Source organism: Myxococcus sp. CA039A, assembly GCF_013336645.1.
Lineage (GTDB): Bacteria > Myxococcota > Myxococcia > Myxococcales > Myxococcaceae > Myxococcus > Myxococcus llanfairpwllgwyngyllgogerychwyrndrobwllllantysiliogogogochensis.
The window spans coordinates 1-50,849 of record NZ_JABUMQ010000034.1; the positions used below are offsets into that span (position 1 = coordinate 1).

Annotated in this window: 49 protein-coding genes; 31 read left to right on the forward strand and 18 right to left on the reverse strand. The window is 68.7% G+C overall.

Annotated features, from left to right (window positions below):
- Window positions 1–733, forward strand: a 733-nt coding sequence (locus HR086_RS08115) for a hypothetical protein (RefSeq protein WP_217441721.1), incomplete at its 5' end; no start/stop codon positions are given.
- Window positions 734–760: 27 nt separating this feature from the next.
- Here HR086_RS08115 and HR086_RS08120 read toward each other — a convergent pair.
- Window positions 761–1,951 carry a hypothetical protein gene (locus HR086_RS08120; RefSeq protein WP_174465303.1) on the reverse strand — a complete coding sequence of 397 codons (1,191 nt, stop codon included), beginning with the start codon at window positions 1,949–1,951 and terminating at the stop codon, window positions 761–763.
- Between the two features lie 261 nt (window positions 1,952–2,212).
- Between HR086_RS08120 and HR086_RS08125 the strand changes: the two genes are divergently transcribed.
- On the forward strand, window positions 2,213–2,947 hold the full coding sequence (locus HR086_RS08125; protein ID WP_174465304.1) for a laminin G domain-containing protein: 735 nt from the start codon (window positions 2,213–2,215) through the stop codon (window positions 2,945–2,947).
- A 67-nt stretch (window positions 2,948–3,014) separates the two neighbouring features.
- On the opposite strand, the gene HR086_RS49400 is transcribed toward HR086_RS08125, so the two are convergent.
- A complete protein-coding gene (locus HR086_RS49400) occupies window positions 3,015–4,175 on the reverse strand; it encodes a site-2 protease family protein (RefSeq protein ID WP_305794055.1) in 1,161 nt (386 codons plus the stop codon).
- A 276-nt stretch (window positions 4,176–4,451) separates the two neighbouring features.
- On the opposite strand from HR086_RS49400, the gene HR086_RS08135 reads away from it, so the two are divergent.
- From HR086_RS08135 to HR086_RS08165, 7 genes are all read left to right on the forward strand, one after another.
- A complete protein-coding gene (locus tag HR086_RS08135) occupies window positions 4,452–5,159 on the forward strand; it encodes a Coq4 family protein (RefSeq protein ID WP_174465305.1) in 708 nt (235 codons plus the stop codon).
- Window positions 5,160–5,209: 50 nt separating this feature from the next.
- On the forward strand, window positions 5,210–6,772 hold the full coding sequence (locus HR086_RS08140) for an acyl-CoA carboxylase subunit beta (protein ID WP_141643118.1): 1,563 nt from the start codon (window positions 5,210–5,212) through the stop codon (window positions 6,770–6,772).
- Window positions 6,773–6,892: 120 nt separating this feature from the next.
- Window positions 6,893–7,504 carry a hypothetical protein gene (locus tag HR086_RS08145; RefSeq protein WP_174465306.1) on the forward strand — a complete coding sequence of 204 codons (612 nt, stop codon included), beginning with the start codon at window positions 6,893–6,895 and terminating at the stop codon, window positions 7,502–7,504.
- Window positions 7,505–7,598: 94 nt separating this feature from the next.
- Entirely contained in the window at window positions 7,599–9,122 is a 1,524-nt protein-coding gene (gene accC, locus HR086_RS08150; RefSeq protein ID WP_174454599.1) for an acetyl-CoA carboxylase biotin carboxylase subunit, read from the forward strand.
- Window positions 9,123–9,149: 27 nt separating this feature from the next.
- Window positions 9,150–9,659, forward strand: a complete 510-nt coding sequence (locus tag HR086_RS08155) for a biotin/lipoyl-containing protein (protein WP_141643121.1) — start codon at window positions 9,150–9,152, stop codon at window positions 9,657–9,659.
- Between the two features lie 152 nt (window positions 9,660–9,811).
- Window positions 9,812–10,618 carry a hypothetical protein gene (locus HR086_RS08160; RefSeq protein WP_174454598.1) on the forward strand — a complete coding sequence of 269 codons (807 nt, stop codon included), beginning with the start codon at window positions 9,812–9,814 and terminating at the stop codon, window positions 10,616–10,618.
- Between the two features lie 69 nt (window positions 10,619–10,687).
- Window positions 10,688–11,323 (forward strand): hypothetical protein, encoded by a 636-nt coding sequence (locus tag HR086_RS08165; protein WP_174459714.1) that lies wholly within the window; start codon window positions 10,688–10,690, stop codon window positions 11,321–11,323.
- On the opposite strand, the gene HR086_RS49160 is transcribed toward HR086_RS08165, so the two are convergent.
- Together HR086_RS49160 and HR086_RS08170 are read right to left on the reverse strand one after the other, a co-directional pair.
- Window positions 11,320–11,448, reverse strand: a complete 129-nt coding sequence (locus HR086_RS49160) for a hypothetical protein (RefSeq protein WP_256433613.1) — start codon at window positions 11,446–11,448, stop codon at window positions 11,320–11,322. The genes HR086_RS08165 and HR086_RS49160 overlap by 4 nt on opposite strands.
- Window positions 11,449–11,853: 405 nt before the next feature.
- Window positions 11,854–13,482: an LVIVD repeat-containing protein gene (locus tag HR086_RS08170; protein WP_174465307.1), complete on the reverse strand. Its 1,629-nt coding sequence runs from the start codon at window positions 13,480–13,482 to the stop codon at window positions 11,854–11,856.
- 270 nt (window positions 13,483–13,752) lie between these two features.
- Between HR086_RS08170 and HR086_RS08175 the strand changes: the two genes are divergently transcribed.
- On the forward strand, window positions 13,753–14,031 hold the full coding sequence (locus HR086_RS08175; RefSeq protein WP_174465308.1) for a hypothetical protein: 279 nt from the start codon (window positions 13,753–13,755) through the stop codon (window positions 14,029–14,031).
- Between the two features lie 77 nt (window positions 14,032–14,108).
- On the opposite strand, the gene HR086_RS48395 is transcribed toward HR086_RS08175, so the two are convergent.
- On the reverse strand, window positions 14,109–16,244 hold the full coding sequence (locus HR086_RS48395; RefSeq protein WP_254626246.1) for an MXAN_5453 family MXYO-CTERM-anchored protein: 2,136 nt from the start codon (window positions 16,242–16,244) through the stop codon (window positions 14,109–14,111).
- Between the two features lie 72 nt (window positions 16,245–16,316).
- The gene (locus HR086_RS08185; protein ID WP_174454593.1) at window positions 16,317–16,799 is read right to left on the reverse strand and encodes a hypothetical protein; all 483 of its coding nucleotides are present in this window, start codon (window positions 16,797–16,799) and stop codon (window positions 16,317–16,319) included.
- 101 nt (window positions 16,800–16,900) lie between these two features.
- Between HR086_RS08185 and HR086_RS08190 the strand changes: the two genes are divergently transcribed.
- Both HR086_RS08190 and HR086_RS08195 read left to right on the forward strand, forming a co-directional pair.
- Window positions 16,901–17,317: an EamA family transporter gene (locus tag HR086_RS08190; protein WP_141643130.1), complete on the forward strand. Its 417-nt coding sequence runs from the start codon at window positions 16,901–16,903 to the stop codon at window positions 17,315–17,317.
- Between the two features lie 110 nt (window positions 17,318–17,427).
- A complete protein-coding gene (locus HR086_RS08195) occupies window positions 17,428–17,943 on the forward strand; it encodes a YfbM family protein (protein WP_141643131.1) in 516 nt (171 codons plus the stop codon).
- Between the two features lie 23 nt (window positions 17,944–17,966).
- Here the strand turns inward: HR086_RS08195 and HR086_RS08200 are convergent, their stop codons facing one another.
- The gene (locus HR086_RS08200) at window positions 17,967–18,740 is read right to left on the reverse strand and encodes a TSUP family transporter (protein WP_174454592.1); all 774 of its coding nucleotides are present in this window, start codon (window positions 18,738–18,740) and stop codon (window positions 17,967–17,969) included.
- A 144-nt stretch (window positions 18,741–18,884) separates the two neighbouring features.
- Between HR086_RS08200 and HR086_RS08205 the strand changes: the two genes are divergently transcribed.
- The 3 genes from HR086_RS08205 (at window position 18,885) to yhbY (ending at window position 22,990) form a co-directional block, all read left to right on the forward strand.
- Window positions 18,885–19,697 carry a hypothetical protein gene (locus HR086_RS08205; protein WP_141643133.1) on the forward strand — a complete coding sequence of 271 codons (813 nt, stop codon included), beginning with the start codon at window positions 18,885–18,887 and terminating at the stop codon, window positions 19,695–19,697.
- A 960-nt stretch (window positions 19,698–20,657) separates the two neighbouring features.
- Window positions 20,658–22,637: a DnaJ domain-containing protein gene (locus HR086_RS08210; protein WP_373564277.1), complete on the forward strand. Its 1,980-nt coding sequence runs from the start codon at window positions 20,658–20,660 to the stop codon at window positions 22,635–22,637.
- 62 nt (window positions 22,638–22,699) lie between these two features.
- Window positions 22,700–22,990, forward strand: a complete 291-nt coding sequence (yhbY, locus tag HR086_RS08215) for a ribosome assembly RNA-binding protein YhbY (RefSeq protein WP_141643135.1) — start codon at window positions 22,700–22,702, stop codon at window positions 22,988–22,990.
- A gap of 21 nt (window positions 22,991–23,011) precedes the next feature.
- On the opposite strand, the gene HR086_RS08220 is transcribed toward yhbY, so the two are convergent.
- Together HR086_RS08220 and HR086_RS08225 are read right to left on the reverse strand one after the other, a co-directional pair.
- Window positions 23,012–23,800, reverse strand: coding sequence for a crotonase/enoyl-CoA hydratase family protein (locus tag HR086_RS08220; RefSeq protein ID WP_174465310.1), 789 nt, complete (start codon window positions 23,798–23,800; stop codon window positions 23,012–23,014).
- 151 nt (window positions 23,801–23,951) lie between these two features.
- Window positions 23,952–25,262: a neutral/alkaline non-lysosomal ceramidase N-terminal domain-containing protein gene (locus tag HR086_RS08225; protein WP_174465311.1), complete on the reverse strand. Its 1,311-nt coding sequence runs from the start codon at window positions 25,260–25,262 to the stop codon at window positions 23,952–23,954.
- A 144-nt stretch (window positions 25,263–25,406) separates the two neighbouring features.
- Here HR086_RS08225 and purF point away from each other — a divergent pair, with 144 nt between their 5' ends.
- Window positions 25,407–26,795, forward strand: a complete 1,389-nt coding sequence (purF, locus tag HR086_RS08230) for an amidophosphoribosyltransferase (protein WP_174454590.1) — start codon at window positions 25,407–25,409, stop codon at window positions 26,793–26,795.
- A gap of 217 nt (window positions 26,796–27,012) precedes the next feature.
- On the opposite strand, the gene HR086_RS08235 is transcribed toward purF, so the two are convergent.
- The 3 genes from HR086_RS08235 to wecB form a co-directional block, all read right to left on the reverse strand.
- The gene (locus tag HR086_RS08235; RefSeq protein WP_174454589.1) at window positions 27,013–27,249 is read right to left on the reverse strand and encodes a hypothetical protein; all 237 of its coding nucleotides are present in this window, start codon (window positions 27,247–27,249) and stop codon (window positions 27,013–27,015) included.
- Between the two features lie 88 nt (window positions 27,250–27,337).
- Entirely contained in the window at window positions 27,338–28,381 is a 1,044-nt protein-coding gene (locus HR086_RS08240) for an RluA family pseudouridine synthase (RefSeq protein ID WP_174454588.1), read from the reverse strand.
- 99 nt (window positions 28,382–28,480) lie between these two features.
- Window positions 28,481–29,611, reverse strand: coding sequence for a non-hydrolyzing UDP-N-acetylglucosamine 2-epimerase (gene wecB, locus HR086_RS08245; protein WP_141643141.1), 1,131 nt, complete (start codon window positions 29,609–29,611; stop codon window positions 28,481–28,483).
- 105 nt (window positions 29,612–29,716) lie between these two features.
- On the opposite strand from wecB, the gene kdsB reads away from it, so the two are divergent.
- Window positions 29,717–30,457, forward strand: a complete 741-nt coding sequence (kdsB, locus tag HR086_RS08250; protein WP_174465312.1) for a 3-deoxy-manno-octulosonate cytidylyltransferase — start codon at window positions 29,717–29,719, stop codon at window positions 30,455–30,457.
- Window positions 30,458–30,459: 2 nt separating this feature from the next.
- On the forward strand, window positions 30,460–31,353 hold the full coding sequence (locus HR086_RS08255; RefSeq protein WP_141643143.1) for a hypothetical protein: 894 nt from the start codon (window positions 30,460–30,462) through the stop codon (window positions 31,351–31,353).
- On the opposite strand, the gene HR086_RS08260 is transcribed toward HR086_RS08255, so the two are convergent.
- Complete coding sequence (locus HR086_RS08260; RefSeq protein WP_174465313.1) at window positions 31,346–32,194, reverse strand: aldo/keto reductase; 849 nt, start codon at window positions 32,192–32,194, stop codon at window positions 31,346–31,348. The genes HR086_RS08255 and HR086_RS08260 overlap by 8 nt on opposite strands.
- Window positions 32,195–32,288: 94 nt before the next feature.
- Here HR086_RS08260 and HR086_RS08265 point away from each other — a divergent pair, with 94 nt between their 5' ends.
- From HR086_RS08265 to HR086_RS08290, 6 genes are all read left to right on the forward strand, one after another.
- A complete protein-coding gene (locus HR086_RS08265; protein ID WP_174465314.1) occupies window positions 32,289–34,055 on the forward strand; it encodes an ABC transporter transmembrane domain-containing protein in 1,767 nt (588 codons plus the stop codon).
- A gap of 316 nt (window positions 34,056–34,371) precedes the next feature.
- Complete coding sequence (locus HR086_RS08270; protein WP_141643146.1) at window positions 34,372–34,605, forward strand: hypothetical protein; 234 nt, start codon at window positions 34,372–34,374, stop codon at window positions 34,603–34,605.
- A gap of 84 nt (window positions 34,606–34,689) precedes the next feature.
- A complete protein-coding gene (locus HR086_RS08275) occupies window positions 34,690–36,324 on the forward strand; it encodes a CTP synthase (RefSeq protein ID WP_141643147.1) in 1,635 nt (544 codons plus the stop codon).
- Window positions 36,321–37,160, forward strand: coding sequence for a 3-deoxy-8-phosphooctulonate synthase (kdsA, locus tag HR086_RS08280; RefSeq protein ID WP_174465315.1), 840 nt, complete (start codon window positions 36,321–36,323; stop codon window positions 37,158–37,160). Before HR086_RS08275 ends, kdsA begins: the two co-directional genes overlap by 4 nt.
- Window positions 37,161–37,192: 32 nt before the next feature.
- Window positions 37,193–37,774 carry an HAD family hydrolase gene (locus tag HR086_RS08285; RefSeq protein ID WP_141643149.1) on the forward strand — a complete coding sequence of 194 codons (582 nt, stop codon included), beginning with the start codon at window positions 37,193–37,195 and terminating at the stop codon, window positions 37,772–37,774.
- Window positions 37,775–37,809: 35 nt separating this feature from the next.
- Window positions 37,810–38,430: a response regulator gene (locus HR086_RS08290; protein ID WP_015346747.1), complete on the forward strand. Its 621-nt coding sequence runs from the start codon at window positions 37,810–37,812 to the stop codon at window positions 38,428–38,430.
- A gap of 114 nt (window positions 38,431–38,544) precedes the next feature.
- On the opposite strand, the gene HR086_RS08295 is transcribed toward HR086_RS08290, so the two are convergent.
- Complete coding sequence (locus tag HR086_RS08295) at window positions 38,545–38,997, reverse strand: Hsp20/alpha crystallin family protein (RefSeq protein WP_141643150.1); 453 nt, start codon at window positions 38,995–38,997, stop codon at window positions 38,545–38,547.
- A 249-nt stretch (window positions 38,998–39,246) separates the two neighbouring features.
- Window positions 39,247–39,441 (reverse strand): CPXCG motif-containing cysteine-rich protein, encoded by a 195-nt coding sequence (locus HR086_RS08300; RefSeq protein WP_141643151.1) that lies wholly within the window; start codon window positions 39,439–39,441, stop codon window positions 39,247–39,249.
- A gap of 81 nt (window positions 39,442–39,522) precedes the next feature.
- On the opposite strand from HR086_RS08300, the gene HR086_RS08305 reads away from it, so the two are divergent.
- Entirely contained in the window at window positions 39,523–40,395 is an 873-nt protein-coding gene (locus tag HR086_RS08305) for a general secretion pathway protein GspE (RefSeq protein WP_174465316.1), read from the forward strand.
- A gap of 3 nt (window positions 40,396–40,398) precedes the next feature.
- Here HR086_RS08305 and serB read toward each other — a convergent pair whose 3' ends face one another.
- The 3 genes from serB to HR086_RS08320 all read right to left on the reverse strand — a co-directional run bounded on the left by serB (window position 40,399) and on the right by HR086_RS08320 (window position 44,056).
- Window positions 40,399–41,598, reverse strand: coding sequence for a phosphoserine phosphatase SerB (gene serB / locus HR086_RS08310; RefSeq protein WP_174465317.1), 1,200 nt, complete (start codon window positions 41,596–41,598; stop codon window positions 40,399–40,401).
- Window positions 41,599–41,667: 69 nt separating this feature from the next.
- Complete coding sequence (locus HR086_RS08315; RefSeq protein ID WP_174454581.1) at window positions 41,668–43,239, reverse strand: serine/threonine-protein kinase; 1,572 nt, start codon at window positions 43,237–43,239, stop codon at window positions 41,668–41,670.
- A 67-nt stretch (window positions 43,240–43,306) separates the two neighbouring features.
- Complete coding sequence (locus tag HR086_RS08320; protein WP_141643155.1) at window positions 43,307–44,056, reverse strand: TIGR02266 family protein; 750 nt, start codon at window positions 44,054–44,056, stop codon at window positions 43,307–43,309.
- 105 nt (window positions 44,057–44,161) lie between these two features.
- Between HR086_RS08320 and nuoE the strand changes: the two genes are divergently transcribed.
- From nuoE to HR086_RS08350, 6 genes are all read left to right on the forward strand, one after another.
- A complete protein-coding gene (gene nuoE, locus HR086_RS08325; protein ID WP_141643156.1) occupies window positions 44,162–44,650 on the forward strand; it encodes an NAD(P)H-dependent oxidoreductase subunit E in 489 nt (162 codons plus the stop codon).
- 34 nt (window positions 44,651–44,684) lie between these two features.
- A complete protein-coding gene (gene nuoF, locus HR086_RS08330) occupies window positions 44,685–46,025 on the forward strand; it encodes an NADH-quinone oxidoreductase subunit NuoF (RefSeq protein WP_174454580.1) in 1,341 nt (446 codons plus the stop codon).
- Entirely contained in the window at window positions 46,022–46,531 is a 510-nt protein-coding gene (locus tag HR086_RS08335; RefSeq protein WP_141643158.1) for an NADH-quinone oxidoreductase subunit J, read from the forward strand. The genes nuoF and HR086_RS08335 overlap by 4 nt, the downstream gene beginning before the upstream one ends.
- 75 nt (window positions 46,532–46,606) lie before the next feature.
- Window positions 46,607–46,909 (forward strand): NADH-quinone oxidoreductase subunit NuoK, encoded by a 303-nt coding sequence (gene nuoK, locus HR086_RS08340; protein WP_141643162.1) that lies wholly within the window; start codon window positions 46,607–46,609, stop codon window positions 46,907–46,909.
- A 22-nt stretch (window positions 46,910–46,931) separates the two neighbouring features.
- On the forward strand, window positions 46,932–49,160 hold the full coding sequence (gene nuoL, locus HR086_RS08345; protein ID WP_141643159.1) for an NADH-quinone oxidoreductase subunit L: 2,229 nt from the start codon (window positions 46,932–46,934) through the stop codon (window positions 49,158–49,160).
- Window positions 49,157–50,849: NuoM family protein (locus HR086_RS08350; RefSeq protein ID WP_174465318.1), on the forward strand; the 1,693-nt coding region annotated here is incomplete at its 3' end. The genes nuoL and HR086_RS08350, both read left to right, overlap by 4 nt.

The window sequence follows — 50,849 nt, forward strand, 5'->3', positions numbered from 1 at the left end:
TCCCCCTCCCCTCACCGAGACACCACCACCGGAGCCCGGGGCCGCCGCATCACCCGCAGCGCCCGACCCGAAGGCCGTCGTTCCACAGCCCGCACCCGACCCACTTTTCGTGGTGGCGGTCGAGAAGCTCCTGGATGAGAGCCGTTCCTACAAGGACTTCGACAAGGAGGTGCGAGCGACCTTCTTGAAGGTCTTCCTGAACAAGAAGTACGAGACCCCCGAGAACTTCGCGCTCTTGAAGAGTTACACGCGAAAAAAGGTGCTCGCCGCGCTGCTCCCCGAGGAGGATGTCCAGAAAGCCGTCGAGGGCCCGCCCCCAGTGCCGAAGGAAGCCAGGGCTTTCGAGAAGACACTGGAAAAGACCTTCAAAATGGCCATCGAAACAGGCCTGGAGAACCTGCGGACGAAGCTCACGGAGACAAAGGACGCCTGGGCGAAGGCCCCACACACCCTGCAGATCAATGGAAGGCACGCGAGGTACCTGAAGGATGGCCTTGAGCCCTGTGACTTCGGCGCGTGCGGCTTCAGGTTCGACTACATGCTGGCCGAGACAACCCGGGCCAACATGGAAGCCTTCGTGTCGAAGCTGGGTGGCCGGGACTGGAATGCGCTTTTCCCCGAGGATGCGCCCCTCCCGCCACCTCCATCCCCCAAGCCCAAGAAGCAGGCTCCCTCCAAGTCAGCAGGGAAGAAGGACAAGCCCCCTCCCCCCTCGGCCGGCGCACCCAAGTAGCCCTGAGCCTGGAGCCTCGCGAGAGATTCAATCGTCGGCGGTCTGCTCCCGGTACAGCACATCCACCCCCACGACGTACCACCCGTCCTCGACACGTGCCCAGTGGACCCGGAAGTTGGAGAACGAGTCCGGTCTCTTCGGAGGAGCGATGGGGTCGAACACATAGCCCTTTGCGCCGGGTGCCGGGACGAGACGGAACAGCTCGCGCTGCACGCTCGCGCCGGCCGTATTCCCGGCAAGGTCTTGGCTAAAGCGACTCCACCCGCTCGTGATGTGATGCATGTTGAACTCCTCCTCGGGCGGGGGCAGCGGCCCGTTGTGGGGCACCCGCGAGTAGGCGCGCAGCCGAGCCGGTACCCCGCTTTTTTCAGGCGGTAGAAGCTTGAACACCAGGTTCGGCTTGGCCATGAACTCCGCCAAGGTGGGCGCCAGCTCGCGGTGCGTCCCCAGGAACGTCGGCAAGAAGCGCTCTTCGGGCCCTCGGAACACCGGGACGAAGCCACCCAGGCACAGGTCGCGGTACCTGCTCCCAGGCCATACCGTCAGCACCGTCAGCCGCGCGGACTTCACGGCGAACTGGCGCCGGTAATGGACGTAGATGGCCCCGCCCGCCGGGAAGTCGCGGGGGAAGTCCAGCACGTAGTCCAGCTTGCGCCCCTCGGCGAGCTTCAACTCCAGCCGCGCCTTCCTCGGACGCGCGTTGGCCTTGTAGAGCTTCGCGGACTTCGGGTTGCCCGGCGTCACCAGGAAGGAATGCACCGGCGTGTCCGGTGGGAAGCTCAGCTCCACCCACTCCCCGGCTCCGCTGCCCTTCGCCCCTTCCGCCCAGACGGTGCCGGGGTCCTCGTCCAGCAGGTTGGCCGGCCCATAGCGACCGGGCTCCCTCCCTTCCACCAGCACCGATGACGCCGTCACGGTGACGGACACGCCATGCAGCTTCACCTCCACCCGCCTTGCATCCGACGGCCCGGCGTCGGGAGTCTCCGCGGGGCCTGGTGCGGCCGAAGCGGCCTGCCCCGCGTCGGCGGGCTCGGATGGGCCCAGGCCGCCCGAAACGGTCTGCCCGGCATCGGGAGCGCCGGATGGGCCCAGCCCTCCGGCCTCCGTCCTCCCCGCTTCGGCGGACTGCCCCCAGGCCCCCGTGCTCAGCAGGACGCAGCCCAGGATGACCCTCGGGTCCCACCAGCGCGTGCCACCCCTCCAGCTGTCATCGGACATGAGCGCTCCTCAGGGCTCTGGACGTCGGGCGCCGCCCTTCATTCAGCGGCGGCCTTTCCCGCCCATCGTACGGCACCCTCACAAGAACGGCGATGCGCGTGGACGGCGTGAATCCGGGGCAGTGCCAATGGTGACGATGATGCTGACGTCGGTGACAGCGGCACCTCATTCGCTGCACCGCGCCCGCGTCGAGTGTGCCGGAACGAGAGGCTATCCTCGCCTCGTCGTACCCACACTCCAACAGGACAACGAGAACACCTCATGACCCTGACGACACAGCCCCGACGGATGGCGAAGCAGACCGCGCTCGCGATGTTGGTGCTGGCCCCCGTGGCGGCCGGCGCGGTGAGCCAGAAGCTGCGCTACAAGTTCGACGCGGTGACCAACCCCGTCGCCACCGTGGTGGACGACAGTGGCAAGGGACGCACCGGCACCGTGCAGACGGCGAACGGCGCCACCGTCGTCCCCGTGACGGGCTTTGACGGCCTGGGCATCAAGTTCCCCGCAGTGTGTGACGGCACGGGCTGCCCGCTCGCGAACGTCACCACCCCCGACTCGGCCAGCCTCAATCCCGGCACCGCCCTCTTCACCTTCGGCGCCCGGGTGCGCCTCACCCTCGCGGACCTCTCCTCCGTCCACGGCTCCAACCTCGTACAGAAGGGACTCGCGAACACGGCCCAGTGGAAGCTCCAGCTCGATGACGCCGTGCTCGGCAAACCCAGTTGCGTCGTGCGCACCACGGGCGGCGCGGACGTCATCATCGTCAAGTCCTCGGTCGGCGTCGCCGACGGCACCTGGCACAAGGTCGCCTGCCAGCGCACCAGCACCACGCTCACCATCCTCGTCGACAACGTCGCGCGAGGCAGCGCGCTGCTCCCATCCACCTACGACATCAACCCCGTGGGCCAGCCCGTCAACGTGGGCGCCAAGAGCGTCGGCAACAACAACGACCAGTACCACGGCGAAATCGACGACGTTTACTTCAACATCGACTGAACCCCGCTGAACCCCAAAGGCACGTCGAGCCTCCGAATCACAAACACCTCGGAGGCTCGACCTTCCGTCACGCCGGCCGCTCCTGCCGCCAGCGCCGCGCATCGCGCTCGGCACGCTCCTCGCGCGTCTGCAGCAGCATCATCCCCCGCTGCACGTCATCGACGTCGAGCGTCCCCACCAGCCGCCCATCGGCATCCACCACCGTGAGAAGCTGCGCCGAGTTCTCCGCCAGCCGTCGCACCGCCTGCCATCCATCCTCGTCCAGGCGCACCACCTGCACGGGCCGCATCACCTCGCGCGTCAGGCGACGGATTCGGTCCGCCTCCGACACCGCGCGCACCGCCTCCACGTCCACCAGCCCCACCGGCCGCCCGTCCTCCGTCACCGGCAGCGCCGTCTGCCGTTCGCGTCGCAAATCCCACAGCGCCTGCTCCAGCAACGCCCCTGCCTCCACCCCCGCCCCGCGCGGCGTCATCAACTCCGACACCGACACCCGCTCCAGCAAGGCCTTCATCCGCACCTGCCGCGACTCGCCCTCCGCCCCCATGAAGATGAAGAAGGCGATGACGAACAGGAACGGGTTGAACGACACCACGCCCCACAACGCGAAGAGCACCGCGAACCCACGCCCCACCAGCGACGCCACCCGCGTCGCCCGCACCGGCCCCATCCGCCCCGACAACACCGCCCGCAGAATCCGCCCGCCATCCATCGGGAACGCCGGCAGCAAATTGAACAACCCCAGGAACAGGTTGAGGCTCGCCAGATAGAAACACGCGAACTGGAGGTTGAACGAGGTCGTCCCCTCCACGCCCCATGTCGCAAGACCGAACAATCCCGCCAGCGCCAGGCTCGTCAGCGGCCCCACCAGCGCCATCAAGGCTTCGTCCCGAGGCCGGGGCGGCGCCTCCGACAACTCCGACACCCCGCCCACCATCATCAGCGTAATCGAGCGGACCTGCCCGCCCCGCGCCAGCGCATAGAACGTATGCGCCAGCTCGTGCACGAAGACCGACGCGAACAACCCCACCGCCACGCCCAACCCCCACAACATGGGCGAGCCCATCAGTTGCTCAGGAGGGACCTCGGCCACCTCCGCCGCCCGCCGGAACGCTCCGCCGAACAGATACGCCAGCAACGGCAGAACGAGCAGCAGCGAGTAGTGGACCCGGATGGGGATGCCTCGCAGCGAGCCCACCTTCAATGCACCCCGTGACTCGCGCATCATCGCCTCCTCGCGAAGGGCGCCAGCACCGCGAGGGCACTCCCACGGCCTGCGCCCCCTGCTCGCCTCCTTCAAGGTCCGTCCCGCACCCGATGCGCGCACGGTGCCGGGAATGACTCGTTCGCCCGTCTGCCTCCTGAGTGTCCGCTCCCGGGCCTCCAGGTCCCCGGATGTCCACCGACGAGCACCCCACCACCACGCACGCTCCCGCCGCGCGAAACGCCGGCTACCGTTCCTCCGCTCGGTCCCTGGCCGAGTCCACCTTCCCCCGGAGGACCCATGCGCAACCCCCTCACGCTCGCACGCGAAGCCTGGAGAATGGTGCGAGTGCTCCAGGACCCGAATCGTCTCCAGGACATCATCGACCTGGCCCGGGTCCTCGCACCGCCCATGGCCATGCGCCGCCTCGTGGAGCGGCTGATGCAATCTCCCACCGCCGCGCGCGCCTTCGTCGAGCGCCCCCGCGTCGGAATGCTTCCACTCGCCACGCTGCGCACGCTGCCCGAAGGAACCCTTGGCCGCGCGTTCGCCGACCACCTCGCCCAGAACGGCCTGGACCCCAACGCCCTGCCCCGCCGCGAGGCCCACACCGACGAGGACTACGTCCGGGCCCACCTGCTGGAGTCGCACGACATCTGGCACGTGCTCACCGGCTTTCGCACCGACGTGGCCGGAGAGCTGGGCGTCCAGGCCTTCAGCCTGGCGCAACTGGGCAGCCCCTTCGCGTTGGGCATCCTCACCGGGGGCCTCGCCAACACCCTGCTCTACGCCTTCTCCGAGCGCGACGCGCGCATGCAGGCCCTCACCCGGGGCTGGGTGCTGGGGCGACTGGCGCGGCCCGTGTTCGGCACCCCCTGGCGCGAGCTGTGGGAGGTCCCCCTTGTTGACGTTCGCCAACGCTTCGGCCTGGACCTGCCAACAGTGGACGCCCTGCTCCCCGCCCTGGCGCCCCCGGTGAAGAGGGACCCCTCTCGCAGAGCGGCTTGACGCGAAGCCGGACAGCGCGCGAGCCGCTCAATCGTGCTAGAGGGCGGCCCATGGACGAGACCTCCGAGAAGGACCCCCTCCGCGCACGCCTCCAGCAGATGGAGCAGCAGGCCGAGCTGGGTGGCGGTGCCGACCGCATCGCCAAGCAGCACGAGGCCGGCAAGCTCACGGCCCGCGAGCGCATCGACCTGCTCCTCGACCCCGGCTCCTTCTGCGAGCTGGACAAGTTCGTCACCCATCGCTCCACCGACTTCGGCATGGGCGACAAGAAGATTCCGGGTGACGGCGTCGTCACCGGCTACGGCACCGTCGAGGGCCGCCAGGTCTTCGTCTTCGCCCAGGACTTCACCGTCTTCGGCGGCTCGCTGTCCGGCGCCTATGCCCAGAAAATCTGCAAGATCATGGACATGGCCACCCGCGTGGGCGCGCCCGTCATCGGTCTGAACGACTCCGGCGGCGCGCGCATCCAGGAAGGCGTGGAGAGCCTCGCCGGCTACGCGGACATCTTCCTGCGCAACACCCTGGCCTCGGGCGTGGTGCCCCAGATTTCGCTCATCATGGGGCCGTGCGCGGGCGGCGCGGTGTACTCGCCGGCGATCACCGACTTCATCATGATGGTGAAGGACACCTCGTACATGTTCATCACCGGCCCGGACGTCATCAAGACGGTGACGCACGAGGAGGTGTCGAAGGAGTCGCTGGGCGGCGCGCTGACGCACAACCAGAAGTCCGGCGTGGCGCACTTCGCCGCGGAGACGGAGCAGGCCGCCATCGTCATGACGCGCGAGCTGCTCTCCTTCCTGCCCTCCAACAACCAGGAGGACCCGCCGGCCCAGCCGTGTGACGACGACCCGTTCCGGGCCGAGGAGTCGCTCAAGACGATTGTCCCGAGCAACCCCAACAAGCCCTACGACATCAAGGACATCATCAAGGCCGTCGTCGACAACAAGCACTTCTTCGAGGTGCAGGAGCACTTCGCGCGCAACATCGTCGTGGGCTTCGCGCGGATGAACGGCAAGAGCGTGGGCATCGTCGCCAACCAGCCCGCGTTCCTCGCCGGCGTGCTGGACATCGACGCCAGCGTGAAGGCCGCGCGCTTCGTGCGCTTCTGCGACTGCTTCAACATCCCGCTGATTACGTTCGTGGACGTGCCCGGCTTCCTGCCCGGCACCGACCAGGAGTGGGGCGGCATCATCACCCACGGCGCCAAGCTGCTGTACGCCTTCGCCGAGGCCACCGTCCCCAAAATCACCATCATCACCCGCAAGGCATACGGCGGCGCGTACGACGTCATGGCGTCCAAGCACATCCGCGCGGACATCAACTACGCCTACCCCACCGCGGAAATCGCCGTCATGGGGCCCGAGGGCGCGGTCAACATCATCTTCCGCAACGAGCTGCTCAAGGCGAAGGACGCCGCCGCCGAGCGCACGAAGCTGGTGAATGACTACCGCGAGAAGTTCGCCAACCCCTTCAAGGCGGCGGAGCTGGGCTACATCGACGAGGTCATCCGCCCCGAGGAGACCCGCACCAAGGTCATCCGGGCGCTGGAGATGTTGAAAGACAAGCGTCAGGAAAACCCGCCGCGCAAGCACGGGAACATCCCGCTGTAGGCTCCTTTCAGGCCCCTGGACGCCTGCTCTCCCCCGGCTGGAGAGCAGGCAGGCTCGCGGCGCTCGGGAAATTCTCGTGCGCCGCGCGGGCTTTCAGGTGGCCAGGAAAGGAACCCCCATTTGCCCCACCGCCGACTTCTTCTCTTTCTCGCCGACGTCGAAGGAAACCTCACCGCCGTGCGCCAGACGCTCAAACGCGTCTGCGAGGCCGTGGAACTGCCCACGCCCGAGGTGAAGTGGGTGGAGTCACCCCCGGAGGGACTGGCCGATGGCGGCTGGCACGCCGCCGAGGTGGCCCTGCCCCCCGCCCCCGGTCGCAAGGCCCGCAAGTCCGAGCAGCCCTTCCTGGAGGAGCAGCTCGACGCCATGTCCCAGGCGCTGTCCCAGGACTTCCGGGAGCGCGTGCTGGGCATCTTCGTGGACCGGGAGCACAGCTACGCCCGCACGTGTGTCAGCGGCCCGGGCCGGCCCGCCAAGGCCGTGGAGGGTGAGGTGCTGGACGTCATGCGCCAGGCCGCTCGCTGGCTGGACGTGGAGACGGGCTTGTTGGCGCGGATGCTGGGGGGTGGCAACACCGCGCGCAACCTCCTGGCCGCGGCGGTGGACTTCGGCGGCGAGCCGAACGCTCCTCCGGTCAAGCCCCCGGAGCCGGACGAGGATGACCGGTTCGTCGAGGCCAAGCTGACCCAGGCGCGCGCCTATATGGAGCAGTACCGCAGCGCCCGGAAGTAGGCCGTCACGGGCACCGGATGACCACGCCCCTTGCAGGGGCGTGAACGCCATCCAACCCAGGCAAACCGGGTCGGCCCGTGGTAGACGGGCGGCCATGCCCAAGATCCGCAAAGTGCTCGTCGCCAATCGCGGCGAGATCGCCATCCGGGTGATGCGCACCTGCAAGGAACTCGGCATCGCCACCGTGGCGGTGTACTCGGAAGCAGACCGCTCCGCCCTGCACGTTCGCACCGCGGACCAGGCCTTCTTCGTCGGGCCGCCGCCCTCCCGCGAGAGCTACCTGGTCCAGCAGCGCATCCTCGACGCCGCCAAGGCCGCCGGCGCGGACGCCATCCACCCCGGCTATGGCTTCCTCTCCGAGAACGCCTCCTTCGTGCGCGCCTGCGAGGCCGCTGGCATCACCTTCATCGGCCCGCCCGCCGCCGCCATGGACGCCATGGGCGAGAAGACCCGCGCCCGCGCCAACATGATCAAGGTCGGCGTGCCCGTCGTCCCCGGCACCACCGAGCCCATCGCCACCGAGGCCGAGGCTCGCGAGTACGCGCAGAAGATTGGCTTCCCCATCATGCTCAAGGCCGCCGGCGGTGGCGGTGGCAAGGGCATGCGCCGGGTGGAAGGCATGGGCGACTTCGAGTCCGCGTGGCGCTCCGCCAAGAGCGAGGCGCTCAACTCCTTCGGCAACGACGCCGTCTACATCGAGAAGTATCTCGAGAAGCCACACCACGTCGAAATCCAGGTGTTCGCCGACACGCACGGCAACGTCATCCACCTGAACGAGCGCGAGTGCTCGGCGCAGCGTCGGCACCAGAAGGTCGTCGAGGAGACGCCCAGCCCCATCCTGACGCCGGAGCTTCGCGCGCAGATGGGCGAGGTCGCCGTGAAGGCGGCCAAGGCCGTCAACTACGTGGGCGCGGGCACGGTGGAGTTCCTGGTCGACGTGCACCGCAACTTCTACTTCCTGGAGATGAACACCCGCCTCCAGGTGGAGCACCCGGTGACGGAGTGGGTGACGGGGCTGGACCTCGTCGCGCTGCAAATCAAGGTCGCCGAGGGCGAGAAGCTGCCGCTCCTGGAGGCGCCCACGCCTCGCGGCCACTCGATTGAAGTGCGCGTGTACGCGGAGGACCCGTCGCGCAACTTCATGCCCAGCCCGGGAAAGATTACGTACCTGCGCGTGCCGGGCGGCCCCAACGTCCGTGACGATTCGGGCGTGTTCCCCGGCTACACGGTGCCCAACTTCTACGACCCGATGATTTCCAAGCTGTCCGTGTGGGCCCCCACGCGGCGCGAGGCGATTGCCCGGGCCCAGCGCGCGCTGTCCGAGTACGTGGTGAAGGGCATCACCACCAACATCCGCTACCTCAAGGCGATTCTCGCGCACCCCGAGTTCATCGAGGGCGACTACGACACGGGCTTCCTCGGCCGCGAGCACACGACGCTGCAAGGCGTGGAGGACCCGAAGCTGAGCGAGATGGCCCTGTTGGCCAGCGCGGTATACGCGCACCAGCGTGACGCGAAGCGCGCCAGGACGATGCCCGGAGGCAAGGCGGGCGCGGCCGACGCGAGCAGTGGTCGCATCAGCCCGTGGCGCCTGGCGCTGCGCTCCCGCCGCCGGTAACCCCACCTCCGAGCTCACGAGACTTCCATGCGCTATTTCACGAAGCAGCAGGGACAGAAGGAAGCGGTGCCGGTGGACCTGGAGGCCCTGGGGGGCGACAGGTACAAGCTGACCGTCAACGGCGTCACGTATCAGGTGGACGCGCTGGCGCTCGAGCACGGCACCATGAGCATGCTGGTGGACGGCCAGTCCTACAGCGCCGAGTTCGAGGAGAGCGGCGACGAGGTCGGCGTGCTCCTGCGCGGGCAGGTGAGCCGCTTCGACGTGGCGGACGAGCGTCGGCTGCGGCTGCGCGCGGGCACGGCGGCCTTCTCCGTGGAGGGCAAGCAGCTCGTCACCGCGCCCATGCCCGGCAAGGTGGTGAAGGTGCTGGTGAAGGTGGGCGACGAGGTGAAGGAAGGCCAGGGCCTCGTCGTGGTGGAGGCCATGAAGATGGAGAACGAGCTCAAGAGCCCCAAGGCGGGCAAGGTGACCGAGCTGTTCGCCAAGGAAGGCACCACCGTGGAGAACAACGCGAAGCTGGTCATCGTCGAGTAGCGGCCCCCCGTCGGGCGCGGCGCGCCCATTGCTCGCGCGGCGGCCCCATCAGCTACCCGTACCAATCACTGCCGTACACTCGCAGTACGGCCGGCGCTCCAGTCTCCGTCCTGGTTTGTTTGGACGCAAACCACATGGCAGAGTGGAGCGCCATGAAGTCATTTCGTCGGAGAGTCCTGCTCGCGGCCCTGGGCACGGCACTGTCGGCGTGCGCGTCACGGCCCGCGCCCCCGGTGCAGCACTACTCGTTGGGAATGTCCCGAGCGGACTACCGGGACTATGGCGGCGCCAAGTCCGACCCCTGTGACGCCGAGCCGCGCTGGTTGTCGGATGAGCTGACCGCGGTCAACGGCCTGCTGGCGCGCTTCGTCACCGGCACGGAGAAGCTCGCCACGCCGGAGGCGCCCGAGCACGCGCAGCAGGTGGAGCTGGTGAAGGAGGCCCAGGGCTCGCTGCCCCGGGTGCTGGACATCCACGAGAGCAACCTTCGGGGTCTGGCGCGGTGCGGCTTCAAGGACCGGGGCGCGTTCCCGGAGATTTCGCGCCGGGGCCAGGAGCTGCTGAAGGAAGCGCGGACACGGCTGGCGGAGTCCGACGCGGTCCTCGCGGCGGCGGCCGTGCGGACGACCCAGGAGAAGTGGAAGGAGGAGTCGCCCCAGCGGGAGAGCACCGCGCGCGGCACCTGGTGCACGGCGGACCCGAAGGTGGGTGAAGCGACGGTGTTCTACGCGCGCCAGGGCCTGGACGGCGGCACCACATGGCAGTTCTGCGACGGGGCCCGCGTGGAGCAACGCAGCGGAGCGGAGCCGACGTTCGTGGAGCCGGAGGGACTCAACCGGAGAGATCGCCGCAAGGTCCAGCCTCCTCGCTACCTGGAGGCCGCCGCCAACTTCCCCGCCGAGGAAATCGACCGGCCTCCGGATGGAAGCGCCCCGAAGAGCGCCTCACCGGAGCCCTGACGTTCTAGAGTCCTGGACTCCACTGGGCACCGGGCCATCCCGGTCGCCCCCTTCTCAGGGCTCGCCGTCATGCGACACGCCGCCGTCGTCGCCATCGCGCTCCTCTTCAGTCTGCCCGCGCTCGCCGCAAGGCGCGAGGGCACTTGCGAGGTCCGGGTGACCGTGGGCCTTCCGCTCACCTTCACGGGCAAGGGCGGCACCCAGGCCGCCGCCTCGGACCACTGGATGACCCCCGAGGAAGTGCGCCAGCTCCTCACGAAGGCCTCCAGCAGGGCGAAGGCCTCCCAGAAGGCCCAGGCCGCCATGGAGAAGCAACTGGCGCGCGGGGGCACCATGGCGGGGCCCCTGTCCCTGCACTGCATGAGCCCCGGGAGCGGCGCGATGGCCGCGAGCCTCAGCATCCTGCCTGGCAAGAACACGAAGGCGACCATCCCCTTCAAGCCCGGCACGTACTCGCTCGTGACCTTCGACGAGAAGCCCGGTGAGCTTCCCGTGGCGCTGAGCCTCAAGGGCATCAACTACATGCTGACCAAGCCGGGCGTGCTGGTGCTCACGAAGTTCGACGGCACCGGCGTCGCGGGCACGTTCAAGTTCAGCGCGACGACGCACAGCTCCGCGAACAAGCCGGGCGCCACCGTCCGCAACATCCAGGTCGCGGGCACCTTCGACTTCCCGTGCCCCATGAAGTCGAGCATCTGCCGCTAGCCCGGCGCCGCGAGCAGGCCCAGACGTCGCCAGTGCGCCAGGTAGCGACCCAGGAGCCCGGCATCCATCTTCCGGAAGCCGGCGTCTCGCCCTTCGAGCGCGTGGAACGTGTTGTGGGCGTTCATGGACCGGCATCCCAGCGTGTCGTCTCGCCCGCGTAGACCTGCTCGTACAGCATGGGCACCAGCGGGCAGAGCGCGTTGTCTGCCACGCGCGCGTCGCGGGCGCTTCGCCACACCGGGCCTCATCCGCCAGCGTCCCGGTGAGCAGCACCTCCGCGCCAAGTCCGTCAGCACGGAGCCGATGCGCTCCGGCGGATGCCGCAGGTCGATGGGCACACACGTCGCGCCGAGATTGCAGCGCACCACCTGCGCCACAATCGCCTCGATGCCCCGCCGCAACCCCACGGCGACCGGCGTCGCATCCTCCCAGGTCCCTCGGCGCGCCCGCGAGTCGATGCGCGCGCCGGTTCAGCGCGTCATGCGCGACGCGCTTCATTCGTTCGCCCGGACGTCGTGGAGCACCGCGGCTCAGAGTTCGTTGAAGATGAGCAGTCCGCGCGCGGACTCGACGACGTAGAGGAAGCCATCTCCCGGAAGGCGGATGCCGAAGGCGCCCTGGAAGATGCTGTCCGTGCGCGTCGCATCCTCCTCTCGGAAGACGTTGTAGTGGGCCACCTGCCGAGGCTGGGTGGGATTGGCCACGTCCAGCACGCGCAAGCCCTCCTGATACCAGGCGATATACAGGCGCGTGCCTTTCAGAATCATGTTGTGGATGGAGGACACGGGCCGCAGGCGGTGCTCACCAATCTTGATGATGTGGGCGGGGTCTGTGACATCGAGCACACGCAGATGGGAGCCTGCGAACTCTCCTCCCTCGAAGGCGATGGTGCGACCCGCGAACGTGCCCACCGCGCTGTGGTGGGAGTACACATCCGGGTAGCTGTACTGACCCAGGTGTTTCACGTCGTCGAGCCGGGTGATGTCCATGATGGAATAGCCCCCCTGCGCGTTGCTGATGTAGAGCCGCCCCTCGTACACGAAGGTGTCGTGGGGGCCGCCCGCGGAGAGTTCCTCCGACAGGGAGATGCTCTGCAACAGCACCGGCTCCAAAGGCTGGGTGAGGTCGTAGATTTCCGTCCGGCCCTCGTTGGACGTGGCGTACAGCCGGTCGCCCTCGACCAGGACGGTGTGGACGCCATAGTCACCCGCCCACAGGCCCCGCACGAAGACCGGCTCCGCGGGCTTGGAGATGTCATAGACGATGACGCCCGCGACATCGCTGGCGATGTACAGCGCATCTCCCTTCGACCAGACGCCGTTCCAGTAGTTGTCTCCGGGCAGGCTGATGGACGTCTTGAGGACCGGGTGCGCCTTGTCAGTCACGTCGAAGACGGTGAGCCCACCGGGCTGTTCGGTGAGGGAGTCGGACACGGAGACGACATAGGCGTGGTTCCTGGTGACGTAGATGTCCACCGGCCGGCCGAGCAGCACGCGCGACTCCGAGACGAGCGTCAGGCCTCCCGAGGACTCCGGCTCGCCCACGGGCCAGGTCATGCGATGGGCCTCGAAGGTGCCGCTCTGGCTCACCGTCCCCGCGAGGTTGCACGTCACGTAGCACCCGGTGAGGGTCTCTGGCGTGGGCCGCTGGCAACCGGCATACAGGCGCGACACCGCGGTGCCCGTTCGCGAGCCCGAGGTGATGAAGAAGGTGCCGCCCTCGGTCGTCCGGGTGATGAACGGCCGCGAAGCCAGCGTGCCGCCGCCCGCGCCGTCCAGCTTGAAACCGATGCCGACGCCGAACATCACCTGCGTCCCGCCATCCGCCAGTCTCGACTCGTAGCGCTGTCCCGCCTGGTAGATGCCCTCCTGAGGCACGAGCGCCAGCGCGTCCGAGTCACAAGCCGACAGGTCGAAGCTCCCGAGCCCCAGGCCGTCGCACCGCAGGGGAGTCCCCTGCTCACGCAAGGAACAGGGCGCGTACGGCCCCCGGTCCGACCAGTTGCCATGCTCCTCCAGTGGCGTGGCGCCCCCATCCCAGGCGCCGGGTTCCACTCCGGCATCGGGGGTCCCCTTCGGAGTGTCGTCACAGGCGGACAGGACGCTCCCTCCCAGCAGACACGACAACAACCAGACACGGGCGCGAACCAACGACGTCATGAGACACCTCGGTGAGGGGACTGTCGGGGTACGAAAGCCTGTGTCATTCACGGTCGCCCCACTCGGAGGCGCCGGGCCAATGCTTGTCAGATGAAGCCCATCTCCCGACCTGGGCTCGAGCCACAGCCGAGGAGACGTCTTCCGGTCCTGGAATTGCAGCCTGAGTCCCAGAACTCCGTTGAGACAAGAGCAGTCTGGGTACTCCCGCGACACACCGAGACGTCGGGCTACGCTGAGCCCGTGGTCCCCTTTCACAGCAAGGAGCTGTCCATGAATGCTCGCCGCATCCGCTCGTTCGTCCTGGCCTCGTTGTCTGGGATGGCCCTTCTGGCCTGTGGCGTGGGCGCTCCCGAGGTCGAGCCCGTGAGCCCGGAGACGACCGACAGCGAGGCCTCCACCCAGGCCCAGAGGTCCTGCGCGGACGAGTGCTACCAGGCCAACTTCTGGTGCGAGGTCCAGTGTCAGGCGACGAGCGAGCAGTGCGCCGCGGCCATCTCCATCTGTTACGACTCGTGCAACCGCGGCGTCGGCCCCTGGCTGCCCTGCTGAGTCGGAGCACCGCCGCCCGGGTGAGGTGAGCTGCCCACCCGGGCGTGGCGTCATGACCTCAGAAGAGGTCCAGCGTCTCAGTGACCGCGCGGACCTCTTCGACGGCGCGCACCGAACCAGGCCAGGCCGAGGAACATCCACGGCAGGAGCGCGGAGGAAGGCGTCGACTGGCAACCGCAGCCGCCGCTGTCGGGCCTGGGCCCCGCACCGCCCGCGTCCACGGCTCCGCCGTCCTGACCACTCGGACACCTGCCTCCGTCACAGCGTGGAGTCCCGCTGTCTTCCTGGCCGGGGCACTCGCCTCCATCGCAGCTTGAAGTTCCGCTGTCTCCCTCGCCGGGGCACTCACCGCCGTCACAGCTTGGAGTTCCGCTGTCCTCCTGGCCGGGGCACTCACCGCCGTCGCAGCTTGGAGTTCCGCTGTCTTCCTGGCCGGGGCACTCACCGCCGTCGCAGCTTGGAGTGCCACTGTCTCCCTCGCCAGGACACTCACCGCCGTCGCAGCTTGGAGTGCCACTGTCTCCCTCACTGGGACACTCACCTCCGTCGCAGCGTGGAGTTCCGCTGTCTCCCTCGCCGGGACATTCGCCGCCGTCGCAGCTCGGAGTGCCACTGTCTCCCTCGCCGGGGCACTCACCTCCGTCGCAGCGTGGAGTGCCACTGTCTCCCTCGCCGGGGCATTCGCCTCCGTCGCAGCTCGGAGTGCCACTGTCTCCCTCACTGGGACACTCACCTCCGTCGCAGCTTGGAGTTCCGCTGTCTCCCTCGCCAGGACACTCACCACCGTCACAGCTCGGAGTGCCACTGTCTCCCTCGCCGGGGCACTCGCCTCCGTCACAGCTTGGAGTTCCGCTGTCTCCCTCGCCGGGGCACTCGCCTCCGTCGCAGCCAGCGTCCGGTTCTTCGCCAGGTCCCGCATCCACGCCACCATCCGCGGGCGGCGCGAAGTACGCCTGTGCCACGAAGATGGCGGTGCCCCACTCCTCCTGGTCATTCTCCGGTGGCGCCAACCCCGCGACGACGGACACATCTCCTCTCGGACTGATGCTCACGCTTCCCGCGAACACCGGGTTGCTCGGCGTCTCCTGGTCGACACGCGCCGGACCCTGGTCCGAATCGACGATGTCGTGCTCCGACACCACCCGCTTGAGCGTTCGCCCATCGCTCACCCACACCGCGCGCCGACTGTTGCTGTCGATGGCGCGAAAGACGATGAGCCCCTCGTCGTTCATGTCCGGAGGGAAGAACTCCACCTCCTTGATGCCTCCCTGCCCGTTCTGCGCCACCACCCGCAGCTCCGCGCCATCCCACAGGAAGACCGTCGTGAGGTTCGGTCCCGCCCCGACCCTCGCCGTCGCGATGAAGGCGACGCGCCCCAGGTTGTCGAACGCGGGCTGCACCGAAGCAAACCGGTAGATGGGCGAGCCCGCATCCCGGCCCCGCGACTGCGCGATGAGCCGGGACGTGCCATCCGCGCTGAAGACTCGCAGCTCCTGGTAGTACTCAGACCCTCCAGGCGCCACGTCTCCCACGCCCGCCATCTGTCCCAGGTCGTTGAACGCTGGCGAGTAGAGGAACTCGTAGGGACTCGTGTCGTCGAGCGTCTTCTCCTTCGCCAGATACGTCGTCGTCCAACCCGCCCCCTGCGGCGTCAGCACCACGTAGCCACGGCCGACGAAGTTGAAGTTGGCTCGGAACCCGAGCTGCCCCGAATCATTGAGCGCAAGGCTGGACCAGTCCGACGCCCCGAGCGGCTCGCGGATGATGCGCACGTCGTTCGGCGCCTCGGTGCGCAGCAGATAGATGCCATTGCTCGTCACGGCACTGGCCCCCGTGACGGCGAACGCGACGAGCCCCGCCGAGTTGAACCCCGGGTCGCTCGCGCGCGCATCCTCGCCCAGGTCCGGCAACAGATAACGGTGATGGCCCGCGGCGTCGCTTCCCCACCAGATGGCGTTGGGCCCCTCGGGAGTAATCGACAACCGGAACGCCACCCTCCCATCCGAGACCACCGGGACCTGAAGACTCCCCGCGAGCAGATTGCCCGGCTTCAGGTTGTAGGCACCGGATGCATTGCCCAACATGTTGGTGCGAGCCTGAAGCTGGAGCGTGTAGTGCTCCGGCAACTCCCCTCGCGCACTGGGAGCCAGCGTCAGCACTCCCATCCCCAACGACACCGCGGTCTGGCGCAGCAACGTCCGTGCTCGTCGCATCCACGTCACGTCACACATGGGTGGAACCCCCGCTGCCTGTAGGGCGCGAAGGCTACCACTCAGGGGCCGTGCTCATGGGACTGCGAGTGGAGCGCTCGCCGGTTCCTCCGACATGCTCAAGTCGATGGTGAGCAGACCGCCCGCCGCGAGCGAGCTCGTCAAACAGGACTCCATGTAGCCCGCCCCGCGAGCACAGACGGTCAACCGCCCCGAGGGGACAGCGACAAACTCGGCCATGCCGTTCGCGTCCGTCCGCAGTTGCTCCGGATGCACGACGCGGGGCCTCGTCTCCCGCATGATGCCCACCGTCACGCCTCGCAGCGGATGCCCACTCCATCTCTTCAGGGCCCGGAAATGAACGCGCCCCAGCTCCTCCGGCCTGGGCGGCGGAGGCGGGGGAAGCGCCTTGTCGGAAGGCGGCTCCACGGGCGGCGATGCCTTCTCCACCACGCGGTGCGGCGTCGGAGGACTCAGCTCACGCCGCAGGTACGCCGCGAGCGAGAGCGACAGCACGACTCCCGCGATGGCGACAGTCCATCGACCCCCTGGTGCCATCCGGTGGTCTCTCCTGGGACCACCATTGCGAGAGCGCGGCGGTCGACGCTCGAAAGACTAACATCGCGGTTCCAGAGTGCGCTCGCGGTCGGGAGGTCTTCATGTCGTGGTGGGTCTATGCCTTGCTCTCCGCCCTCTTCGCGGCGCTCACCGCCGTGCTGGCGAAGGTCGGCGTCGAGGGTGTTCCCTCCACACTCGCCACGGCCCTGCGCACCTGCGTCGTCCTCGTCTTCGCCTGGGGCATCTCCCTGGCCCGGGGAGAACACGCCGCCCTGCCGTCCTTGAGCCGCAAGACGCTGCTGTTCCTCGCGCTGTCGGGCATCGCCACCGGCCTGTCGTGGCTGGCCTACTTCCGCGCCCTCCAGCTCGGGCCGGCCTCGCGCGTGGCGCCGCTCGACAAGCTCAGCCTGCCGCTGACCGTGCTCCTCGCCGTCGTCCTCCTGCACGAGCCGCTCTCGTGGAAGCTGGGGGCGGGCGTGGCGCTGATGGTGGCGGGCGCCCTGCTGACCCTCCGCTGAACGATGGAGCACCCGGCCCCGCATCGAAATTCCGCGACATCACCCGGGACTGGTAGGGTCCCTCGCCGCTCACGATTCCCCCCGCTTCCGCGGCACACGAGGTCCCCCGCATGGAGATGCTCTGCACCTTGCGCAGCGTCACGGAGGCGCAGCGCGACGCCTTGCTTCAGGCCCCCAAGCGCCTGGACGACTTCCTCGACGACGAGGAGGACTTCGGAGACCCGAAGGGCGGAGCATTCCTGGAACTGGACATCGGCGAGGCCTGGCACGGCCTCCAGTACCTGCTCACCGGGACGCCCTGGGAGGGCAGCGCGCCGCTGGACTTCCTGGTGCGCGGCGGCGTGGACGTGGGCGACATCCCCTCGGATGAAGGCACCGCGCGCGTCTTCTCGCCCGAGCAGGTGAAGGTGCTCGCCTCCGCGCTGCGCGAGGTGTCCGAGAACACGCTGCGCCGCCGCTACGACGCGGTGGAGATGCAGGCCCAGGACATCTACCCCGGCACGTGGGAAGAGCCGCCCGACGACTCGGACCCGCTGGAGGAGATGGTCTCCTACTTCGACGAGCTCCAGAAGTTCATGGCCCAGATGGGCAAGCGCGGGGACGCGCTGCTGGTGCACATCGGCTGAAGCCATCGGGGGCGAGCCCCACTTCAGCCCATCACCACGTCGCGCCCCAGCTTCAGCACCAGCGCCAGCACCACGGCGAGCACCACCTTGCGCACCAGCGTGTCGCCGCCCTTCACCGCCAGGTGCGCGCCCAGCCACGCGCCGGTGAACTGCGCGGCGGCCATGGGCAACGCCACCTTCCAGAGCACCACGCCATTGAGGGCGAAGAGGGCCATGGACGCCAGGTTGGACGCGAAGTTCACCACCTTCGCGTCGGCGGAGGCGCGGGCCAGTCCGTGGCCCAGCAGCGTGTTGAAGCCGACGATGAGGAAGGTGCCCGTCCCCGGACCGAAGAACCCGTCGTAGGTGCCGACGGCCAGCGCGATGAGCGAACCGATGGCGAGCGCGCGCGGCCGGGGTGAGGGCTCCGTCCTGGCCCCGGAGGCAGGCGTCCGCCGGAACGCGAGGAACACGGCCACCGCGATGAGCAGCACGAGCACCAGCGGCTTGAGCACCTCTGGCTTCACCAACAGCACCAGCGCGGCGCCGGCGAACGCACCTCCCAGGCCGAAGGGGAACGTCACGCGCGCCAGCCTCCAGTCCACCAGCCCCGAGCGCGAGAAGCGGACCAGCGCGGCGAACGAGCCGAAGACGGACTGCCCCTTGTTGGTGCCCAGCGCCACGTGGGGCGGCAACCCCACCGTCAGGAGCGCGGGCAGGGTGATGAGCCCGCCACCTCCCGCGATGGCGTCCACCAGGCCCGCGACCAGCGCGGCGACGCACAGCAGGAGGAGTTGCTGCGCACTGACGTCCACCATGAAATCCACCTGGGTGTCTCCCTCGGCTCGAACGGCGCCTGGGTACCACGCGCCCGAAGCGCCGTCGCGCCCGCCCGCTTCTTGCGTCACCGCGCGCCTTGGGCGTCAATGCCTCCGCGACACTCCCCTGCTTCCGAGGTCACCATGCTCGCCTCCCTCGTCACCTTGCTGGCGCTCACGCTGGCCTCGGCACCGCCGTCGCAGGACCCCAACGCCCCCTCCTGCCGCTCCATGAACAGCCAGGTGGCCTGTGGTTATGGGTGCAAGTCGGACTCGAACCGGGCCCGGTGCGCGCAGACGCCGCAGGGGCGCTGTCAGGTGGTGGACGGCCAGGCGGTGTGCTTCGACCCGCCGGCCTACGTGGTGAAGGCGTACGGCGCCTCGCTGCCGGACCCCGAGTGCAAGGCCATCGATGGCGTGGTGGCGTGTGGCTACAACTGCGCGACGCAGCCGGGTCGGGTGAAGTGCGCGAAGTCTCCGGCCGGGGTGTGCCGAGGTCGCAGCGGCGAGGTGGAGTGCTTCGACCCGCCGGCCATCGTCTTCGCCGTCTACGGCAAGGACACGCCCCGCGCGGACTGCCGCAGCAACAGTGTGGAGCTGACGTGCGGCTACAACTGCCTGAACGTCCCGGAGGGGGTGCGCTGCAACAAGACGCCCGCGGGGGTGTGCAAGATGGCGAGTGGTCGCATCACCTGCTTCGACCCGTCTCCCGCCGCGCTCTGCGCCTGGAAGCGCACCTTGCCCGCGCCCGAGTGCCGCAACAGCGAGTCCGGGCCGGTGTGTGGCTACGGGTGCACCACCGCGTTCTCGAAGTCGGCCTGTGCGTCCACGCCGGCGGGGCTGTGCAAGGTCTTCGACAGTGAGGTGTTCTGCTTCGACCCCCCGGCCGAGCAGCAGGCGGACGCGGCGTGCCTGTCCGTGCTGGGGCTGGCCACCCTCGACGGCGCCACACCCTGACGCCCTGTATGAGCACTCTGCCCCGTCGTCTGCTTTGACCCTTCCGGGGAGAGCGGTAGGGTTCCATCTTCTCGCAGCTCGAACGGAGTAGAACCGCACATGGCGGAGGGTGACGTCCGTCAATATTGGGTTCGCAACGACAGGGGCACCTTGTGGGGGCCCCTCACCCTGCCGACCATCGAGCTGCTCATCGACAGCGGCTCCATCAAGGGGAAGCTCCAGGTCTCCGAGGACGGGCGCAACTTCGCCTTCCCCTGGCGATTCCCCGAGGCCCGCGACACCTTCCCCCGGGAGCTCTGGGGTGACGGAGCGCCCGACGCGCCCCAGCAGGCGCCGAGCGCGCCCATGGCAAGCCCCGGTGCGAACCCCGGTGGAATGCCCATGGCCGGTCCGGGTGCGAATCCGGGTGGAATGCCGATGGCCGGTCCGGGCACCGCGCACATGGCCGGCCCTGGTGCGAATCCCGGTGGAATGCCGATGGCGGGCCCGGGTGCGAATCCTGGCGGAATGCCGATGGCCGGTCCGGGCACCGCGCATATGGCGGGACCCGGTGCGGTCGCGAGAAGCACGCCTGGGTCAGCTCCGATGGCAGGGCCCGGAACGCGGCCTGGAGATCCTCGCGCCCCAGGCAACCCGGGCGTTGGCGCGCCACAGGGAGCACGCCCCGGAGTTCCGGGTACCGCCGCTCCCGGAGCGCCGAACGTCGCCGCGCGTCCTGCCCCGGGAGTCCCGCCCGGCGTCGCAACGGCCCCCGGGCGGCCTCCCATGGCCACTGCGCCTGGAGTACCGCAAGCGCCCGGAGTCGCTCCGCAGGCGGGAGTTCCCACCGCGGGCACCCGTCCCGCCGGTGCACCGCAAGCGCCCGGAGTCGCTCCGCATGCAGGTGTGCCCGCGACCGGCGCACGCCCCGTGGCACCAGCGCAGCAGGCCCCCGCGACTCCCGGAGCGCAGCAGGCCCCCATGGGAGCCGCTCCGCAGGCGGGAGTTCCCGCTGCTGGCGCGCGCCCCGTCGCGGCCGTCACAACGGAGGCCGCCCCCTACGCGGTGCCAGCCCAGGGACAGCTGGAGCAGACCTCGCCGCTGAACCTCTACGGGCGCGTCGCCATGGCGGAGCAGACGGGCCTGCTCACGCTGACGCTCTCGGACCGCGTCGCCCTGATTCACTTCCGCAAGGGCAACCCGGAGTTCGTCGACTCGACCCATCCCGAAGATGCGCTGGGCACGTCGCTGATGGGTGGGCGACTGCTCACGCCCGAGCAGCTCCAGCAGGCCGAGTCCGCGAAGGACCGCTTCGGTGGAGACCTGCTCGCCGCGCTCTTTGGTCTGGGACTGCTGCAACCCGCCAGCGCGTTCGCCATCCTGGCGCAGCGCGCCGCCAGCATCCTGTTCAAGGCCCTGCGCACCGAGGCGGGCACGTTCACCTTCGAGGTCCGCGAGCTGGCTGGCAACAAGGCCATGCCGCTCGGCAACCGGTGGGCCGTGCTCAGCGACACCGTGCGCCGCATGCCGTCCACGGAGCTCAAGCGCCGGCTCATGCCGGTGCTCCAACTGCCCATCATGAAGTCGGGGGGCATGGTCGCCGCGAGCGAGCTGCGCCTCACCCCGCATGAAGTCCGGGCCCTCACCGTCATCGACGGCGTGCGCTCGGTGAACCAGCTCCTCACCGACTTCCCGCAGGACGCCGACCACCTGCTGCGCCTCGCGTTCCTGCTACGAGAGCTGGACGCCGTGTCCTTCGCCGCCGTGGCCCCGCAGCCAGGAGCCGGGGCGCACCCCGGTCCTGCTGCCGCGAGTCCACAAGCCGCCCCGACCGGTCCCGCACCCACGGCGGCCCAGGCACCTCGTCCCGGAAACCCTCCAGGTGTTGGAGCGGCCCCGGCTGGAGCAGCCCGCCCTGGCAATCCTCCCGGCGTCGGCACCGCCCCTTCGGGAGCGGCGACTCCTGGCAATCCTCCCGGCGTTGGAGCGGCCCCGGCCGGAGCCGCTCGCCCTGGCAATCCCCCAGGCGTGGGCACCGCCGCCACTGGAGCCGCCCGTCCCGGCAATCCTCCCGGCGTTGGAGCGGCCCCGGCTGGAGCCGCTCGCCCTGGCAATCCTCCAGGCGTGGGCACCGCCGCCGCTGGAGCCGCGCGTCCTGGCAATCCCCCAGGAGCCGCGCCCCGTCCCGCGGGTCCTCCGGTCGTCGGTTCAGCGGCGCCCACGGCGGGCCCAGGCACGGCCCGTCCCGCGCCGCCCACCGTCACCGCCAATGCCCCGGGCTCGGACGAGATTCCGTCGCTGCGCCAGCTCGTCATGGCGCTCAAGCAGCAGAACCACTTCCAGCGGCTGGGGCTCTCGGAGCAGGCGGACTCGAGTGCCGTGAAGGTCGCCTACTTCCGGCTCGCCAAGCTCTACCACCCGGACACGCTTCCGCAGGGCGCGCCTCCGGAGCTGGAGAAGCTCAAGGCCGAGGTGTTCGCCTACATCGGCGATGCCTACCGGATGCTGTCCGACGACAAGAGCCGTGCGTCCTATCTGGAGGAGGTCAAGAGCGGCGGCGCGGGAGCGGAAGTCGACATCAACGCCATCCTCCAGGCCGAGGAGCTCTTCCAGAAGGCGTGCATTCTCGTGAAGGCGCGCAAGTTCCCCGAGGCCGTGAAGATGTTGAACGAGGCCATCCAGCTCAACGCGGAGGAGGCCGAGTTCTACGCGTGGCGGGGCTATGCGCGGTTCTTCACGGCGGCGGACAAGAAGGCGGCTCAGCCGGAGGCGTTCCGGGAAATCCAGAACGCCATCAAGCGCAATGAGCGCTGTGCGCCCGCGCACTACTTCCTCGGGGTGATTGCGAAGCTGTCGGGGGACGTTCCGGGCTCGCTCAAGCACTTCAAGCGGACAGTGGAGCTTCAGCCAGACCACATCGACGCGCAGCGGGAGATTCGCATGGCGGCCCAGAAGAAGTAGGGTGCGCCCCCCGTCCGGGAGGGGCCTGGGGCCCCGCCGGACGAGTCGAAGGAGATAGCAACGTGCCGCTCACCGGGAAGCAACGCCGCCATCTGCGCGCGCTCGGACACCACCTGGAGCCGGTGGTCATCGTCGGTCAATCCGGCGTCACCGAGGGCGTCATCGCCGCCGTCGAGCAGGCGCTGCATGACCACGAGCTCATCAAGGTGAAGATCAACGACGGTCCGGAGACGCGCCAGGAAGCCTCCGCGCGCATCGCCGAGGGCACGGGCGCCGACCAGGCCCAGCTCCTGGGCCGCACCGCCCTGTTCTTCAAGAAGCGCAAAGAGGACTCCAAGTTCGAGAAGTTCTGACGGACCGCGCCCGGGGCCGCCTCACTTGCCGGTGAAGCGGGCCTCGCGGCGCTCGAGGAAGGACTGGACGCCCTCGGCGGCGTCCTCCGTTCCCGCCAGCCGCAGCAGTTGGGGCAGCAGCGCGCGCGCCGCCGCCTCGGGCCCCTCGTGCACCGCCTGTCGCGCGGACGCGAGCGTCGCCTGGACCCCCAGCGGCGCCTGCTTCGACACCGTCTCCGCCAGGGCCAGCGCGCGCTCCAGGTGACGGCCGCGCTCGACGACTTCCTGCACCAGTCCCATCCGGTAGGCCTCGCGCGCGTCGAACTCGTCGCCCGTGAGCAGCCAGCGCATGGCATTGCCCCATCCCGCCCGTTGCGGGAAGCGCAGGGTGGCGCCGCCGAACGGGAAGATGCCGCGTTTGATTTCAATCTGTCCGAAGCGTGCGTCCTCGGAGGCCACCGCGATGTCCGCCGCGAGGATGAGTTCGATGGACAGCGTGAGGCACAGGCCCTGGACGGCGACGATGAGCGGCTTGGTCCTCAGCGCTCCCTGGATGCCCCACGGGTCGATGGCGCCCTCGGCGTAGAGCGGCTCGCCACTGGAGAGGGCGGGCGCGACGCTCGCCAGGTCCAGGCCCGCGGAGAAGTGGTCGCCCACCGCGAAGATGACCATGCACCGCACGTCCGGATGACGGTCCGCCTCGGTCACCGCGGACGACAGTCCCCGCAACATGCCGACGTCGAACGCATTGCGCTTCTCCGGCCGGTGGATGCCGATGAGGGCGAGGTGACCGCGCACTTCCAGGGTGATGCGAGGATCCGATGGGCTCATGGGGCGCTCCACGGTGAAGAAGGGAGCACCAGTTTCCGCCATGCGGCCCTGGCGACGCCATCACGCTCGCCCCGCCGTCCAGCAAAGGACGTTCAGGACCGTCCCGACAGGCAGCCGACGAGGCCCGCGCATCCAACCACCGCGGGCGACGTCAGCGCGTGAAGCCCGCGGTGCTGGCGGCAAGCTCCGCCGCTTCGCCCAGTCGCTCCAGCAGCGAGGGACCGAAGTACTGCCGTCGCGACTCACCGCCGCTCACGCGCACCAACTCCGGCGTCTCCACATAGCCCACGTATCCACCCGCGAGCCCCAGCACCCCCGAGGCCCCGGTGCGTCCCACCAGCACCGCGCCCGCGTCGACGGTGGGCTCACCCGGCACCGTCACCAGCTCCAGCGGCCCCAGCACCAACGCCGCCACTTCCGCCACGCGCTCGGAGGAACCGCACAGCAGGTTGTCACCCGCGGCGCGAGTGAATGACGGCACCAGCCGCGACGCATCCGGCCGAGGCATCACCGCCTCCGCGCGCACCAATGACAGCCGGACCGAAGGCCCCACGGAAGCCATGGGCACCTTGCCCGCGAGGTCGGACAAGGCCCGAGCAAAGGCGGACACACGCTCCAGCCCCTGCCCTTCGGAGAAGGCCACCGAGGCGTTGCCGACCGCGCCTTGCAACAGCAGCGTCACGCCGCTGCCCTCGGACTCGCGCAGCGAGCTGAGTCGCCCCGGGTAGTCCGGGTCCACGTACGCGCGCTGCCGGGGCACCATCGCGGGATGCGCGGCGAAGAAGAGCAGCTCCGCCACCGGGGCCGAGGCGCCGCGCAGCACCGCGCGAGTCAAGGAGCCATCCGGCGCGGTGCCACCGCTGCGCGTGTAGACGAAGGAGGGCTCCTTCGCCTCGCCCAGCTCCAGCGTCACGTCGGTGAGCGCGGCGGCGGCCTGTTGCAGCGCGGCGCTCGCGGCGGCGACGACGGCCTCCAGCGAGTCCTCCCGGTAGCGCCCCGTCCCGACGAGCTGTGACACCAGGCGGCTGTCATAACCTCCCAGCGAGGAGTGCGTGTGCGTGGCCAGCACCAGCACGTCCTGCAGTCCGGCGGCGAGCGCTCGCTCGCGCACCTTGGCGGTCACCGCATCCGTGACGAGCAGCAACTCGAGCGACACCAACCCCACCCGCGTGCTCCCCGACTCCAGCACCACCGCGCGAGCATGGAGCGGCGGGTCGGACTGGCTCGCATCCGGACGCGGAGGCGAGTACCCCGCGACCACCACCGGAAACGGCGGCACGAGCGGCACCTTCGCCGCGCCCGCGCGCAACGCACCTTCTGTTTTCACCTGAGACAGCAGCACGGGCGCGCGCTCCGCCCAGGTGCCACACCAGTTCCATGAACCCAATGAATAAGCGGCACCCACGGTGAGCAGGACCAGGGGAAACAGGGAACGCCAGGAGGCTCGTCGCGGGGAAGCCATGCGGTGGCGAGACTAACGGGACGGTGCTCGTACCGCGAGGCTCGTGTGCCCACATGGGCCGACTCCGGTGGCGGGTGGAATACCCACCAGAGGGGCGTGCGTTCCTGTTCCGCTCATCGCCCGAAAGGAGTAAGGCACCGCGCCATGTGCGGCATCTTCGGAATCACGGGACACGCCGAGGCCTCTAACCTGACGTACCTGGGGCTGCACGCCCTGCAGCACCGCGGTCAGGAGTCCGCTGGCATCGTCGCCTCCGACGGCCACGGTCTTCGGGCGCACCGTCAGATGGGGTTGGTGGCTGATATTTTCGACGCGCCGGTGCTCGCCGGCCTGCCTGGCCAGTCGGCCATCGGACACGTGCGGTACTCGACGGCCGGTGGCAGCCAGCTCAAGAACGCTCAGCCGCTCTTCGTGGCGTACGCGGGAGGACAGGTCGCCGTCGCGCACAATGGCAACCTGGTGAACGCGGGAGCGCTGAAGGAGAAGCTGGAGGCCGACGGAGCCATCTTCCAGTCGGACGCGGACACGGAGGTCATCATGCACCTCCTGGCGCGCTCCAAGCAGGTGAGCTTCGAGCAGAAGCTCGTGGAAGCGCTGCGCAAGGTGGAAGGCGCCTACAGCCTGCTGGTGCTCACGCAGAACAAGCTGGTCGCGGTGAGGGACCCGCTGGGCATCCGGCCGCTGGTGTTGGGGCGGATGAAGGAAGGCGCGTACGTGGTCGCCAGCGAGACGACCGCGTTGGACCTCATCGAAGCGGATGTGGTGCGCGAGCTGGAGCCGGGCGAGCTGCTGGTCATCGAGAACGGCGTGCTGCGCACCAGCAGGCCCTTCGCGGAGCCTCCGCGCCTGGGCCGCTGCATCTTCGAGCAGGTGTACTTCGCGCGTCCGGACTCGGTGTTGTTCGGCAACAGCGTGTACGAGGTGCGCAAGCAGATGGGCATGCAGCTTGCGCGCGAGCAGCCGGCGCCCGACGCGGACCTGGTCATCGCGGTGCCGGACTCGGGCGTGGCGGCGGCCATCGGCTTCTCGCAGCAGAGCGGGATTCCGTATGACGTGGGCCTCATCCGCAGCCACTACGTGGGCCGCACGTTCATCGAGCCGCAGCAGTCCATCCGTCACTTCGGCGTGAAGCTGAAGCTGTCGGCGGTGCGGCACGTGCTCAAGGGCAAGCGCGTGGTGGTGGTGGACGACTCCATCGTCCGGGGCACCACGAGCCGCAAAATCGTGAAGATGATCAAGGCCGCGGGAGCGCTGGAGGTGCATCTGCGCATCTCCTCGCCGCCGACGAAGTGGCCCTGCTTCTACGGCATCGACACGCCGAGCCGTCAGGAGCTCATCGCGGCGACTCACAGCACGGACGAAATCGCGAAGTACGTCACGGCGGACACGCTGGGCTACATCTCGCTGGAGGGGCTGGGCACGGCGGTGGGAGACCCCAGCCGAGGCAGCTTCTGCACGGCGTGTTTCTCGGGCGAGTACCTCATCGGAGAGCTGTCGCCCTCCGCGCCGGAAGCGAACAAGCTCACCGCCTGACCGGACGGCGGCGGGACGTACAAGCGCAAGGCCCCCTGCCCTCTCTTCGGGTCGGGGGCCTTGCTCGTTCCAGGCGGCGGTCGAGACCTCGCCTCAGCGAGGCCCCACTCCCATGGACCAGGGCCGTGGTCGCTCCGGGCGTCAGTCGAGACTCCACGCCAGCGAGGCGAGGCGCCGCGCACAGACCTCTGGGCAGGCGCCTCACTCCCTTCGCGCGTCAGTGGCGGTTGTCGAACTGGATGCCCTCGCGAACCTCGCCAAGCGCCTGCTCGGTGAGACCGATGGCCTTCACGCGGTGGCCGCCCTTGTCGGGGGCCGCGTTCTTCAGGGTGGAGAGCGCCTTCTCCAGATGGACCATGGCGTCACGCATGCGCGGCTGACGCTCCGCCTGGGCCTGGTTGACGAAACCGCCGAGGAAGAAAGCGACAGTGGCGGCGAGGACGGTGCGGCGCATGAAAGGCTCCCGAGGTGGACGCGTCAGTGACGCGAGGAGGGTGTTTCCCTCTGGAACCCAGAAGCCGCCCGGAAGTTGCGGGCCCCGGCTAAACCTCCCCGCCGCCCTTCACGGGAGGCGCGGGCGGCAGCGAAGCCCCCGCGATGAAGTCCGTGAGGTCGGAGGGAAGCGGAGCCTCGAAGGCAACCTCCACACCGGTGCCGGGATGCGGGAAGACGATGCGCGCGGCATGCAGCGCGTGTCGAGGCAGCCGCAGCCGGGTCCACGCCTCGGGCTCCAGGCTGTGCTTGCTGAATCGATCAAAGTAGCCGGGGTCCGGCCCGTACATCTTGTCGCCCACCAGCGGGAAGCCCGCGACGTGCAGGTGGATGCGAATCTGATGCTGACGACCTGTCTCCGGAAAGCAGCGCAGCAGCGCGAAGGGCGCACCCTCGCGAGTGAAGCGCTGGAGCACCTGGAAGCGGGTGCGGCTCGGCTTGCCCTCCACGGGGTCGATGCGCACGGCGATGCGGATGAGCTCGGTGCCCTCGGCGATGGGCGCGTCGACCACGAAGGAGTCCTCGGAGGGATGGCCCTCGCAGACGGCGAGGTACTCCTTGTGCACGTCGCGCGAGACGAAGAGTCGTCCCAGCACCCGGCACGACTCGGTGGTGCGTCCGCAGACGACGAGCCCGCTGGTCTCCCGGTCCAGTCTGTGCGCGGGCTCGGCGAAGCGCTCACCGAAGCGCTCGCGCAGGATGGAGACGAGGGTGCCCTTGTGGTAGCGCGCAGTGGGATGGATGGGCAGTCCCGCGGGCTTGTCGAGCACGAGCAGCCAATCATCCTGGAAGACGACAGGGAGCTCCGTGGGCGTCTCGGGTTCTTCGGTACCGGGGCGGCGCAGTCGGAAGGCCATGCCGGGATACACGGGCGTGGAGGGCTTCAGCCGCTGCTCGTCGCACCGGACACCGCGCAGGATGATTCCGGCCAGGCGCTCCCGGGGCATGCGGCGCAGCTTCTGGCCCAGGTAGTCCTCCAGGCGCCAGCCCGCATAGTTGGGCTCGACGACGAAGGGGATGTCGACGAAGCCCTCGGGGGCCGGGTCCTTCTCGGAGGCGGAGACCTCCGCCGATGCGTCCTCATCGCCGCGCATGACCTCCCAGCTCTAACATGGAGCGGAAGCACGCACAGTCGGAACGAGCACGGCCGCGAGGCACCGTCACACAGGTGTCGCGGCCCCTCGTCACCTCCATCAAGCGGAGACAGCGCGAAGCGAGCCCTGCTCGACGGAGAGGAAGCGCGAGAACAGGTCCGCGATGCGCTCACCCGAGCGACCATCCCAGTACTCCGGCACGCGGCCCTTCTTGCCCTGCCCGTTGAGCGCGCGGTCGGCGGCCTCGCGGATGCGGTCCGGGTCGGTGCCCACCACCTCGTTGGTCCCTTCCTCGACGGTGATGGGGCGCTCGGTCTGTTCGCGCAGGGTGAGGCACGGCACGCCCAGCGCAGTGGTCTCCTCCTGGAGTCCGCCCGAGTCGGTGAGGATGAGCCGGGCCTGCGACGTCAGCGCGAGGAACTCCAGGTAGCCCATGGGGTCCACGGGGCGCAGGTTCGGATTGCGCTCGAACGCGGAGCCCAGTCCCTGCTCGGAGATCATCTTCCGCGTGCGCGGGTGTACCGGGAAGACGACCGGGATTCGGGACGCCACGTGAGCAATCGCGGACAGCAGCCCGCCGAGCACGCGCGGGTCATCCACGTTGGACGGCCGGTGGAGCGTGCACACCGCGTAGCCATGAGGCGCAAGGCCCAGGCTCTTCAGCACGGGCAGCTGCTCCGCCCGCTCCTTCGAGGCGAGCAGTGAGTCGATCATCACGTTGCCCACGAAGTGGATGCGGTCCGGCTCCAGCCCTTCCTTGAGCAGGTTGGCATCCGCGTCGCGCGAGGGCGTGAGGAGCAGGTCGGCCAGCCGGTCGGTGACGACGCGGTTGATTTCCTCCGGCTGGTGCCGGGAGTAGCTGCGCAGGCCGGCCTCGACGTGGGCCAGGGGAATCGCCAGCTTCGACGACACGAGCGCGGCGGCGACAGTGCTGTTCACGTCACCCACGACGGAGACGAGGTCCGGCTTGTGCTCCAGGAAGACCTTCTCCAGCTCCACCATCGTCCGGGCCGTCTGCTGTGCGTGGCTGCCGGAGCCGATGCCCAGGTGCACGTCCGGCGCGGGCAGGCCCAGGTCGGAGAAGAAGACGTCGCTCATCTTGACGTCGTAGTGCTGCCCCGTGTGGATGAGGATCTGCTGGAGCGGGGTGCGCGCGGCGATGGCCCGGTGGATGGGCGCGACCTTCATGAAATTGGGCCGCGCACCGACGATATGGATGACCTTCTTCATGTCGCCAGCCAAGCTAGGCACGGCGAGTCGGATGCCTAGTGGCTGCGGGGCGACTCGTCTCCGCGGAGCCAGCGTCCGTCCTGAATCTGATAGACCGAGTGTGCCATGCCCTCCTCACGCACCATCGCCGTCATCCCCGCCCGTCATGCCAGCACCCGCTTCCCCGGCAAGCCGCTCGTCCTCATCGCCGGCAAGCCCATGGTGGAGCACGTGTGGCTCCGCTGTCAGGAGGCGGGCGTCTTCGACGAGGTCTGGGTGGCCACGGACGACGAGCGCATCCGCGCCACCGTGGAGGGCTTCGGAGGCCGCGCGGTGATGACCAGCCCCGCCTGCGCCACGGGGACGGACCGGGTGGCGGAGGTGGCGCGCGAGCGGCCCGACGTGGACGTGTGGGTGAACGTCCAGGGTGACGAGCCCCTGGTGGACCCGGAGGCGCTCAAGTCGCTCGCCGGACTCTTCACGGACACCACCGTGCGCATGGGCACACTCGTCAGGCCCCTGGAGGCGGACGAAGCCGACAGCCCGCACGTGGTGAAGGCCGTGCTCGCGCTCAACGGCGACGCGCTCTACTTCAGCCGCAGCCTCGTCCCCCACGCGCGGGAGACCGGGACTCCCGTCCCCCGCTGGGGCCACATCGGACTGTATGGTTACCGGCGGGACGTCTTGTTGCGGCTCGCGGAGCTGGCGCCCACGCCGCTCGAGGAGACGGAGAAGCTGGAGCAACTCCGCGCGCTGGAGCACGGCATCTCCATCCGCTGCGCCCGAGTCTCCTGGCGCACGGTCGCGGTGGATGTCCCCGGAGACGTCGCGAAGGTTGAAGCCGTCATGCGCGAGAAAGGACTGTAGCCATGGGCATCTTCCAGGACCTGTTTGGCGGAAACGACACCAAGGCGAAGGACGAGACGCCGGAGGCCCCCGCCGCCACGCCCCCGGAGCCCGCGAAGGAAGTCCCCGCGAATCCCCACGTCGCGGCGGCGGCACCGACGCCCGCGCCAACGCCCGCGCCCGCACCGACGCCGAAGAACGACCCGCGCCGACGCAAGTGGGCGGACGACGAGGAGCACCAGATGGAGGGCGTGCAGCGACTGGTGTCGCGCAAGGTGGAGCGGGTGCTGGAGCAACTCGGGACGCTCGCGATACGAGCCCGCACGGGCGAGGAGGTCCCCACCGTCACCGTCACGCTGCACCTGGCCCACGGACACACCGTGACGGGCACGGTGGTGGACTACGCGCCGCGAGACTCGGTGCTGCTGGCGCTCGGCAAGGAGGGCCTGCTCGGCTCGGAGTCGGTGACGTACGTGGACCTGGCGACGGTGGTCGCGGTGACGGTGGGCCAGGCCAGCAAGCTGCTCGAGCTGACGCAACTGGTGCGCCCCACGCCCACGCGTCAGGACGTGGTGACGTTGGTGGAGAAGCTGCCGCACGCCCTCACCGAGCAGTTCTGGCCGGGCGAGAAGGCACTGGGTGGCAGGCCGCTGCGCTTCGAGGTGGACTGGGTGGGGTTGGATGACGAGCCCGGACGTCGCGCGCTGGAGGCCGCGGTGAATGTCACAGGCCACGCGTTGCGCGCGCTCGCGCAGGAGCAGGGACGCGAGGTGATGCGCCGCATCGCCACGGTGCGCTTCGTCCGGGGCAAGGGCATGCGAGCCGCGTTGGAGGGCGAGACGGGCACGGTGACGGTGGGCGAGGGAGAGCCCACCGTGTCCGCCTTCCGCAAGGCCTTCGCCTCCGGCCTCAAATGACGGGCAGCGCGTCGCTGTAGGCGCCCTTGGGGAACGCGGCGTCGATGCGCGCCAGCTCGTCCGAGGAGAGCTTCAGCGACACGGCGGCCGCGTTGTCGCGCAGGTGGGCCACGCGGCTCGCCTTGGGAATGGCGAACAACGAGGGCCGCCGCACGAGGAACTGGAGCGCCACCTGCCGGGCCGTGGCGTCATGCGCCCGGGCGATGGCCTCCAGCACGCGCCCTCCCGGACTCTGGGGCTTGGGGAAGCGGCCGTTGCCGAAGGGGCTGTAGCCCACCACCGCCACACCCTGCTCCTCGCACCACGGGAGGACGGCGTGTTCGATGGCCCGCTCCTCCAGGTGGTAGAGGACCTGGTTGCAGGCGATGCGCTCGGGCTTCGTGAGCGTCAGCAGCTCGTCCAAATCCGACACCGCGAAGTTGCTCACGCCCCAGGAGCGAATCTTCCCGTCCGCGACCAGCTTCTCGAAGGCGCGCACCGTCTCCGCCAGCGGGTGCGAGCCGGGCCAGTGCAGCAGGTAGCAGTCGAGCCAGTCGGTGCGCAGTCGCTTCAGGCTCCGCTCGCACGCGGTCAGCGTGCCCGCGTAGGTGGCATTGGAGGGCATGACCTTCGACACGAGGAAGACCTCGTCGCGTCGTCCGGCGATGGCCTCGGAGACGATGGACTCCTCCACGCGGCCATGGCCGTACAACTCGGCGGTGTCGACGTGGGTGAGCCCCAGGTCCAACCCCGCGCGCAGGGAGCGGATGGCCTCCTCGCGGTCATCCTCCTCCATCTGCCACGTGCCCTGACCGAGGACGGGGACCTGCTTCCCGGTGCCGCCGAAAACGCGCTGCTCCATGGCCTACCTCCGTGCCCCGAAGGATTAGCACCTCCCACCCGCTCCGACAGCCCGCGACCGTGCGAAGCGAGGGGCTCCGCGCTAGTCTCCGCGCGTGTCCCCCACCTCGACCGCCTCCAAGCCCCATCTCCCCTCGCGGTTGACGCTGGGCCGCCTGCTCACCCTCGCGAAGCCGGAGGTCCCCACGCTCGTCGTGGGCACGTTCTTCCTGCTCGTCAGCAGCGCGGCCACGCTGGTGTTTCCGCGCGCCATCGGAGACCTGGTGGACGAGGCGCTCGGCGCCCGCAATCGCTCGCGGCTCGACACCATCGCCCTGGTGATGTTCGGCGTCTTCGTCGTGCAGTCGGTGGCCATGGCGTTGCGCGTCTACCTCTTCAGCAACGCGGGCGAGCGCGTGGTGACGCGGCTGCGCAAGCGCCTGTTCCAGAGCCTGCTCTCCCAGGAGGTGGCCTTCTTCGACGAGCGCCGCACCGGTGAGCTCACCAGCCGGCTCGCCTCGGACACGAGCATCCTGCAGAGCACCGTCACCACCAATGTCTCCATGATGCTGCGCTACGCCTGCCAGGGGCTCGGCGGCGTGGTGCTCCTCTTCTTGACGTCCCCGCGCCTGACGATGGTGATGCTCGCCCTCATCCCCGCGGTGGCCATTGGCGCGGTGGTGTATGGCCGTCGCGTGCGCGTGCTCGCCAAGGCGGCACAGGACGCGCTCGCGGCCTCCAGCGAGGTGGCCGAGGAGGACCTCTCCGGCATCCGCACGGTGCGCTCCTTCGCCGCGGAGAGCCATGAAGTCGAACGCTACGGCGCGGCGGTGGACCGGGCGCTCCAGCTCGCGAAGGAGCGCGCGCGGCAGGGTGCGCTCTTCATGGGCAGCGCCTCCATCGCCATGTACGGCTCCACCGCGGCGATGCTCTGGTACGGCGGCCGGATGGTGGTGGACGGTGAGCTCAGCGCCGGCGCGCTCACGTCGTTCCTCATCTACACCTCGCTGGTGGCGCTCTCGCTGAGCGCCGTGACGGAGGTGTGGGCGGACGTCATGCGCGCCACCGGCGCCGCCGAGCGCGTCTTCGAGTTGGTGGACCGCGAGCCCGCGATTCCCGCCGGAGGCGAGCGGCTGGCCTCGGTGAAGGGACACGTGGAGTTCCGCGCCGTGCGCTTCTCCTACCCCACGCGCCCCGACGTGCCAGTGCTCCAGGGCCTGGACCTGGAGCTGCGGCCCGGCGAGGTCGTCGCCGTGGTGGGCCCGTCCGGTGCGGGCAAGTCCACCCTCGCGTCACTGCTGTCCCGCTTCTATGACCCGCAAGGGGGCGCCGTCGCCCTGGACGGACATGCGCTCACCACGCTGGAGCCGGAGTGGCTGCGCCGCAACATCGGCATGGTGGCGCAGGAGCCGCAGCTGTTCTCCTGCTCCATCGCGGACAACATCCGCTACGCGAAGCCGGACGCCACCGACGCCCAGGTGGAAGAGGCCGCGCGCGCCGCCAACGCCCACGACTTCATCCAGCGCTTCCCGGAAGCCTACGCCACCCAGGTGGGCGAGCGCGGCGTCCAGCTCTCCGGAGGCCAGAAGCAGCGCGTGGCCATCGCCCGCGCCGTGCTGAAGGACCCCCGCCTGCTGATCCTCGACGAGGCGACGAGCGCCCTGGATGCGGAGAGCGAACACCTGGTGAAGGACGCGCTGGAGCGCCTGATGAAGGGCCGCACCACGCTCATCATCGCCCACCGCCTGTCCACCGTGGCCAACGTGGACCGGGTGCTCGTGCTGGAGGGCGGCCGCATCGTCCAGAGCGGCACCCACGCGAGCCTCATGAGCCAGGAAGGCCTCTACCGCCGGCTGGTGGAGCGCCAGTTCGTCGCCGCCTGAACGGCTGGCCACCACCCGAGCCCGCGCTTATCGCTCTGGAAAGTGGCGCGGAATCAAGCCGGTGATTAGCTCTTCCATCCTCAAGAAAGGAGGTGATGCCTTGATTGACAGCAAGAATCAGGCGTCCACCTCCGCCACGGCGGCCTGAAGAGGGTCACCGCGGCGGTGGCAGACGCTGAAGGTTTCAAGGGCCCGTTTCCGCGTTCGCGCGGGGACGGGTCTTTTACTTTCTCCCGGGAATGGAGTCGTAAGCGACCTGTTCCGACCCGCCGGGGGGAGTGGCCGACCCTTTTCGTACCCATCCGGGAGATTCGCCGTGTCCATCACCCCGTGCCCCAGCCCTCTGCCCACCGCCCTGCGCGACGAAGAGGCTGTCGATGCGCAGCGCAACCTCTACTGCCCCAACTACGACGCCTGCCTGCACATGGTCGTCAAGCGCGGCTGGGAGGGGTGGAGCTGCCGCAATTGCGATCTGCGCGCCTTCCGGGTCGGACAACCCGACGTCCGGGAGTTCGCCGTGTCTCGCCCGGGTGGTTGGGACGGCAACTGAGAAGGTGTCAGCCGGGGCGCCGACCGGCCGCACGTCCTACTCAGAATAATTGACGCATCCCTGCCCTACTTGGCAGAACGGGATATGCGCTCCAAGAAAACCAAGTTCATTTTCGTGACGGGCGGAGTGGTCAGCTCCCTCGGCAAGGGCCTCGCTTCGGCATCCATCGGCGCCCTGCTTGAGAACCGTGGGCTCGCCGTCACGCTGCTCAAGCTGGACCCGTACATCAACGTGGACCCGGGCACGATGAGCCCGTTCCAGCACGGCGAGGTCTTCGTCACGGAGGATGGTGGCGAGACGGACATGGACCTGGGCCACTACGAGCGGTTCACCAACGCTCGGATGAGCCGGCTCAACAACTTCACGTCGGGCCGCATCTACCACGCGGTCATCATGAAGGAGCGCCGCGGCGAGTACCTGGGCAAGACGGTGCAGGTGATTCCGCACATCACCGATGAAATCAAGGCGAGCGTCCGTCAGGCGGCCCAGGACGCGGACGTGGTGATTGTGGAGGTCGGTGGCACGGTGGGCGACATCGAGTCGCTGCCGTTCCTCGAGGCCATCCGGCAGATGCGCTACGACGTGGGCAGCCAGAACGCCGTCTACGTGCACCTGACGCTCCTGCCGTACATCGGCGCGGCGGGCGAGGTGAAGACCAAGCCCACGCAGCACTCGGTGATGAAGCTGCGGGAGATTGGCATCCAGCCCGACTTCCTCGTGTGTCGCACGGACCGCGAGGTGTCTCGGGAGATCAAGGACAAGATCGCCATGTTCTGCAACGTGGACACGGGCAACGTGTTCACCTCGCCGGACGTGCGCAGCATCTACGAGCTGCCGCTGGAGCTGCACCGCCAGGGTCTGGATGACCGGCTCGCGGAGGTGCTCAACATCTGGAGCCGCGCGCCGCACCTGGAGCGCTGGGAGAACATCATCCGCAAGGTGTACGAGCCCGCGCGCGGCCAGGTCCAGGTCGCCATCGTCGGCAAGTACGTGAACCTCACGGAGAGCTACAAGAGCCTCAACGAGGCGCTGCTGCACGGCGGCATCGCCAACGACGTGAAGGTGAACCTGCACTTCGTGGACAGCCAGGACGTGGAGGCGCAAGGCCCGGAGAAGCTCCTGGCGGGCGTGGACGCCATCCTCGTGCCCGGCGGCTTCGGCGTGCGCGGCACCGAGGGCAAAATCGCCGCGGTTCGCTACGCGCGGGAAAAGAAAATCCCCTTCTTCGGCATCTGCCTGGGCTTGCAGATGGCCGTCGTGGAGTTCAGCCGCAGCGTGCTGGGCCTCCCCGCGGCCAACAGCCTGGAGTTCAACGAGCACACCCCGCACCCCGTCGTGACGCTCATGGAGAGCCAGGTCACGGTGCAGGACAAGGGCGGCACCATGCGTCTGGGCAGCTACGCCTGCGCGCTCAAGCCCGGCTCACGGGCACACCAGCTGTATGGCCAGGACACCATCCAGGAGCGTCATCGCCACCGCTTCGAGGTGAACAACGCCTACCGGGGCCGGCTTCAGGAGGCGGGACTCGTCATCTCCGGGCATAATCCGGAGCTGAACCTCGTGGAGATGATCGAATTGTCGGACCACCCGTACTTCGTCGGCTGCCAGTTCCATCCCGAGTTCAAGAGCAAGCCCTTTGCTCCTCACCCTCTTTTCTCCGGCTTCATCAAGGCGGCGCTCGAGCAGCGTGACGCCACGGCCGGTCAGGTGCGCGCATGAGCGCCAGCAGCCTCCCCATCAACCTGTGTGGTTACAAGGTCGGCCCCGGGCAGAAGCTCTTCGTCATCGCCGGCCCGGACAGCATCGAGTCCGAGGAGATGGCGCTGAAACATGCTCACTTGCTCAAGGGCATCACCAGCCGACTGGGCGTGCCCTACGCGTTCAAGTGCTCCTACGACAAGGCCAACCGGACAAGCGGGAAGTCCTTCCGAGGTCCTGGCCTCCGGGAAGGGCTGCGTATTCTAGCGCGTATCAGGGATGAAGTGGGCGTCCCGGTCCTCACGGACGTCCATGAAACCAGCCACGTAGGTCCTGCCTCGGAAGTTGTGGATATCATCCAGATACCGGCGTTCCTGTGCCGGCAGACAGACCTGGTGGAGGCCGTGGCTCGCACGGGGAAGGGCGTGAACTTGAAGAAGGGACAGTTCGTAGCCCCCAGGGACATCGTCCACTCGGCGCGCAAGGCGTTCGAGTCGGGCAACCCCAACGTGCTCGTCACGGAGCGGGGGTCCACGTTCGGCTACAACAACCTGGTGGTGGACATGCGAGGGCTCGCCCACATGCGCGAGGCGGGCCTGGCCGTGTGCTTCGACGCCACGCATTCCGTGCAGCAGCCCAGCTCCGGCGACGGAGTGACGGGGGGCGAGCGCAGGTTCGTCTCACTGCTCGCCCATGCCGCCGCGGCGGCCGGGATTGATGCATTGTTCACGGAAGTCCATGAGGACCCTGATGGTGCCCTGTGTGACGGTCCGTGCTCCCTCAATCCACAGATGTTCGAGGACGTGGTACGAAATGTGCTGAACATCCGCCGGGTGTTGGGACACGAGCCCGGTTGATGGACACGACGAGGGGAGGAGCCGAGCGAGTCATGTCGACGGAAGCACCTTCCAAGCCTGGAAAGGAAGAGCTGACGTCTCGCGCGGCACGCGTGCGGCTGCTTGTCTTCGACGTGGACGGGGTGCTCACCGACGGCGGCCTGTATTACGGCGACGGCGGGGAGCTCATGAAGCGCTTCGATGTGAAGGATGGCCACGCCCTGGTCATGGCCCGGTTGTCGGGCCTGCCCGCCGCCATCCTCACCGCCCGCACCTCAGGAATCGTGGAGGCTCGCGGGAGGGAGCTCGGGCTGGCGGCTGTGTTTCAAGGCCGCCGCGACAAGGGTGCCGCACTGGACGAGCTGCTCCAGCAACTGGCCGTTCCCCTGGAGGCGTGTGCCTACATGGGTGACGACCACAATGACCTGGCCCCTCTTTCGAGGGTGGGCTTGTCCGCGTGTCCCGCGGATGCTGTTCCCGAGGTGCGTCAGGAGGTTCACTTCATCACCCAGAGTCCGGGCGGCCGTGGCGCCGCCCGAGAGCTCGTCGAGCTGTGCCTCAAGGCCAGTGGACGGTGGGAGAACGCCGTGGGTCTGATGAGGGGGACTGATGGACGCAGTGCGCAGAGAGGTTGAAGGAAACCCCGTATTCAAGGTAGGTGGTTGATTCCATGGGCAGCGGAATGATGCAGCAAGAGGGGAGTACGGCGATGACGGACCAGCTCTACACGACGCACGACATCAGTCGCTTGCTTCAGGTGGATCCGTCCACGGTGAGCAAGTGGATTGACCGGGGCATCCTGATGGCTTTCAGGACGCCGGGCGGTCACCGCCGGGTGCGGTCGGCGGACCTGCGCACGTTCCTCATCACCCACCAGATGCCGGTGCCGGAGGAGTTGGGCAGCGGCACGGTGCGCCTGTTGGTGGTGGACGACGAGCGCGCGGTGCTGGACGCCATCAAGCGCGCGTTCAAGCCGTTCGCGGCGCAGGTGGAGTTGCAGACGACGACCAGTGGCGTGGAGGCGCTGCTGCTGGTGTCCGAGCAGAAGCCGCACGGCATGATCATCGACCTCAACATGCCGGACATCGATGGCCTGGAGGTGTGCCGTCGTATTCGTCAGCGCAAGCAGATGGAGGGCGTGCGTCTCATCACGATGACGTCCGTGCACACCGCCGATGTGGTGGAGCAGTCGAAGCAGGCCGGTGCGCTCGCGTGCCTCGCCAAGCCGCTGGATGTACAGCAGGTGCTGGAGCTGTTCCGCGTGCCCATCTCGCTCAGCGCCAAGCGCTGAAGCGCGGAGGGCTTCCGCCACCCCCTCGCGGAAGCCCTCGACAGGGGTGAAGTCAGCAGGAAGCCGCGCCGTTTTCGGCGGACAGCGGCCTCCCAGGAGGGGTGTGCGCGCGGTTCAGCTCTGGACCTTGACCTCGATGACTCGGGGCTTGGACTCCTCGCGCCGAGGCAGCGTCAGCGTCAGCACGCCTTGCTCGTAGCGCGCCTCCACCTGGGTGGCGTCCACGGTCTCCGGAAGGGAGAACGAGCGCGTGAAGCTGCCCTGGCCGCGCTCCTGACGACGCACGCTGACGCCTTCGGCGAGCGGCTGCGCCTTGCGTTCGGCCTTCACGGTGAGCACGTCGCGCTCCACCGTCACCTGGATGTCCTTCACGTCCACGCCAGGGATGTCGAGGTGCAACGTGACGCCGGCCTCGGACTCGAGGATGTCGGCCGCGGGAGCGCGCTCGGTGCTCCGCGCGGACTGACGGAACAAGCCCGGCTGCCCCAGCTCACGGAAGAGCGCATCGAAGTCGCGCATCAGGGGGTTCACCACCACGGCGGAGTTGAACGGGTTTCGGCTTTGCATGGTCTTCTCCTGTGCGTGCCACCCTGGGCAGGGTGCACGGTGTGTGAATCACAGACGTTGTCGTAGTCGGCGGTCGCCTCGGGGGCCCCATCGGGGCTCCACTCCAGCGCCGCCTCACAAGACTCAAGAGAACCATGCTCCGGGGCGTGTCAAGCAACGCTCCCGGCCCCGCCGCGCCCGTCCCCACAAGCCCGCCTGCCTGCCCTCCTGTGCACCGGGAAGGCGCCTTCCAGGACGGGTACCGCGGCGTCAGTCGTCCTCGCGGCCCAGGGACACGGAGACGGCCTCCTCGTCACGGGCGACGTGCACCGTCCAGGGACGGCAGCACACGGGGCAGTCCTCGATGTAGTGCTCCGCGCTGGCGCCGATGGGGTCCACGTCGACCTCCACCTCCTCGCCGCAGTAGGGGCACTGCTGGATGGCGGTTTCCGCGAAGGGCTGCATGGTGGTGCCTCCTCGCCCTCGAAGCGGGCGATTGCGTCGCGGACTGAGCGTCCGCGCATTCAGACGGTAGACTCCCGAGCCATGGCTTCTCCTTCCCGCAATCGTATTGGTGACATCCTCGTCAAGGCCCGCGTCATCGACGACCTCCAGCTGCGCAGCGCCATGGCCACCCTGGACCAGTGGGGCGGGCGGCTGTCGCGCGTGGTGGCGGACCTGGGGCTGGCCAGCGAGGACATCGTCACGGAGGCCATCTGCCAGGGCCTGGGGATGCAGCGGGTGCAGTTGGGCAACATCAGCCGCGACGCGAGCGCGCTGGCTCGCGTGGAGGTGAGCCTGGCCGAGCAGAAGGCGGTCTTCCCCGTGTCGCTCAAGGACAACGGCAAGACGCTGGTGCTGGCGATGGCGGACCCCACGGACCTGGCCACGCTGGACCAGGTGGCGGCCCGCAGCCGCGCTCGCGTGGTGCCCATGGTGGCGGGCGAGCGCGAAATCGAGCACGCCATCCTGCGGCACTACCGGAACCAGGAGCCGGTGGCGAGCAGCCGCTTCGCGCCGTCGCGCAGCCAGTCCGCCAACACGCCCTCCACCGTCGACGAGGAGCAGCAGGAGGAGGACGAATTCAAGGTCGTCGACATGAGCGGCAACACGGTGGTGAAGCGAATCGCCGACATCGTCCCGCCGGGCTCTCCCGCCACCGCGCCCGCGGCGCCCCGTGCCGCGGACAAGCCCGCACCGCCCGTGGCCAATGGCTCCTCCAGCGCGGCGGACATCCTGGATGAAATCCTGGCCGGCGGCGTCCCGGCCTCCGAGTGGACGGACGAGGACCTGCAGCGCCTGCAGACGCTCCAGCAGAACCAGGAGAAGAGCTCCAAGATTCTGCGCGCCCTGCTGGAGCTGCTGCTGGAGAAGGGCAAGCTGCAGCAGCGGGAGCTGGCCGCGAAGATGCGGCTGTAGTCGTCAGCCCGCTTCCTCGAGCTCGCGACCGGTGAGCCCCAAGAGGTAGAGGATGGCGTCCAGGCCGCCGGCGGAGATGGAGGTATCAGCCGCCTCGCGCAGCCGGGGTTTGGCGCGGAAGGCGATGCCCAGCCCCGCGCGCTCCAGCATCAGCAGGTCATTGGCGCCATCGCCCACCGCGATGACCTGCTCGAGCAGGATGCCCTCCTCTTTCGCCAGTTGCTCCAGCAGTTCCGCCTTGCGGAGCGCGTTGACGATGGGCCCCACGGTGCGCCCGGTGAGCTTCCCGCCCTCCTCCTCCAGCACGTTGGAGAAGGCATGGTCGATGCCCAGGCGCGCCTTGAGCGCCTCGGCGGCCACGGAGAAGCCTCCGCTGATGACCGCGGTGCGGTAGCCCAGGCGCCTCAGCACGCGCACCAGCGTCTGTGCGCCCTCCGTCAGCGGCAGGTTCGCCGCGAGCTGGTGCAGCACGGCCACGTCCAGCCCCGCCAGCAGCGCCACGCGCTGGCGCAGCGACTCGTCGTAGTCCATCTCCCCGTGCATGGCGCGCTCGGTGATGCGCGACACCTGCTCGCCCACGCCGTGCGCGCGCGCCAGCTCGTCGATGACCTCGATGCGGATGAGCGTGGAGTCCATGTCCATCACCACCATCCTCTTGCTGCGGCGAAACAGGCTCTCGCGCTGCAACGCCACGTCGAAGGTGTTGTCGCGCATGGACAGCGCCAGCAGGGAGCGCTTCAGCGCCTCCGGCTCCACGGAGTCCGGCAGGGTGACGTGCAGCTCCACCGAGCCCAGGTGCGTGTGTGTCAGCCGGACGATGCGCTCCAGGTTCGCGCCCTGCCCCGCCAGGTGCGAGGACAGCGCATGCAGCTCGCGGGCGCCCAGCGCGCGGCCCACCGCCGTGACGACGTAGCGCGCGGGCGCGGACTTCGCGGGGGCGCTCGCGTCCGGCGATTCCACCGCCTGGAAGTCCAGGTCCACGCCCAGCTCCCGGGCGGCGAAGAGCAGCGCGCTGGGGATGCCGCGCGCGTCGGGCAGGCGCACCAGCAGGCAGAGCGTGAGGCGGCCCTGCACCACCACCTGCTCCACGTCGAGCAGCTCCGCGCCCGCCTCCGCGAGCAGGCCGGTGAGGCGGGCGGTGATGCCAGGGTGGTCCTTGCCCGTGACGGTGACGAGCACGCAGCCGGAAGAAGTCGGGGTCATGTCCCCCGGACGATGCCACGACCGCGCGCGGGCGGGGCGGGCCTCATGCGGCCCGCGCCCACCGGTGAATCACGGCTGCGGCGCGTCCGAGGAGAGGACGAGGTCGCCCCGGACGAGGAACTCCTTGTCCGGGAAGGCCTTGTAGAAGTCCTCGAGCATCGCATCCACGTCCGGGTAGCGCTGCTCGCGCTTGTCCTGGGTGGCCTTGTCGAAGAGCTGGTCCAGGCCGCTGGGCGCCTCGGGATTCACCTCCGAGGGCAGGGGCGAGCGGCGGCCGGGAATCTGCCCGGTGAGCATCTCGTAGAGCAGGATGCCCAGCCCGTAGACGTCCGCGGACGGGCCCGGCTCCTTGGCGCCGCGGTTCATCAGCTCCGGGGCCATGTAGGGCATTCCGCCGGTGCCCACGAAGACCTGGGGCATGCCCTTGGTGGAGTCCACCTCCACCACGCGGCCCAGGCCGAAGTCGGCGAGCTTCGCGTTGCCGTACGCGTCGAAGAGGACGTTCTCCGGCTTGAGGTTGTGGTGCGTCAGGCCCGTGGCGTGCGCGGCGCGCAGGCCGTAAGCCATCTGCAGGAAGGTGCGCAGCGCGAAGGGCACCGGCACGCCGCTGCCACCGCCCGCCTCCAGCCGCTCCTTCAGGCTGCCGTTCATCAACTCCAGCACGAAGTAGGGCCGGCTCGCGTCCACGTTCTGATCCACCACCTGGACGATGCCGGGGTGGCGCACCTGGGCCTGCGCGCACAGCTCCTTCTTCAGCCGCTTGAGCACCTCCCCGCGCTGCAGGAAGGAGAAGTAGCCGAAGATGTCCTTGAGCTCCTTCAGGCAGATGTCCAGCCCGAGCGCCGTGAAGCGCCCCTTGAAGACGGTGCCCAGGGGGCCCGTGCCAATGGGGTCGAACTTCTGGTAGCGCAGGTCCAGCTCGGTGCCCTTGGAAGCGACGGGCGCGGCGGCGACAGGAGTGGCGGCGGGAGGGGGCATGGAGGAAACGGACGACGCAGGAGGAGCGAAGGGCAGCGGCGCGGGAGCGACGGGAGCGGGGCCGATGGACGTCTCCCGGCGAGGCTCAGGGACCGCGGGGGTGATGAGCGCCACGGGCGAAGGCGAGCCGACGGACGACGGCACCTGCGCCGCCCCCGGCGGGGGCGTCAACTCCAGCGCGGGCATGGCCGAGCGCGCGGCCCGCATGGGCGCCATGGACGGAGGCGAGGGAGGCGGCGCGATTTGCGTGGCCCCGGTGGGCACCACCTCCGCCTCGTCCAGCAGCAGCTCTGGCGGGGGCGGCGGCAGCTGCATGGGCTCCTCGGTGCCCTGGGCCACCGGCGGCTCGTCCTCGGCGGAGGCGAGCTGCTCGGCGAAGAACTCGCCCACCTCCGTGGAGAACTTGTCCCCAAGTTCCCCGCCCGCCACGCGCTCACCCTGGTCGGTGAGCTTGAGCTGGGCCTCGCGGTCCATGGCGATGTAGTGGAACTTGCGCAGGAAGAAGAAGTAGTTGTCGAACTCGAGCGAGACGGACGGTTCGAGAGCGGCCTTCACATCGGCCAGCTTGTTCGAGCGTCCAAGTCGGCCGTTCTCCCTCAGGTTACGGAGGATGAACAGCGCCTCGCCACTGACGGCGTCGCGGTTGATGGCGGCCTTCGGCATGGGTGGGCGACTCTACGACGTCCCCCCGTCCTCACTCAACGTGGGACTGCCAGAACCCGGGGGGCGGCTACTTGATGCGCAAGAGCTGCTTCACCGTCTCCAGCACCTCGACGAACTTCACCGGCTTGCGCAGGTAGATGTCGACGCCGAGCTGCAGGGCGCGGTCCTGGGCTTCCTTGCCGCCCGCGGAGATGGCGATGACGGGGATGGCCCGGAGCGCTTCTTCCTCGCGGATGCGCTCCACCAGGGCGAAGCCGTCCATCACCGGCATGTACAGGTCCGTCATCACGAGGCTGAAGCGGCCCTCGCGCAGCATCAGGAGCGCGTGGTGACCGTCCGGCGCGAAGTGGACCTCCAGGGGCACCTTCCCGTGCAGCTCCCCGCTGGCCAGCTTCTTCAGGACGTAGCTGTACATCTCGATGATGTGCGGGTTGTCCTCGACGATGAGCACACGGTACCCCTCGTGCTCGCCGGTGGACTCCTGGCTGTCTGGACCTGCCGCACTCAAGATGTCACCCAGTCTCCGCCGGTCTTCTGCGCGCTCCACTCGGACGCCGACACCTCCGGGCTGATCGAAGCTCGCCGGCCTGACCCAGGCCACGATGCCGCTGACTTCTACCGGATCCAGCAGTCCCGGGAAAGAAAGTGCGAGCCGGACGTCCTCCCCCAATGTGAAGGCCTGCTCGGTCTGCACGAAGAGCCCCGCATGGGACAGGTTCTCCGTGACGTCACGCGCATGGCGTCCGTCCGCGTACTCCACCTTCAGCACGGCCGGGATCCGGGGGTGCTGGCGCTTGTTCTCTGGGCCCGGGGTCATAACAAGGGGTTGAAATCGCTCGGCAATTTGCTGATGGCGGCCCAGTGTACCGTCGAGGGTTTATGTTGACAACGCGGCCATGGGAGCAATACGTAGCCCCCCGCCATGGCGGAGCCCCTGTTCACTCCTGAAGAGCAGAAGAAGTTCGACGCGGGTATCGCGGAGATCATCTCCCACTACCCCCCTGATCGCAAAAGCGCGGGCATGCTCCCGGCGCTGCGCGTGCTCCAGGAGATCAAGGGCTGGTTGCCGCCCGAGGGACTGCGGCTGGTCGCCAAGAGCCTGGAAGTCACGCCGGAGCGCGCCTACGAGGTCGCCAGCTTCTACGTGATGTACCACCTGAAGAAGCCGGGCAAGTACGTCATCGACGTCTGCACGAACCTGTCCTGCTCGCTCTGGGGAGCGGAGAAGATGCTCGCCTACCTGGAGGAGAAGCTCGGCCTCAAGGCAGGTGAAGCCAACGAGAAGTTCACCTTGCGCGAGACCGAGTGCCTGGCCTCCTGCGGCACCGCACCGTGCCTGCAGATCAACGAGGATCATCACGAGAGCCTCACCCGCGCCAAGCTGGACGCCATCCTGGCCAAGCTGAGCTGAGCCCACCCCTTTTACTCCGGTAGGACGTCATCACATGACCGCTACGGCAAAGACGATCGACCCGATCATCTCGGCGGCCTGGGGCAAGCCGCAGTCCTGGACCCTGGACAGTTACAAGAAGCGCGGTGGCTACGAGGGCCTCAAGAAGGCGCTGGAGATGCAGCCGGCGGCCATCATCGACGAGGTGAAGAAGTCCAACCTCCGAGGGCGCGGCGGCGCCGGCTTCCCCACGGGCCTAAAGTGGAGCTTCGTCCCCAAGGACAGCCCCAAGCCCAAGTACCTGGCCGTCAACGGCGACGAGTCCGAGCCGGGCACCTTCAAGGACCGCTACATCCTGGAAGACGACCCGCACATGATGCTGGAGGGCATCGCCATCGCGTCGTACGCGCTGGGCGTGCACACCTGCTACGTGTACCTGCGCGGCGAGTTCAAGTTCCCCGCGGAGCGCTGCCAGGCGGCCATCGACGAGGCCTACAAGGCGGGCATCTTCGGCAAGAAGATGCTGGGCAAGGACTTCGAGCTCAACTGCTACCTGGTCCGTGGCGCTGGCGCCTACATCTGCGGTGAGGAGACGGCCCTCCTGGAGAGCCTGGAAGGCAAGAAGGGCTGGCCGCGCTTGAAGCCCCCCTTCCCCGCGGTGGTCGGCCTGTTCGGCAGCCCCACGGTGGTGAACAACGTGGAGACGCTCGCCAGCGTGCCGCACGTCTTCACGGGGGGCTCGGACTGGTACGCGAAGCTGGGCACGGACAAGTCGGGCGGCACGCGCCTGGTCTGCCTGTCGGGCTCCGTGAACCGCCCCGGCGTCTACGAAGTGTCCATGTTCACCACGCTCGCGGAGCTCATCTACGACGACAAGTTCGGCCGGGGTCTGCCGGCGGGTCGCAAGGTGAAGGCCGTGATTCCGGGCGGGTCCTCGGCGCCGGTGCTGGGCGCGGACGAGCTGGACGTGGCCATGGAGTTCGAGGCCCTCAAGGTCAAGCAGACCATGGCGGGCTCCGGCGGCGTCATCGTCATGGACGACTCCACCTGCATGGTGCGCAGCCTGTGGCGCGTGGCGCGCTTCTACGCGGAGGAGTCCTGCGGCCAGTGCACGCCGTGCCGCGAGGGCACGCCGTGGCAGACGCGGCTTCTGCGCAAGATTGAAGAGGGCCGCGGCGAGCCGGGCGACATCGAGATGCTGTCCAACGTGGCGTCCTCGATTGCCCCCTACCCGCCCATCGGCCTGGGCAACACCATCTGCGCGCTGGGTGACGCGGCGGCGCTGCCCACGCACTCGTTCCTGATGCGGTACAAGGACGAGTTCGAGGCCCACATCCGCGAGCACCGCTGCCCGTTCGGCGACAAGCCCTGGGGTTCGTTCGGAGACTGGTCTTGAACATCGAGCTCATCCTCTTCGGGGCGTTCGCGCTCCTGACGCTGCTGTCGGCCGGGACGGTCATCTTCGCGCGGAGCCCCATCAACTCCGCCATGGCCCTGGTCTCCACCTTCTTCTTCCTGGCGGGCCTGTACATCCTGCTCTGGGCGCACACGGTGGCGGTGCTCCAGGTGCTCGTCTACGCGGGCGCCATCATGGTGCTCTTCCTCTTCGTCATCATGCTGCTCAACCTGGGCGAGTCCCCCACGCGGGGCCGGCCCACGCTGGCGCGAATCGTGGGTGGCGCCTCCACGGTGGGCCTGCTGGTGGTGCTGGGCATCGCCCTGTCGAAGCTGCCTTCCGGGCCGCCTCCCTCGCTGGGCCTGGAGGGGCAGGCGACCTTCGGCACCATGGCGACCCTGGGTCAGGTCATCTTCACCCAGTGGCTGCTTCCCTTCGAAGCGGTGAGCTTGCTGCTGCTGGTGGCCATGGTGGGCGCCGTGGTGGTGGCCAAGTCGCGAATCTGATCGCTGCCGACTCCCCCCAACTTTCTGTGCTAGATGGCGGCGCAGGTCGTCGCCCGCGAGGCCCCGAATCGGCCCATGGTCCCCATCTCCTACTACCTCCTGCTTGCCGCCGCCCTGTTCTGCATGGGCATGTTTGGCGTGATGGTGCGCCGCAACGCGCTGGTCATCTTCATGTGCGTGGAGCTGATGCTCAACGCCGCGAACCTGACCTTCCTCGCGTTCGCCCGAATGCACGGAGACAGCGTTGGCCATGTCTCCGCCTTCTTCGTCATCGCCGTCGCGGCGGCGGAAGCGGCCATTGGCCTCGCCATCGTCATCGCCGTCTTCCGGAGCCGAGGCAGCGTCCTGGTGGAAGACATCCGGACCATGAAGCACTGACGGACCCGCCAGGAGCCCTGTCATGACCCTCTCGCAATTCCTGACGACGGCGCCCGTCGCTCCCGACGTGATGGCGCCCTCCCTGTGGCTCATCATCGCCCTGCCGCTGCTCGGCGCGTTCATCTGCGGCGTGTTCGGCAAGATGCTGGGCCGGGCCAACGTGAACCTGGTCGCCTGCTCGGCGGTGGGCGGCGCGTTCGTGCTCAGCGTGCTGGCCTTCTGGGCCACCAGCGCCACGGACCCGGAGACCCGCCGGCTCCTGTCCTTCCTCGTGAACCCGTTCGGCAACGAGCGCGACTACGTGCGCTACGCCCTGGCGCACGACTACGGCACCTGGTTCGCCGTGGGCGACTTCCGGGTGAACTTCGGGCTGATGGTGGACCACCTGTCGGGCACCCTGCTGCTGGTCATCACCGGCGTCGGGTTCCTCATCCACCTGTACTCCACCAGCTACATGGAGCACGACGAGTCCTACTGGCGGTACTTCGCGTACCTGAACCTGTTCGTCGCGGCGATGCTGACGCTGGTGCTGGCCGACAACCTGGTCCTGCTCTTCGTGGGCTGGGAAGGCGTGGGCATGGCCAGCTACCTGCTCATCGGCTTCTGGTACACGGACCCGGCCAAGGCGTGGGCGGGCCGCAAGGCGTTCGTCACCAACCGCATCGGTGACTTCGCGTTCCTCATCGCCACGTTCCTGATGGTGCTCCTGGTGGGCGCCTTCAACAAGCAGGCCGACGAGCGCGACTACACGGTGGCGGGCAGCAGCAGCCAGCGCTACGCGTCCGCGCTCCAGGACAAGGGCCCCGTCACCTTCCTGGGCCTGCAGAAGATGGCCGAGGCGCTGCCCGAGGGCGGCGGCAAGGTGACGCTGTCCACCCCCATCGCCGCGGGCCCGTTGGAGGGCTACACGTTCGGCGGGGTGATGACGGCGGCGATGCTGCTGTTCCTGCTGGGAGCCGCGGGCAAGAGCGCGCAGTTGCCCCTCTACGTGTGGCTGCCGGACGCGATGGCGGGCCCGACGCCCGTCTCCGCCCTCATCCACGCGGCGACGATGGTCACCGCCGGCATCTACCTGTTCAGCCGCATGTCCGCGCTGCTGGTGCTCAGCCCCACGGCCATGGCCACGGTGGCCATCATCGGCGCGCTGACCTCGCTGCTCGCGGCGCTCATCGCCTTCGCGCAGGACGACATCAAGAAGGTGCTCGCCTACTCCACGGTGTCCCAGCTGGGCATCATGTTCATGGGCGTGGGCATGGGCGTGTTCTGGGCGGCGGTGCTCCACCTCGTCACGCACGCGTTCTTCAAGGCCTGCCTCTTCCTGGGCGCCGGCAGCGTGATGCACGGCAACGGGGACGAGACGGACATCAAGAAGCTGGGCGGCCTGCGCCACGAGATGAAGTGGACGTGGGGCACGTTCTTCGTCGCCACGCTGGCCATCACCGGCATCATCCCGCTGTCCGGCTTCTTCTCGAAGGACGCCATCTTCCACGGCGTGCATCACAACCACCTGGAAGGGCTGCACTGGGTGTCCAGCGTCGTCTACTACCTGGGCCTGCTCATCGCCGCCTGCACCGCGTTCTACATGACGCGCGTGTACCTGCTGACCTTCGAGGGTCAGCGCTCCAAGGAGGCGAAGCTGGCGCACGCTCACGAGAGCGCGTGGCAGATGACGCTGCCCCTGGTGGTGCTGGCGGTGCTCAGCGTGGTGTCCGCGGTGTACGCGTGGCCGCTGATGAAGGCGCCGGGCGACGGCCGGCCTCAGCCGGTGTTCGAGAACTTCCTGAGCCCGGTGTTCGCGGCGATGAACCGCATCGTGGCGTCGGGCAAGACGGTGGAGCTGGACACCAGCGTCCCCGCCATGGGCGACTACGTCTTCGCGTGGCTCGTCGCCGTCTCTGGCGGCGCGCTGGCGGGCTTCCTGTACCTGCGCTTCTTCCCGGCGCGCGTGGGCCAGCCGGTTCCCGCGTTCGCCCGGGCGGTGCGCCGCACGGCGCAGAACAAGTTCTACGTGGATGAGCTGTACGAGCTGGCCATCATCCGGCCGGTGAAGTTCATGAGCTTCATCCTCTTCCGCGTGGTGGACGCGCTCCTCATCGACACCGTGGCGGTCCGCGGCACGGCGTGGGTGACGGCGCGAGTGGGCAGCGCGCTGCGCTACGTCCAGTCGGGCGACGCCCAGGCCTACGCCGCAGTGATGGCCCTCGCCCTGCTGGGCGGAGTCGCCTACGCCCTCATCCAGGTGCTGCAATGAGCTTCTTCGACACCCACCTGCTCAACCTCGTCGTCTTCCTGCCCTTCATCTTCGCGGTGCTGGTGTTGATGCTGCCGGCGGGCGAGTCGGGACAGATTCGCACCGTCACGCTCATCGCCATGCTGGTGGACCTCGTGTTCGGCGTGTGGGCGTACATGCGCTTCGAGCCGGGCGGCCCGGAGTTCCAGCTCGAGTACCGGGTGTCCTGGTTCAAGGAGTTCGGGCTCAGCTACCACCTGGGCGTGGATGGCCTGGCGGTGAGCCTGCTCCTGCTCACGGTGTTCCTGGGCCCGCTGGTGGTGATGGCCTCCACCACGTACATCAGCCACCGCATCAAGGAGTTCCACCTGGCGCTGCTGGTGCTCCAGACGACGATGCTGGGCGCGCTGGTGTCGCTGGACGTGCTGCTCTTCTACATCTTCTTCGAGGCCATGCTCATCCCCATGTACCTCCTGGTGGGTGTGTGGGGCGCCGAGGACCGCCAGATGGCGGCGGTGAAGTTCTTCCTCTACACGCTGGTCGGCTCGCTGCTGATGCTGGTGGCGCTCATCGCCGTGTACTTCATCAGCTCGCCCGCGGGCGCGCGCTCGTTCGACTACTCCACCCTGTACAACGGCCTGCTGGACGCGAACCGGCAGCTGTCCGCCTGCAACGCGGGACCCCCCGGAGCGTGTGACTCGCTCACGGGACTGGCCGCGACGCTGCACACCTATGGCCCGTGGCTCTTCGCCGCCTTCGCGCTGGCGTTCGCCATCAAGGTGCCCATGTGGCCGGTGCACACGTGGTTGCCGGACGCGCACGTGCAGGCGCCGGTGGCCGGCTCCATGATTCTGGCCGGCGTCATGCTGAAGATGGGCACGTTCGGCTTCTGGCGGTACGCGATTCCGTTCTTCCCGGTGGCCGCGCAGAACGCCCGGCCCTTCCTGGCGACGCTGGCCGTCATCGGCATCGTGTACGGCGCGCTGATGTGTCTGGCGCAGCGGGACATCAAGAAGCTGATTGCCTACTCGTCCGTGAGCCACCTGGGCTACTGCATGCTGGGCATCTTCGCCCTGACGGCGGAGGGCGCCACGGGCAGCGCGTACCAGATGCTCAACCACGGCATCTCCACGGGCGCGCTGTTCCTCCTGTTCGGCTTCCTCTACGAGCGGCGCCACACGCGACTGATGGCGGACTTCGGCGGCATCGCCAAGGTCATGCCGGTGTTCACGGTGGCCTTCGTCATCATCACCTTCTCGTCGGTGGCGGTGCCGGGCACCAACGGCTTCATCGGTGAGTTCCTCGTCCTGCTGGGCACATTCAAGTCGGACCTGGGCGCGGCCGCCGGCAACCCTCACCTGACGATGGTGTTCGGCGCGTTCGCCACGCTGGGCGTCATCCTGGGCGCCGCGTACATGCTGTGGATGGTGCAGAAGGTGTTCTTCGGCGGCCTCACGCACCGCGAGAACCAGCACCTGACCGACATGAACCTGCGGGAGATGCTCACGGTGCTGCCCTTCATCATCCTCGTCGGAGTGATGGGCCTGATGCCGCAGCCGTTCCTCGACCGCATCGAGCCGTCCACTGGCCGCTTCCTCGCCCGCGCTCGCGTGGGCACCCCGGGAGCCACCGTGCAGGAGGACCAGGTGCGCGTGGAGGTGATGGCGCTGCCGGCCCACCCCACCGTGGCTGCTCCGAGCGCCCCCACCC

Bases quoted from the DNA above. Each gene is read 5' to 3' on its own strand.
- HR086_RS08240 (WP_174454588.1), bottom strand. From the start codon at position 28,381: ATGCGCGGCGATGAGGACGCATCGGCGGAGGTCTCCGCCTCCGAGAAG.
- nuoF (WP_174454580.1), top strand. From the start codon at position 44,685: ATGACCGCTACGGCAAAGACGATCGACCCGATCATCTCGGCGGCCTGG.
- HR086_RS08165 (WP_174459714.1), top strand. From the start codon at position 10,688: ATGCGACACGCCGCCGTCGTCGCCATCGCGCTCCTCTTCAGTCTGCCC.
- nuoE (WP_141643156.1), top strand. From the start codon at position 44,162: ATGGCGGAGCCCCTGTTCACTCCTGAAGAGCAGAAGAAGTTCGACGCG.
- HR086_RS49160 (WP_256433613.1), bottom strand. From the start codon at position 11,448: ATGAACGCCCACAACACGTTCCACGCGCTCGAAGGGCGAGACGCCGGC.
- HR086_RS08125 (WP_174465304.1), top strand. From the start codon at position 2,213: ATGACCCTGACGACACAGCCCCGACGGATGGCGAAGCAGACCGCGCTC.
- HR086_RS08320 (WP_141643155.1), bottom strand. From the start codon at position 44,056: ATGACCCCGGGCCCAGAGAACAAGCGCCAGCACCCCCGGATCCCGGCC.
- HR086_RS08300 (WP_141643151.1), bottom strand. From the start codon at position 39,441: ATGCAGCCCTTCGCGGAAACCGCCATCCAGCAGTGCCCCTACTGCGGC.
- HR086_RS08260 (WP_174465313.1), bottom strand. From the start codon at position 32,194: ATGGAGCAGCGCGTTTTCGGCGGCACCGGGAAGCAGGTCCCCGTCCTC.
- HR086_RS08305 (WP_174465316.1), top strand. From the start codon at position 39,523: ATGGCTTCTCCTTCCCGCAATCGTATTGGTGACATCCTCGTCAAGGCC.
- HR086_RS08175 (WP_174465308.1), top strand. From the start codon at position 13,753: ATGAATGCTCGCCGCATCCGCTCGTTCGTCCTGGCCTCGTTGTCTGGG.
- HR086_RS08120 (WP_174465303.1), bottom strand. From the start codon at position 1,951: ATGTCCGATGACAGCTGGAGGGGTGGCACGCGCTGGTGGGACCCGAGG.
- purF (WP_174454590.1), top strand. From the start codon at position 25,407: ATGTGCGGCATCTTCGGAATCACGGGACACGCCGAGGCCTCTAACCTG.
- accC (WP_174454599.1), top strand. From the start codon at position 7,599: ATGCCCAAGATCCGCAAAGTGCTCGTCGCCAATCGCGGCGAGATCGCC.
- HR086_RS08295 (WP_141643150.1), bottom strand. From the start codon at position 38,997: ATGCAAAGCCGAAACCCGTTCAACTCCGCCGTGGTGGTGAACCCCCTG.
- HR086_RS08185 (WP_174454593.1), bottom strand. From the start codon at position 16,799: ATGGCACCAGGGGGTCGATGGACTGTCGCCATCGCGGGAGTCGTGCTG.
- HR086_RS49400 (WP_305794055.1), bottom strand. From the start codon at position 4,175: ATGATGCGCGAGTCACGGGGTGCATTGAAGGTGGGCTCGCTGCGAGGC.
- HR086_RS08190 (WP_141643130.1), top strand. From the start codon at position 16,901: ATGTCGTGGTGGGTCTATGCCTTGCTCTCCGCCCTCTTCGCGGCGCTC.
- HR086_RS08160 (WP_174454598.1), top strand. From the start codon at position 9,812: ATGAAGTCATTTCGTCGGAGAGTCCTGCTCGCGGCCCTGGGCACGGCA.
- HR086_RS08195 (WP_141643131.1), top strand. From the start codon at position 17,428: ATGGAGATGCTCTGCACCTTGCGCAGCGTCACGGAGGCGCAGCGCGAC.
- nuoK (WP_141643162.1), top strand. From the start codon at position 46,607: ATGGTCCCCATCTCCTACTACCTCCTGCTTGCCGCCGCCCTGTTCTGC.
- HR086_RS08255 (WP_141643143.1), top strand. From the start codon at position 30,460: ATGGGCATCTTCCAGGACCTGTTTGGCGGAAACGACACCAAGGCGAAG.
- serB (WP_174465317.1), bottom strand. From the start codon at position 41,598: ATGACCCCGACTTCTTCCGGCTGCGTGCTCGTCACCGTCACGGGCAAG.
- kdsA (WP_174465315.1), top strand. From the start codon at position 36,321: ATGAGCGCCAGCAGCCTCCCCATCAACCTGTGTGGTTACAAGGTCGGC.
- HR086_RS08155 (WP_141643121.1), top strand. From the start codon at position 9,150: ATGCGCTATTTCACGAAGCAGCAGGGACAGAAGGAAGCGGTGCCGGTG.
- HR086_RS08285 (WP_141643149.1), top strand. From the start codon at position 37,193: ATGTCGACGGAAGCACCTTCCAAGCCTGGAAAGGAAGAGCTGACGTCT.
- wecB (WP_141643141.1), bottom strand. From the start codon at position 29,611: ATGAAGAAGGTCATCCATATCGTCGGTGCGCGGCCCAATTTCATGAAG.
- HR086_RS48395 (WP_254626246.1), bottom strand. From the start codon at position 16,244: ATGCGACGAGCACGGACGTTGCTGCGCCAGACCGCGGTGTCGTTGGGG.
- HR086_RS08235 (WP_174454589.1), bottom strand. From the start codon at position 27,249: ATGCGCCGCACCGTCCTCGCCGCCACTGTCGCTTTCTTCCTCGGCGGT.
- HR086_RS08225 (WP_174465311.1), bottom strand. From the start codon at position 25,262: ATGGCTTCCCCGCGACGAGCCTCCTGGCGTTCCCTGTTTCCCCTGGTC.
- HR086_RS08135 (WP_174465305.1), top strand. From the start codon at position 4,452: ATGCGCAACCCCCTCACGCTCGCACGCGAAGCCTGGAGAATGGTGCGA.
- HR086_RS08205 (WP_141643133.1), top strand. From the start codon at position 18,885: ATGCTCGCCTCCCTCGTCACCTTGCTGGCGCTCACGCTGGCCTCGGCA.
- HR086_RS08290 (WP_015346747.1), top strand. From the start codon at position 37,810: ATGGGCAGCGGAATGATGCAGCAAGAGGGGAGTACGGCGATGACGGAC.
- HR086_RS08315 (WP_174454581.1), bottom strand. From the start codon at position 43,239: ATGCCGAAGGCCGCCATCAACCGCGACGCCGTCAGTGGCGAGGCGCTG.
- nuoL (WP_141643159.1), top strand. From the start codon at position 46,932: ATGACCCTCTCGCAATTCCTGACGACGGCGCCCGTCGCTCCCGACGTG.
- kdsB (WP_174465312.1), top strand. From the start codon at position 29,717: ATGCCCTCCTCACGCACCATCGCCGTCATCCCCGCCCGTCATGCCAGC.
- HR086_RS08210 (WP_373564277.1), top strand. From the start codon at position 20,658: ATGGGAGCCGCTCCGCAGGCGGGAGTTCCCGCTGCTGGCGCGCGCCCC.
- HR086_RS08275 (WP_141643147.1), top strand. From the start codon at position 34,690: ATGCGCTCCAAGAAAACCAAGTTCATTTTCGTGACGGGCGGAGTGGTC.
- HR086_RS08200 (WP_174454592.1), bottom strand. From the start codon at position 18,740: ATGGTGGACGTCAGTGCGCAGCAACTCCTCCTGCTGTGCGTCGCCGCG.
- HR086_RS08170 (WP_174465307.1), bottom strand. From the start codon at position 13,482: ATGACGTCGTTGGTTCGCGCCCGTGTCTGGTTGTTGTCGTGTCTGCTG.
- HR086_RS08140 (WP_141643118.1), top strand. From the start codon at position 5,210: ATGGACGAGACCTCCGAGAAGGACCCCCTCCGCGCACGCCTCCAGCAG.
- HR086_RS08220 (WP_174465310.1), bottom strand. From the start codon at position 23,800: ATGAGCCCATCGGATCCTCGCATCACCCTGGAAGTGCGCGGTCACCTC.